The organism is Micromonospora sp. NPDC003944, from assembly GCF_053605225.1.
In genome coordinates this window covers 1-55,443 of the sequence record NZ_JBSGIV010000047.1, presented here as the reverse complement: position 1 = coordinate 55,443, position 55,443 = coordinate 1, and the positions used below count along the sequence as shown (strand labels likewise).

Below are 55,443 nucleotides of genomic sequence, written 5' to 3'. Positions count from 1 at the left end.
TCACCGAGTCCACGGTGAAGGTGGCCGGCACCCCGTCGGCGCGGCGCACGGTGAGGGTGTCGCCGGGGGTGAGAGCGCCGAGGTCGAAGAAGACGGCCGGGCCGAGCACCGCCGAGTCCACGTGCCCGACGATGACCGCGTTACCCGTCTCGCCGGGGCTCGCACCGGGCTCGTACCAGCCGGCCTTGTCGGCCTGGTCCAGCGGAGGGACCTGGACGGTGCCGTCCGGGTTGGTGCCCAACGACATGATCGTCGCGTCGACGCCGATCCGGGGAATCTCGATGCTCGTCGGTGCGGACCGGGCCAGGCCAGCCGGAGTGGCACCCTGACCGGCCGACTGCCCGTCGTCGGCGGTGCTCGCCGGCCCGGTCGCCTCCGGTCCGGCCTGGGCCAGCGGCTGCGGCGGTCGGGGAGCGGGTGCGGTCTTCAGCGAGGCGCCGATCATGCCGGCACCGATCATGGCCATGGTGACGACGACGGCCGTGCCGGCGGCACGCCACGGTTTCCCGCGACGGCCGCCGGCCGGTGTCGTCGTCACGTCAGACGAGCGAACCATCGGTCCGCCGACGACGCATCAGCACGATCCCGCCCAGCGCGGCAGCGCCGAGCAGGCCCGCCCCGCCGGTGGCCAGACCCCGGTCGGTGCCGGTGCTGACGCCGCCGTCACCACCGTCGACACCGCCGTGCGGTAGCACGACGAGTTCGCCTTCGCCGCAGGAGCCCTTGAGCTCGTAGCGACCCGGCTTGGCGTCCTTGTCGACCTTGGCCTCGCCGTAGTAGACGAACTCGCGGTCCTTGTTCCAGTCACGCTCGTCCGAGCCGCGCTCGTCCTTGCCGTAACCGCCGCGCTCGTCGGAGCCGTAGCCGCCGCGCTCGTCCGAGCCGTACTCGTCGGAGCCGTGGCCCTTGTTCTCCCAGCCCTTGTCCGAGCTGCGCTCGTCGGAGCCGTAGCCGCCGTGCTCGTTCGAGCCGCGCTCGTCGGAGCCGTAGCCGCCGCGCTCGTCCGAGCCGTACTCGTCGGAGCCGTGGCCCTTGTTCTCCCAGCCCTTGTCCGAGCTGCGCTCGTCGGAGCCGTAGCCGCCCTGCTCGTCCGAGCCGTGCTCGTCCTTGGACTCCCAGTCCTTCTTGTCCTCGTCCTTGGAGTCCCAGTCCTTCTTGTCACGGCTGTCGTCGGCGTCCTGGCCGTGCTCCTCGCCCTTCCAGTCCTTGCTGTCCTCGTCGCCGTAGGCGTCGGCGGCAGCGCCACCGCCCTGGCCACCCTTGCCGTTCTCGTCCTTGCCGTTCTCGTCCTTGCCTTCGTGGTCCTTGCCCTTGTCGTCCTTGCCGTGCTCGTCCTTGCCCTTGTCGTGGTCAGAGGAGTTCTCCTCCTCACGCCACTCGCGGTCCTCGCCCCGGTCCTCCTGGGCCGGCTTGAGCTTGACCTTGCCGGTGACCTTGGACCACACGTACGCGTGCTCCTGCCGATCCGGGCAGATCTCGAGGAGCTTGACCTCGTCGCCAGCCTTGACGACGTGCGGCTTGGCGTAGACCTTGCCGTCGTCGTGGCCGTCGGCGAACGCGATCCCCGGTGCGAACACCAGGAGCGACGCGCCACCGAGCGCGGCGCCCGCAACGACCTTCCCGAGCATCTTCTTAGCCATGACCTGCGTCACTCCATCCCTGTTGTCCTGAGCCCGGCGACAACCGAGCTAAGACCGACGTTAGACGCTTTCATGACTTATGAAGTGAAAGATTCGCGTTTTAACCTTTGTTCCGAGTAAGAGGTGAAGGGGTGCTACGCGGCTTTCGCTGCGCTGAGTGCCGTGTCAGGCGGCGCGCGGCCTTCCAGGTCCGGCACGGTGTTCTGCGCTGGCCGTACCGGGTCCGCGTCGGACGTCCGGTAGCTCCGGCTCCAGGTCGGACGCGTGCCGCTCGGGCTGATCCGGGGGTATCGTCCGAAACGGTTCCGGCGACGCATCGAGCCATTGCCATGGAAGCGCTCCCATGCAAGAATCGTCGAACGCGGTTCGATGAGCCACACCGCGCAGGCAGGGCAGTCGAGGGCACCCGGTTTCACCGGGCGACACCCGCCGCCGATCGACCGGTCGACACGTCGGCCGCGCACCACCACCACCATCGCCCGTCCGGGTCGGGCGTCCCCAAAGAATCCCGTTGGTGCCGAGGGCCGTCCGTGTAGGACGCCCATCGGGCCGTCCCGCCGGGCCGTACCTGGGCCCGGTCTCGCCCAAGGAGATCAGTGGCATGAATGTGTGGAGAAGGCTAACCGGCCCACGCCGGGCCCTTGCGCTCGCCGGCGCGGGTGCCCTGGTCGCCGGCGGGCTGGTGACGATTCCGGTTACCGCGGCGCAGGCCGCGACGCAGTGCGACATCGCGTACACGAGCAACGACTGGCAGGGCGGCTTCACCGCCAACATCACCATCAAGAACCTCGGCGACCCGGTCAACGGCTGGACGCTTGGCTGGACCTTCCCCAACTCCAGCCAGCGGGTGCAGCAGGGCTGGTCCGCCACGTTCACCCAGTCCGGCAGCCAGGTCACCGCCCAGAGCCTGTCCTACAACGGCACCCTGGCCACCGGCGCGTCGACGAGCATCGGCTTCAACGGCGCGTGGAGCGGCAGCAACCCGAAGCCGACCTCGTTCACCCTGAACGGCGTGGTCTGCAACGGCGGCACCACCCCACCCACGACCCCGCCCCCCACTACGCCTCCGCCCACGACCCCGCCGCCCACCACGCCTCCGCCCACCACCCCGCCGCCCGGCACCAAGGTCGACAACCCGTACGTCGGGGTGCGCGGTTACGTGAACCCGGAGTGGAAGGCCAAGGCGGACGCCGAGTCCGGCGGTAGCCGGATCTCCAGCAACCCCACCGCCGTCTGGCTGGACCGGATCGCCGCGATCAACGGCACGCCGAACAGCAGCTCCAACGGCGCCTTCGGGGTGCGGGACCACCTGGACGAGGCGCTGCGCCAGGGCGCTGGCTACATCCAGTTCGTGATCTACAACCTGCCCGGCCGGGACTGCGCGGCGCTCGCCTCCAACGGTGAGCTGGGCCCGGACGAGCTGCCCAAGTACAAGTCCGACTACATCGACCCGATCGCCGCGATCCAGAGCGACGCGAAGTACCGGAACCTGCGGATCATCAACGTCATCGAGATCGACTCGCTCCCGAACCTGGTGACCAACACCTCCGGGCAGGCCGGCGGCACGGCCATGTGCGACACGGTCAAGGCCAACGGCGCGTACGTCAACGGCGTGGGCTACGCCCTCGCCAAGCTGGGCGCGATCGGCAACGTCTACAACTACGTCGACGCAGGGCACCACGGCTGGCTCGGTTGGGACAGCAACTTCGGCCCGACCGCCGACATCCTGAAGACCGCCGCGACCGCCTCCGGCAGCACTGTCAACAACGTGCACGGGTTCATCGTCAACACCGCCAACTACTCGGCGCTGCGCGAGCCGTACTTCAAGGTCACCGACACCGTCAACGGCCAGTCGGTGCGGCAGTCCAAGTGGGTCGACTGGAACTTCTACGTCGACGAGCTGTCCTTCGCCCAGGCGTTCCGCACCAAGCTCGTCTCGATCGGATTCAACTCCGGCATCGGCATGCTGATCGACACGTCCCGCAACGGTTGGGGTGGCTCCGCGCGGCCCACCGGCCCGGGCGCGACGACAAGCGTGGACACGTACGTCAACGGGGGTCGCGTCGACCGCCGGATCCACCTCGGCAACTGGTGCAACCAGTCCGGCGCTGGCCTCGGCGAGCGGCCTCGTGCCAACCCGGAGACCGGCATCGACGCCTATGTCTGGGTGAAGCCTCCGGGCGAGTCGGACGGCTCCAGCAAGGAGATCCCGAACAACGAGGGCAAGGGCTTCGACCGGATGTGCGACCCGACGTACGGCGGTAACGCCCGCAACGGCAACAACCCGTCCGGAGCGCTCGCCAACGCGCCGATCTCCGGTGCGTGGTTCTCCGCCCAGTTCCAGGAGCTCATGCGCAACGCGTACCCGGCTCTCTGACCGGAACGCTTCCACACCAACCCGCCGCCGGCAGTAGGTGAGGCACTGCCGGCGGCTGGTTCCCCCCGGGTCCCCGGCCCGACCGCTCTGGTCGGGTCGGGGACCCCCCTCGTGCCCAGGTCAGGGCACGGTGCGCTCGATCGCCGCCTGGCCCTGCTCGGCCAGGTCGCGGCGCGCCCTGTCCAGGTTCTCCGGGGTGAGGTCCTGTCCACGGGCCAGCACCAGGTCCTCCGGCTCCCACTGCTGCTCCGCCCCGGTGCGGATGTTGTCCCCGCCGGCGCCGGTGCCCGTCCCGGTCGCCCCGGTGCCGGCTGCGTACGGGTCGCCGATCAGGTCGTCGGTGTCCGGCGCGAGGTCGTCCGGCCGGCTGTGGGGTTCGGCGAACGTCGGGTTGTCCTGGTCCGGGCCGCCTCCGGTCCGCAGCTGCGTGACGGTGATGTCGTCGTCCACCGCCGAAGCCACCTCCGGGCTGTCCTCCAGCGGCGGTTGGCGATCGCGATCGGTCATGGTGCTGCCTCCTGGGTCCGACACGGTGCCTGGTTCCCCTCGCGTACCCCCTCGTGCCGCGCTCATGCCGCACGGCCCGGCGGTCAGCTGCCGGGCTGCTGCTCGTTGGGGGCCGGCGGTTCCGCCGGGCGCAGCCACTGCCAGAGCAGCATGAGCAGGCCGAACACCAGCATCGCGAGCCCGGCCCAGAGGTTGATCCGTACGCCTTCGGCCTTGTCGATCTCGGCCCGGCTGTCGAAGACGCCGATAAGCGTCACGATGATCCCGTACGCGACGAAGAGGCCACCGATCACCCGGCGGATGTCGAACAGCCGGGCTGCGGCGGAGCGCCGCTGCTCCGCCTGTGTCTCGTCGATCAGCGGGTCCTGTGCCGGCTGGCCGTCGTTGCTCATCTGCCGACCCCTTTCCTCAGAAGACCGGGATGTAGAAGAGGGCGGCCAGCGCGACCGCGATCAGACCGAGCAGTACCGGGGAGCGGTACCAGACGGCGTCCCCGGCGAGCACGTCGCCCTTCAGGTCGACGCCGCCGATGCCGTACACCAGCCCGCGCAGCTCCTCGTCGCGCTTGGGGGCGGTGAGCGGCGTGATGATCGCCGCGACCACCACCGCCGTGACGAACGCGAGTCCGGCGCCCCAGAAGCTCTCCTCCAGGTCGGAGTTGAAGTGGATCACGCCACCCTTGTAGAGCAGGTAGAGGCTGAGCGACACCAGGGTGCCCAGCAGCAGTGACCAGAAGCCGGCCAGCGCGGTCATCCGCTTCCAGAACATACCGATGATGAACGTGGCGAACAGCGGGGCGTTGAAGACGGAGAAGAGCGCCTGGATGTAGTTCATGATGTTGCTGAACCCGGCCGCGATGAAGGCGGTGCCGATGCCGATCACCACGGCGGCGACAGTCGCCCACCGGCCCACCCGCAGGTAGTACTCGTCCGAGCGGTCCCTTCGGATGTACGCCTGCCAGATGTCGTAGGTGAAGACGGTGTTGAAGCCGCTCACGTTGGCCGCCATCCCGGCCATGAACGAGGCGAGCAGGCCGGTGACCGCCACCCCGAGCACACCGTTGGGGAGCAGGTCGCGCATCAGCAGCGGGATGGCGTTGTTGTACTGCAGGTCGCCGCTCTCGGCGCCCAGACCCTTCACCGTCACCAGGGCCACCAGGCCGGGGATCACCGTGACCAGGGGGATGAACAGCTTCGGGTACGCCGCGATGATCGGCGTACGCCTGGCGGCGCTCATGTTCTTCGCCGACAGGGCCCGTTGTACCTCGGCGAAGTTCGTCGTCCAGTAGCCGAACGACAGCACGAAGCCGAGGCCGAAGACGATGCCGATCCAGTGCGCGCCCAGCGGGTTGGCCGTGCTGCCGGTGTCCTGCCACGCGTGCAGGCCCGCCTCGCCGAGCTTGGAGTCGCTCACCGCGTCCATCAGGCCGTTCCACCCGCCGACCTTGACCAGGCCGATCACGGTGACCGGAATGAGCCCGGCCAGGATGACGAAGAACTGGAGCACCTCGTTGTAGATCGCCCCGGACAGACCGCCGATGGTGATGTACGCCAGCACGATCGCCGCGCCGACCACGATCGCGGTCCAGAGCGGCCAGCCGAGCAGCGCCTGCATGACCAGGGCCAGCGCGTAGAGGTTCACCCCGGCGATCAGCACCTGGGCGACGGCGAAGCTGAGCGCGTTCAGCAGGTGGGTGGGGCGGTTGAACCGCAGCCGCAGGTACTCGGGAACGCTGCGCACCTTGGAGCCGTAGTAGAAGGGCATCATCACGATGCCCAGGAAGACCATCGCCGGGACCGCGCCGATCCAGTAGTAGTGGACCGTCATCACGCCGTACTGGGCCCCGTTCGCGGCCATTCCGATGATCTCCAGGGCGCCCAGGTTCGCCGAGACGAAGGCGAGACCTGTCACCCAGGCCGGCAGCGACCGGCCGGAGAGGAAGAAGTCGACGCTGGTCCGGATCGCCCGCCGCGCGGCGAAGCCAACCCCGAGGACGGTGACGAAGTACAGCGCCAGGATCAGGTAGTCCAACCCGTTCATGTTGAGCCGAAGACCGCCGTCGTCCATCCCGTCACCCCTCGTCCGGACGTCCGCGCTGATTGGTGCGCGCGCGGCCTATTACCCCGGGCGCGCGGTTTCACTCCCCGACACCGGGTCCGTCGCGTTCAAGCCCCGTTGGGGGGACTGTGCGGCCTGGCGGAGGTCCGGGCACAGAAGGGCGCCCCGGCCGTCGTCGGCCGGGGCGCCAGGTGCTTCTCGCCTGTCTCAGCGACCGAGTACGCGGTCCAGGAAGTCGCGGTAGTTGCGGACCGCCATCCGCAGTTGCTCGGTGTCGGCCGAACCGGCGTCCTGCCACCCGCCGAGCGTGTTCTTCTGGGCGGCCAGCGCCGAGGAGAGGGCCTGGATGGCCTCCTCCACCAGCGACTGCGCCTCGCCGGCGGCCGCCTGCGGGTCGTCGACGAAACGCAGTTGCACGTCCCGCCAGCGGTCCCGGAAGCCCTGCGCGGTGTCCGCTTCGAGCAGCGTCGCCGGCTCGGCGGCGACTGTCGAACCGGCCGGGCGGTGCGTTCCGGCGGACTCCAGCGTGTGGCTGGTGTCGTCGTCGCCGGGGACCGGCTCGCCGTCCGCGTCCGGGTCGACCATCTCCGGCGTCGCGCTGCCGTAGCCGGCCGCGCCCGCCGTGGCGGCGTCCCGGTCGCCGGTCAGGTCGCTGCGGCGCTCGGGGTCGCCGTCCGTGGTGCCCGGCGGGACGACGGTCCGCGCGGACGTGTCCGCGTCGGTGCGGGCGTCCAGGTCGGTGCGGTCGTCGACGTCGACGTCAGCGCTGTCGTCGACGTCCGTGTGGCGGCGGTGCAGTTCGGCGGTGGGGTCGGCGCGTAGACCTTCCCGCTCGCCGTCCTCGGCGCCGTCGCCGGGCTGGGCGGTCCGCTCGGCCCGAGGGTCCGGCTTGTCCTCAGGGTGCGGGCTGGCCAGCGCGGACGCGGCCACCGCGTCGGCCACCGTGGTGGCGCCGAACGTCGTCGGCAACGGCCCCGGCTCGTGGAAACCGCCGTCGTCGGTCGAACGGTCGTCGCGCCGGTGGCGGGAGCCGGAGTCGTCGGTCGACTCGTCGTCGGCCGGGTCGTACGCGGCATCCCGGTCGGTGCCGGCGGTGGTCTGGTCGTCGAAGGTGCCCCTGTCGTCGAGGGCGTCCTCGGGGACGTCGGAGCGGCCGGCCCGGTCGTTGGCCGGAGGTACCGGCACGGGCGCGGACCGGACGGCCTCCGGGTGGTCGTTGCTCACCTGCTGCTCTTCCTGGCGCATCGGTGGCCTCCTCAGCGGCTCGTGGCGTCGTGGTCCGGGTGGTGGCGCTGTTCGGGCGTGCGGTGGCCGACCGGCTCCTCGCCCAACAGGTCGGCGAAGAGCGCGCGGTAGTGCACGACGGCCTGCCGCAGCTCCTCGGTGTCGGCCTCACCTCGGGAGTTGCGCAGGTGGATCTCGTGCGCGTCCCGGTAGTTGGTGAGCGTGCGGGCGTGCTCGACGGAGAGGTGGGCGATCTGGTCGGAGAAGTCACCGGTCGGGTAACCCTGCTCCTCGATGAGCCGGGTGACCAGTTCGTCGGCGTCGCCCACGGTCTCGCCGGGGGAGTCGATGAAGCGGACCTGGAGTTCCTCCCAGGCCGCGGCGTACCGGGCCCGCGACTCAGGGGTGAGTGGGGTGAGCGTGAGCTCGGCGTGTCGGCGTTCCCGGTCGCGCAGTTCGCGCTCGGCGGCGGACCGGCTGTCCTGTTCCGCCACCACCCGGTCGTACTCCGGCCCGAACCGGCTTCGCAGCGCGCGACGGCTGTTGAGCGAACGGACGGCCACGGCCAGTGCCGCGACGATCACCAGCACGACGAGCACGATGACGATTATCTGCGTGGGCGACATGGGCTCCTCCTTCGTCATCTGGTATTCCCTCCGCGCGGTGATCGCCAATCCCGATCCGAGGCACTTTCCTGACGCAGCGCACGGCCCGGACAAACTTGACTCATTCCAGAGAAGGCGCTTGGGTGGGGTGATGCACCCAAAGGCCAGCAAGCCGATCCTCACCGCCCGGCAGGGTCACCCCGTGCACAACAACCAGCAGCAGCGGACGATTCGGCGAGTTCGAGGCGTACGGGACCACCGGTGACGAGCCGGCCGCGACGTACACCCGGGCCAAGCTGTTCCAGGTCAGGGGCAGGAAGACTCCGGTGAGCGTGCGCCTCTCCACGGTCATCGGCGGCCGCGACTCCTCCGAGGCCACCCGCGACCCGCGCGGTTTCGCCGTGAAGTTCCGCACCGAGGACCCACCGCGCCGGTAACCCGCACACCAACTTCGAACCGTCCTCGGTGGCCGGTTTCGACCAGGCCGACGAGTCGCACCGGGAGTACCGGCCGTTCGTCTCGGGTCGGGTCGTGCGGGCGCCGATCGAGCGGCAGAACAACTACGCCCAGGCCGGTGAGCGCCGAGGGCCTCGGCATCGCCGACCACGCCTGACGTCGCCCGTTCGCCGTTCCCACCCCGCGCACATCCCGGAGCGTCGATGTCGGCGCGACGGGCGGTAGTGCAACCGCCCTCGATTACGTATCCTGCCCAGGGCGCCCGCGCCGGTGCCCGGCGACGCGGCCGGGTGGGCAGCCAGTCGGCGCGTCGCCCGGCGGCGCCGGCACCCCTCCTGCCACCCCTGCACGGGCGAGGTCTGATGAAAACCCGCGACTGGCCGATCCGCTCGAAGCTGACCGCGCTGGTCGTCGCGCCGGTGACCGCCCTCCTGGCGCTGTGGATCTTCGCGACCACACTGACCTTCGGGCCCGCGCTGAACCTGCTCTCCGCCCGTACCCTGCTGTACGACCTGGGTCGCCCCGGCGAGACGGTGGTCACCGAGCTGCAACGGGAACGCCGGCTCTCGGTGGTGCAGCTCGCCGGAAGGACCGAGCTGCCCGCCCTCGCCGAACAGCGCGGGCGCACCGACCGGGCGGTCACCGAGCTGCGCCGCCGGGTCGACGGGGAGCCCCTGCGCGACGCCGCGGACGACCTGCTGGAGGCCCGGGTCGACAGGTTGGTCAGCGCCCTCGCGGCGCTGCCCAGCGGCCGGACATTCATCGACGACCGCAAGGTCGACCGGGCCGGCGCGATCGGCCTGTACAGCGGCATGGTCGCCGCGGCCTTCCAGGCGTTCGCCGGCATGGCCACTCTGGACGACCCGGACCTCAACCGGCAGGCGCTGGCGCTCACCGCGCTGGGTCGCTCCCGGGAACTGCTCGGCCAGACCGATGCGCTGCTGGCCGGCGCGTTGACCGCCGGACGGTTCGCCGAGGGGGAACACACCCAGCTCGTGCAGGCCATCGGCAACCAACGGTGGCTCACCGAGAACGCGGTGGCCGACCTGCCCGAGAGCAGCCGGGGCGCGTACCAACGGCTGACCGAGGGCGAGGCGTTCATCCGACTGCGCACGATGCAGGACGCGCTCGTCGTACCCAACCGCTCCGGCCGGCCGACGGTCGACGCGGCTGCCTGGCAGGCCAGCCAGGACGCGGTGCAGCAGCAGTTGCGGGACTTCGAACTCTCCGAGGCCGACGCCCTCACCGACCGTTCGGTGCCGATGGCGGTCGGCATCCTGGTGCGGCTGGCCGCCGCCGGCGTGCTCGGGCTCGTCGCCGTCGTCGTCTCGGTGCTGGTGGCGCTGCGGGTCGGCCGCACCCTGGTCCGGCGGCTCAGCGGCGTCCGCACCGCCGCCTTGGAGCTGGCCGAGCACCGGCTACCCGACGTGGTGACCCGGCTGCGTCGTGGCGAGCAGGTCGACGTGGCCCGGGAGGCGCCGCCGTTGGAGTACGGCCACGACGAGATCGGCGAGGTCGGCCGCGCCTTCACCGAGGTGCAGCGCACCGCCGTCCAGGCCGCGGTGGACGAGGTCACCCTGCGCCGCGGGCTCAACGAGGTCTTCCTCAACATCGCCCGGCGAAGCCAGAGCCTGGTGCATCGTCAGCTGCACCTGCTCGACCGGATGGAGCGCCGCAGCGAGGACCCGGACGAGCTGGCCGAGCTGTTCCAGGTCGACCACCTGGCCACCCGGCTCCGCCGGCACGCCGAGGACCTCGTCATCCTCGCCGGCTCCGCACCCGGCCGGGGTTGGCGCAACCCGGTCGCGATGGTCGACCTGATCCGTGGCGCCATCTCCGAGGTCGAGGCGTACGAACGTGTCGACGTCACCGCGGTGCAGCCGGCCGGGGTGCTGGGGCGGGCGGTCGGCGACGTCATCCACCTGCTCGCCGAGCTGATCGAGAACGCCACCGCCTTCTCGCCGCCGGACACCCGGGTCACCGTCACGGGGGCGCAGGTGGCCAACGGGTACGCCCTGGAGATCACCGACCAGGGGCTGGGCATGTCCGGCGTGGCGCTGGAGACCGCGAACACCCGGCTGGCCAGCTCGCCCGAGTTCGACCCGGCGCAGAGCGCCCGACTCGGCCTGTTCGTGGTGGCCCGGCTGGCGGCCCGGCACGGCGTACGGGTGCGGTTGCGCTCGTCCGAGGAGGGCGGCGTAATGGCAGTGGTGCTGGTCCCCGGTGACCTGGTCACCGCCGAACCACCGGCCGGCCCCGACCCGGCCACGCTTGGCGTCGCGTCGGCCGACCCGAGCCGGCGACTGGCTCGGACGGCGCGTCGGGGCACCGTGACCCGCCCCCGTACCCGCCCGCCGACGGCCCCGTCCGTCAGCACGGGCCCGCCCGCCCCGGCCGGAGCGCCGGCCTCGGCCACCCTGCCGGCCGGTGGGCGTGGTGCGGGATCGGAGACCGCCGACGAGCCGGACGACGAGCTGGACGGCCTGCCCCGCCGGGTGCGACGTCGTACCCCCGCCGCCCAACCCCGGTCGACAGTCACCGACACGCCGTCGCCCCGCTCGCCGGAGGAGGTCCGCCAGGTGATGGCGGCGTTGCAGGCCGGCACCGCGCGCGGACGTGCCACCGCCACCCCGGCGGCGTCGACAAATCCGGCGGTCCCGCTCGCCCCCACCGACCCGCCGACGACCCCCGAACCCCCGACCGCGACTGAGAGGGACGCCTAGTGCGGCATTCGACGAAGCAGAGCGCCGGCCTCGACTGGTTGCTCGACGAGCTGGTGCAACGGGTACCGGCCGCCCGGGAGGCGGTGGTGCTCTCCGCCGACGGCCTGCTGCTCGGCTCCTCGGCCGAGTTGGAGCGCTCCGACGCCGAGCACCTCTGTGCGCTCGCGGCCGGCTTCTCCAGCCTCGCCCGGGGCGCCAGCCGGCACGTGGACGGCGGGCCGGTTCGGCAGACCGTCGTGGAGATGGAGGAGGCGTACCTCTTCGTCACCGCCGCCGGGCAGGGTGCCTGCCTGGCCGTGGTGAGCGACGCCGACGCGGACATCGGGCTTGTCGCGTACGAGATGGCCATGCTGGTGATCCGGGTGGGGGAGAGCCTCGCCGCGCCGGCCCGTTCGGCAGCGGGTGCCGGAGATGCGGACTGAGCCGCCCGGGCCGCAGCACGAGTGGCTGGATGGCGACGCCGGCCCGGTGATGCGCCCGTACACGCTCACCGGAGGCCGGGTACGCTCCGCCGTCGACCACTTCAATCTGGTCGCGTTCGTGTTGGCCGGTCCGGACGTCGACGCGGCGAGCCATCCGCGCCTGCTGCCGGAGCACCGACGGCTTGTCGCGTTGGCCCACCGGCCGGTGTCGGTCGCCGACCTGGCAGCCGAGCTGGACCTCGCGGTCGGCGTGGTCCGGGTACTGCTCGGTGATCTCCTCGCCGAGGGCCTGGTCGCGGTGCACGAGCCGCCGGCCGCCGGCATCCTTCCCGACGACGACATCCTCAAGGCGGTGGTCAGTGGACTCCGTGCGCTTTGACCAGGTGGGCACCAGCACCACCATCCCGCTGGCCCTGAAGATCCTCATCGCGGGGGGCTTCGGAGCCGGCAAGACGACCTTGGTGAGCGCTCTGAGCGAGGTCCGTCCGTTGCAGACCGAGGAGGTGCTGACCGGCGCCGGGATCGGCACGGACGACCTCTCCGGCGTGGAGGGCAAGTCGACCACCACGGTGGCGATGGACTTCGGCCGGATCACCATCAACGACGACCTGCAGGTCTACCTGTTCGGCACGCCAGGTCAGGACCGGTTCTGGTTCCTCTGGGACGAGTTGGCCTTCGGCGCGCTCGGCGCGGTGGTGCTCGCCGACACCCGGCGGTTGGCCGACTGCTTCCCCTCCATCGACTACTTCGAGCAGCGCGGCATCCCGTTCGTGGTGGGCGTGAACTGTTTCGACGAGTCCCGCCGGTTCAACCTGGAGACCGTACGCCGGGCGCTCGACCTTGACCCGGACGTGCCGATGGTGCTCTGCGACGCCCGGGACCGGCAGTCCGGGAAGATGGTGTTGATCTCTCTGGTGGAGCACGTCGCCCGGCAGCGCGGCGAGCCGGTGCCGGCGGCCTGAGATCCGGGCCGGAAAGCCGGTTAACGGGCGGGCAACGCGGGCAGGCTCTGGTTGGATCGACGGAGGATGCCGGCGGAGGGGTGGGACGTGAGCGGTCAGGGTGAGGTCGTCCACATCGGGGGCTACACCGCGCAGAGCGGTGGGCGCGGCAGCGGCATCGTGGCGGCCCGTCGTGACCCGACGACCGGGGCGCTGACCCCGCTCGGCACGGCTGCGGTCACCGCGTCCCCCTCCTTTCTGGCGCGGCACCCCACCCAGCCGGTGCTCTACGCGGTCAACGAGCTGACGGCCGGTGAGGTCAGCGCCTGGCAGGTAGGGGCGGACGGTGCGTTGGACCCGCTCGGCAGCCGATCCACCGGCGGCGCCGAGCCCTGCCACCTGGCGGTGCTGCCCGACGGCGGTCACCTGCTGGCGGCCAACTACGGCAGCGGCAGCATCGCGGTCTTCCCGCTCGACCCGCAGGGCGTGCCCGGTGACCGCACCGATCTGGTGGTGCACGAGGGGCACGGCCCCGATCCGGAGCGCCAGGACCACGCCCACGCCCACATGGTCTCGCCGGGCACGGGGCGGGGGCCGATCTTCGCCGTGGATCTGGGCACCGACTCGGTCTACCGGTACGACCTCGACGACGCGACCGGACGACTGGTGCCGCGCGCGCCGCGGATGCGTACGACGCCCGGCACGGGTCCCCGGCACCTGGCCCGGCACCCTGACGGACTGCGCTGCTACCTCGTCGGTGAGCTGGACGCCTCGGTCACCGCGTACGAGTTGACCGCCGATGGCGCGCTGCACCAGCGCGGGCGGGTCGAGGCGAGCGAGCGGGCCGGTCACGTCCAGCCCTCGGAGGTCGCGGTCGCCCCGGATGGTCGCTTCCTCTACGTGGCCAACCGCGGGGTGGGGACCGTGGCGGTGTTCGCCCTGACCGGGGAGCTGCCCGAGCTGGTGGCCGAAGTGGACACCGGCGGCGAGTGGCCCCGGCACTTCGCCCTGATCGGGGAGCACCTCTATGTGGCCGACGAGCGGGCGGACATGGTCCGGGTGTTCCGGCGTGACGCCGAGACCGGCGTACCGGAGGCGGTCGGCGAACCGGTGCCGGTGCCGAGCCCGACGTGCGTATTGTCCTGAACGATGGTTTAGAGACGTGAGCGTTGCCCTGATTCGGCAACGCCACGAGGCTGTCACGTCACTCTCTGTTGCAAAAAAGTGGGCAACTGTTTCTCCTCCGTAACTTTAGTCCGAACGGATGTGGCAGAGACGGCACCTAGTACGCAAGATGGTCACCGTGTCAGCAGGCCGCCATCGCATGCGTTCGAAACTCCACCTCGCCGCCGCCGCCGCAACTGTGGGCGTCCTCGTCGTCACGACGGGCGCGTGGTTCGGCTATCGGGAGTTGATCCAGCCCAGTTGCTCAGGGGAGATCCGGCTCGCCGTGGCGGTCGCCTCCGAGCTGGCGCCAGCTGTGGATGCCGCCGCGTCCCAATGGGTCAAGGATGGCGCCGCGGTGGGCCCGACCTGCATCCGCGTCGACGTCTCCGCGTCCGACCCGGTCGACGTGGCGGCCGTCGTGGCGGCCAAGCACGGCGCTGTGCTGGCCGGTGTGGGGCAGGCCAGTGGCACCGCCGTCAGCCCGGACGTCTGGGTGCCCGACTCCTCGACCTGGCTGCTGCGGTTGAAGAAGGACGCGACCGCGTTCGCTCCGACCAACGGCGCGTCCATCGCGCGCAGCCCGATCGTCGTGGCGATGCCCGAGCCGATCGCCACCCGGCTGGGCTGGCCGGACAAGAAGTTCAACTGGACCGACCTGCTCAAGCAGGTCAACAACACGAGTTCGCCGCTGCGGACCGGGATCGTCGAGCCGACCCGCGACGCGGCGGGCCTCTCCGGTCTGCTCTCGTTGACCGCGGCCGCAAACGGTGCCGGCGGCGACGCCCAGCGCAACACCGTCGGGGCGCTCCGCGCACTCGCCACCGGGCGTTCCTCGCTCCGCAACGACCTGCTGGCCCGTTTCCCGACGGCGAACGACTCGACGTCCATCGCCAGTGGTCTCGGCGCGGCGGCCCTGTCCGAAGAAGACGTGATCGCCTACAACAGCAAGAAGCCGCCGGTGCCGCTGGCCGCGCTCTACATGGAGCCGGCGCCGATGCCGCTGGACTACCCGTACGCGGTGCTGCCCGGCATCGAGCCGAGCAAGGCGTCGGCGGCCCGGGTGCTGTTCGAGCTGCTCACCAGCCCCACCTTCCGGGACCGGCTCGCCGCGCAGTCGCTGCGCGCGCCGGACGGCAACTGGGGCGACGGCTTCAAGGCCCCGCAGGGTGCTCCGAGCCCGTCCGGTGGCGCGCCCACCGCGCCGGCCAACGGCGGCACCGCGGCGGGTGGCCTGGACCCGGCCGCCATCCAGCGGGTCGTCTCCAGTTGGTCGATCGCCACCCAGTCCGGTCGGATGCTCGCCGTCATCGACGTCTCCGGCTCGATGAAGGACGAGGTGCCGAGCGCCAACAACCGCAGTCGGGAGGAGGTCACCGTCGACGCGGCCCGGCGCGGTCTCGGCCTCTTCGACGACTCCTGGTCGATCGGCCTGTGGACGTTCTCCACCAAGCTGGTCGGCAACCGGGACTACCGGGAGTTGGTGCCCATCGGCCCGCTCTCCAGTCAGCGGGCCCAGTTGGAGGGCGCGCTCGCCACCGTCAAGCCCTCCAGTGGTGACACCGGCCTCTACGACACCATGGCGGCTGCGTACCAGGCGGTGCAGGAGAACTGGCAGCCCGGTCGGGTCAACTCGATCGTGCTGTTCACCGACGGCAAGAACGAGGACGACAACGGCCTCAACCAGCAGCAGCTCCTCGCAAAGCTCAAGCAGCTCGCCGACCCGGAGCGACCGGTCCAGGTCATCATGATCGGTATCGGCGAGGGCGTCAGCAAGGCGGAGCTGGAGTCGATCACCAAGGTGACCGGTGGCGACGTGTTCGTCACCAAGGACCCGAGCGAGATCGGAAGCATCTTCCTCAGCGCCATCGCGCGGCGTCCGCCAGCCCCGCGCTGATTCGACGCTCAGACGCCGAAGGGGCCTGCCGTACCGTCGATTCGGTGTGGCAGGCCCCTTTTCGGCCACCAGGTTGTTGAAGAAAAGTGACGGCAATACGTCCGAAGCAATCGGCAGTCATAGTTGTCAAGGCAGGATGTCGACTGTTCCGGCATAGTCGGTCCGCCTACGGCCCGACCCGTCGGCCGGGGCCATCCTGTACAGAGTGGGAGGGCCGGTGAGCGTGGCGACACTGTTGACCCCCGCCACGTCGGCGGAGCCGGACGGTCGACGCGCCGGGCTGGTGGCACGCGCCGACGAACGGTCCTACGTCCGGGTCCTGGTGGTACTGGACACCACAGTCCTCATCATCGCGCTGTTGATCGGGTACGTCACCCGTTTCGGTGACGGGGAGCCCACCGGCTCGGAGATCCCGTACGTGCTCGTCGCCCCCGCGTTGGTGCTCGCCTGGCTGGTCTCGCTCAAGGCGCTCGGCTGCTACGACGACCGGGTGATCGGCTACGGCGCGGACGAGTACCGGCGGGTCAGCTCCGCCAGCCTGCGCCTGGCCGGGGCGATCGCCATCATCGGCTACATCGCCGACGTCGGCGTCTCCCGGGGCTTCCTGGGCATCTCGTTCGCTGTCGGCACCGTCGGGCTGGAGGTGGCGCGGTTCGCCGCCCGCAAGCGCCTGCACCGGGCCCGCTCGCTCGGCGCGGGCTGGTCCCGCAAGGTGCTCGTGGTCGGCGACACCGCCCACGTGTTGGAGCTGGTCCACACCCTGCGGCGCGAGCCGTACGCCGGCTACCAGGTGGTGGGCGCCTGCATCCCGGACGCGCTGCTCGCGCCGGTGGCGCAGCGGCTGGGCGACGTGCCGGTGGTGGGGTCGTTCCGGGGCATCCCGGAGGCCGCCACCGCGATCGGCGCGGACACGGTCGCGGTGACCGCCTCCGGTGAGCTGACGGCGGCCCGGCTGCGCCGCCTCGGCTGGCAGTTGGAGGGGACCGGCGTCGACCTGGTCGTGGCACCCGCGCTCACCGACGTCGCCGGCCCACGGATCCACACCCGCCCGGTCGCCGGCCTGCCGCTGATCCACGTCGAGGCACCCGAGTTCCGCGGGGCCCGCAAGCTGGTCAAGGGTCTCGTCGACAGGTCCGTCTCGTCGCTGGCGCTGGCGCTGCTGCTGCCACTGATCGCGTGCATCGCCCTGGCCATCAAACTGGACAGCCGGGGCCCGGTGCTGTTCCGCCAGGTCCGGGTCGGCCGGGGCGGGCAGGAGTTCGGCGTGTTCAAGTTCCGCACGATGGTGGTGAACGCGGACGCGCTGCTCGCCGAGCTGACCGCGCGTAACGAGACCGACGGTCTGATGTTCAAGATGCGCCAGGACCCCCGGGTGACCCGCGTCGGTCGGCTGCTGCGCAAGTGGTCACTCGACGAGCTGCCGCAGCTGGTGAACGTCCTGCTGGGGCAGATGAGCCTGGTCGGGCCGCGTCCGCCGCTGCCGTCGGAGGTGGCCCGCTACGACGGCGACGTGGCCCGGCGGCTGCTGGTCAAGCCCGGGATGACCGGCCTGTGGCAGGTCAGTGGCCGCTCCGACCTGAGTTGGGAGGACGGCATCCGGCTCGACCTCTACTACGTGGAGAACTGGTCCCTCGCCGCCGACCTCACCATCCTCTGGAAGACCTTCGGCGCGGTGCTGAACGGCCGCGGAGCGTACTGACCACGGGTCAGGCTTGCGGGCCGGTCCAGTCCAGGCAGACGACCACCGCGTCGTCGATCAGGTCACCGGCCACGAACGCGCGCAGGTCACCGATGAGCGACCGGACGGCGTCCAGGGGTGCCATCGGCCCGGTCCGCCGCAGGAACCGGTCCAGTGCCGTCTCGCCGTAGCGCGTGTGCTGGCCGGCGGCCTCCACCACCCCGTCGCTGACCACGAAGACCCGGTCGCCGAGCGCCAACGGGAACTTCTGCTCGTGGTAGTCGGTCGCCTCGAACATGCCCAGCGGGAACTGCGCCTCCAACGGCTGCTGGGTGACCTCCCCGTCGCGGAGCAGGACCAGTCGGGGCGACCCGGCGTCCACCACCGTCATCATCCCGGAGCGCAGGTCCAGCTCCATCAGCAACGCGGAGAGGTGCTGCTCGCCCCGGTGCAGGTCATAGATGGCCTGGTCGGCGAGGGCGGCCTGGTCGCCGAGGCTCAACCCGGCCCGACGCGCGTTGCGCAGCGCGTGGGTGCCCAGCGACGTGAGCAGGGAGGCGGCCACGCCCTCACCGGTGCCGTTGATCGTGGACAGCCAGAGTCGTTCCCCGTCGTCGGACCAGTCGAAGCTGTCGCCGCGCACCGCGTACGCGGGCTCCAACTGCCCGGCGAGGCTGAACGAGGGACGGATCCGGCTCCGACCGGGTAGCAGGTCCCACTGCATCTCGGCGGCCAGGGTGAGGCGCTGGCTGCGCCGGGCCGCCCGATAGACGTCGGTGCCGGCGGAGACCGCCGCCACCTCGTGGGCGAGCGCGGTGGCGATCTCGGCAAGCGCGGCGACGACCTCCCGGTCGTCCGGCACGGGTGACAGGCACAGCACCCCTCGGCGCTCGCCACGCATGGTGACCGGGAACCAGGCGGTGCCGTCGACGAGTATCGGCGACTGGTGGTCGAAGGCGCGCCAGGCCGGGTGCCCGGGGCTCGTGATCGAGGCGCCCTCGGCGAGGGGAAGCAGCTCCGCGAGCCGGTAGTCGACCTGATAGAGCTCGATGTCGGTGATGCCGTACGACCGGGCGAGCACCTCCCCGATTCCACCGACGAGCCGGTCGGCCGGTGTCTCGTTCAGGGCACGTCGTGCCTGACTGACCGGTTCGCTCATCGTCGCTCCTCGTTGAAAGTTCGACTACCAGTGGGCTCGGAGTAGTCTCGGGCCACCATGGCCGAACTGAACGGTCCGACGGACCCTGAGACGAGTATGGCTGCCGCGCTGGACGCGGCGGCCGCAGCCCTGCTGGGCATCTGGGAGTCTGCCCGGGAGGGGACCGCCAGCCGCGTCTCCGGTGCCCAGTTACGGGCGGTGATGGTGGTGGAGCAGTCCGACGGGATCAACCTGCGTCGGCTCGCCTCCCGACTCGACATGCTGCTCAGCTCCGCCAGCCGTCTCTGCGACCGGCTGGTCGCCGCCGGCATGCTGGAGCGCGAGCCGGGCCGCTTCGACCGGCGGGAGATCTCGCTGCACCTCACCACCGAGGCCCGCCGGCTCCTCGCCGAGCTGCGGGCCGACCGCCAGGCCCAGCTCGCCGCCGTGCTGGCCGGAATGGGCCGGGAGGGCCGCGACGCGCTGCTGCGCGGCATGCGGGAGTTCGACGAGACAGCCCGCCGCCAGCAGGTGCAGGAAGAGCCGCCGCCCCGTGAGTCGACGGGGCAGGGGGACTGGCCGAACGACCCGGACCGGCCCGGTGGCCGGCCGAGGGACTGGTCGGCCGATCCGGCTCGGCCGCCCCGAGCGGCGTGGACGGGCCCGTCGGGTGGTCCGGAACGATCTGTCGGCACCCCTCGAGAGTGGCCGGCCGGCGACCCGCCGGTGGCACGTACCGCCTGATCGAGCCGGCCGTGTCGGTCATGCTGGCGCCGAGGCGCTGACCGCGAGCATCGCGATGTCGTCGTGGGCCTGCCCGTCGAGCCAGTCGTCCACCGCCCGGAGCACCCGGTCGATGAGTGCCGCCGGCGGTTGCCCGGCCGCCGCGACGAGCGCGGCGCGCAGCCGGGCCTCGCCGAACTTCGCCGGGTCGCGCGGCCCGCGCGCCTCGGTCACCCCATCGGTGTACGCGAGCAGCAGGTCGCCCGGATCGAGGTGCACCCGGGTCTCGGTGAACCGTGCGGCCGGCAGCGCCCCCACCGGCATGCCACCCACCGGCACCGCGGTGACCGTGCCGTCGGCGGTGACCAGCAGCGGCGCCGGATGTCCCCCGCCGGCTATCCGGACGGTCAGCCCGGCCGACTCCCGGTCCAGAGAACCGAGCAGCAGGGTGGTGAGCTGGCTGCGCCGCGCCGCGTCCGGCGCGTCGAACAGCGCCTGGTTGAGCAGGCGGATCAGCTCCAGTGGTCGTTGCTCGACGAGCCGTAGCGTCTGCAACGACTGGCGGACCCGGCCGGTCAGCACCGCAGCGCCCACCCCTTTGCCGCACACGTCGCCGACCGCGAACAGGGCACCGCGCGGGTGCGGGAAGACCTCGTAGAAGTCGCCGCCGATGCGCAGGGTGTCGCCCGCCGCCCGGTAACCGCCGGCCATGGTCACGCCGGGTACGACGGGCAGCTCGGGCGGGAGCAGACTGGTCTGGAGCACCCGGGCCAGGTGGGCCTGCTCACCGTGCAGGTCGGCGGTGGCGAGCGCGGCTCCCGCGCGGGCGGCGAACTCCCGGGCCAGCTCCGCGTCGCGCCTGTCGAACCCGCCCCGCCCGGGTCGGCGGACGAGCAGCAGCGCACCGGCCGACCCGCTGGCGCTGAGCAGCGGGTTGACCAGCACCGTGCCGACGGGGCCGAACCCCGGCGGCAGCAGCTCGGCCAGGTCGGCGTGCGGGGTGCCGGGCATAGGGCCCGACTCGGCGCCGTCGCCGGTCAGCGCCTCGGCCAGCCCGGGAACGGCGCCGGTCAGCGCGGGGCTGGCCAGCCCGGTGACCGGGGCCCGCTCGCCGTCGGCGTACCGGATCCACCTGGCGTGCGGCTCGGCAGGTGGGGTCGGTCGGGGCAGTGCCACGGCGACGTCGGCCAGGTACGGAACGGCGAGCGTGGTGGCGGCCCGGAGGACCTCGTCCCGGTGCAGGGTCAGCGCCAGCCGGCTGCCGGCCTGGGCGAGGAACGCGGTGCGGGAGCGCTCGGCGAGCAGGGCGTCGGCGCGGGCGTGCTCCTCGGTGACGTCGCGGACGTACCACGCCCACCGGGAGCCGCTGAGTTGCCGCCGGACGCCGCGCAGTCGCCGGCCGTGGTGGTCGGCGTCGAAGCGGTCCGACCCGTCGGCGACCGCCCGGGCCAGCGCGGCAACCGGGCAGCGGGCCAGCTCGGTGCCGGCGGCGATCTCCGGGATCAGCTCGGCCGCCATGGCGTTGACCAGGGTGACCCGGTCGGCCCCGTCTGTCGTCAGCACGGCCTCGGCGAGCCCGTCGAGCAGCTCGCGGGCCAACCGCTCATCGGCCGGCAGCGGGGTGCCGCCGGGTTGCCGGGTCGTGGTCACCGCCGGACGCCGGCCCGCGTCTGACGACGTGTGCGCATGCTGCTACTCGACTCCTCACCGGGGATCGTTGCCTGACAGCAAGGGTACCGATCCTCCCCGACAGCGGCCCACGGCGTGGGTGGCGATCAGCCGGCGCGAGCCAGCCAGCCGGCGGGCTGGGCGATGATCCGGCGGGCCACCGATCCGGCGGCGCCCACCGCGGCGGCCTCGGCGCCGAGCGTCGACGGCCGGACCGTGACCGGTGACCAGGCGGCGGTGAGCACCCGGGCGTCGATCTCGGTGAGCACCGGAGGGCACAGCCAGGTCGCCAGCGCCGCGTAACCGCCACCGAGCACCACGGTGTCCAGGTCGAGCAGGTTGACGACACCGGCGACCGCGACACCGAGCGCGGTGCCGGCCTCGTGCAGCGCCCGTAGGGCGGCGGCGTCGCCGGCCTCGGCCAACTCGGCCAGCCGGGCCGTCGCGGTGTCGGCCGGAAGCTCCGCCCGGGCCAGCCCGGCGGCGGTCACGATCGCCTCCTGACCGGCGTACTGCTCCAGGCAGCCCTGCCCGCCGCAGCGGCAGGGTCGCCCCTCGGGGTGGACGGGGAGGTGCCCGATCTCGCCGCTCCACCCGCGTACGCCCCGGAACAGGGCCCCGTCGAGCACGATGCCGGCACCGATGCCCACCTCTCCGGAGATGTGCAGGAAACTGGCCGGGCCGGGTGGCCGCGCGTGCAGCTCGCCGAGCGCGGCCAGGTTCGCCTCGTTGTCGACAACCAACGCCGGGACGCCGGGCACCTCCTCGACGAGCGGTGGGTGCTCGGCGAGCAGCGCGGGCACCGGCACGTCGGCCCAGCCGAGGTTCGGGGCCAGCCGGACCAGCCCGTCGTCGTCCACCAGGCCGGGCACCGCGAGAGCGGCCCCGACCAGGGTGAGGCCCTGGTTGGCGGCGTCCTCCCGGGCCGCCCCGGCCAGCTCGACCAGCCGGGCCAGGGCGTCGGCGGGGGCCACCGGGCGCAGGTCCGCCCGGTGCACGGTGCGGTGCCGGACCTGCCCGGCGAGGTCCACCACGCAGACCGCCAGGTAGTCGACGTTGACCTCCAGGCCGAGCCCGGCCGGCCCCTGATCGGCCAGGACCAGTCCGCGTGCCGGGCGGCCGGCGCCGGAGCGGGGCGCGGGGTCGGACTCGCTCACCAACTGGCCGGCGAGCAGGTCCTCGACCACGGCGGACACGGTGGCTCTGGTCAGGCCGGTGGCGGTGGCCAGGTCGGCTCGGGAGGGGGGTCGGTCGGCCGTGGCGATCCGGCCGAGCACCAGGGCGAGGTTGAGCTCGCGGAGGCTGCCCTGACGGACCGCGCCGGCCGGGGCGTGGGTGAGGCTCACCCCTTGACACTGCCATAGGGTGGGCAAATAATTCAATCGCTGAACAAATACCTGACAACACCACCCCGGAGGTCGCTCATGGCACCCCGTCCCACCCCCGCCGACAAGTTCTCCTTCGGCCTCTGGACCGTGGGCTGGCAGGCCCGCGACCCGTTCGGTGACGCCACCCGCCCCGAGCTGGACGCGGTCGAGGCGGTGCACCGGCTCGCCGAGCTGGGCGCGTACGGCATCACCTTCCACGACGACGACCTGATCCCGTTCGGTGCCGACGCGGCCACCCGCGACCAGCACATCGCCCGGTTCCGCAAGGCCCTCGACGAGACCGGCCTGGTGGTGCCCATGGTCACCACCAACCTCTTCACCCACCCCATCTTCAAGGACGGCGGCTTCACCAGCAACGACCGCGACGTCCGCCGCTTCGCGCTGCGCAAGGTGCTGCGTCAGGTCGACCTGGCCGCCGAGCTGGGCGCGAGCACCTTCGTCATGTGGGGTGGCCGCGAGGGCTCGGAGTACGACCTCGCCAAGGACGTCCAGGCCGCCCTGGACCGCTACCGCGAGGCCGTCAACCTGCTCACCCAGTACTCCATCGATAAGGGCTACAACCTGCGGTTCGCGCTCGAGCCCAAGCCCAACGAGCCGCGCGGCGACATCCTGCTGCCCACCATCGGGCACGCGCTCGGCTTCATCTCGCAGCTCGAGCACCCGGAGCTGGTCGGCCTCAACCCGGAGGTCGGGCACGAGCAGATGGCCGGGCTCAACTACGCCCACGGCATCGCCCAGGCGCTCTGGCAGGGCAAGCTGTTCCACCTCGACCTCAACGGCCAGCGCGGCATCAAGTACGACCAGGACCTGGTCTTCGGCCACGGCGACCTGATGAACGCGTTCGCCCTGGTGGATCTCCTGGAGAACGGCGGCCCCGACGGCGGGCCGACCTACGACGGGCCGCGGCACTTCGACTACAAGCCGTCGCGCACCGAGGACATGGACGGGGTGTGGGCCTCCGCGGCGGCCAACATGAGCACGTACCTGCTGCTCAAGGAGCGCGCGGCGGCCTTCCGCGCCGACCCCGAGGTGGTCGAGGCGCTGGCCGCGAGCAAGGTCGGCGAGCTGAGCACGCCGACGCTCGGCGAGGGCGAGGGGTACGAGGAGTTCCTTGCCGACCGCTCCGCGTTCGAGGACGTCGACGTGGACGCGGTGGCCGCCCGGGGCTTCGCCTTCGTCCGGCTCAACCAGCTCGCCGTCGAGCACCTGCTCGGCGCCCGCTGAGGCCGCCGCCATGCCGTTCGTCGCAGGCGTCGACTCGTCCACCCAGTCCTGCAAGGTGGTGATCCGGGACGCGGAGACCGGCGCCCTGCTCCAGCAGGGTCGGGCCCCGCACCCCGACGGCACGGAGGTCGACCCGGAAGCCTGGTGGCAGGCGCTGCGCAGCGCCGTCGACCAGGCCGGTGGGTTGGCCGACGTGGCGGCGATCTCCGTCGCCGGCCAGCAGCACGGCATGGTGTGCCTCGACGAGGACGGCCGGGTGGTCCGCCCGGCGCTGCTGTGGAACGACACCCGATCCGCCGACGCCGCCGCCGACCTCGTCGAGGAGGCCGGCGGCGGTGCGGCCGGGAGTCGGTTCTGGGCCGAGGCCACCGGCAGCGTTCCGGTGGCCAGCTTCACCATCACGAAGCTGCGGTGGCTGGCCCGGCACGAACCGGAGTTGGCCGCCCGGGTGGCCGCCGTCTGCCTGCCCCACGACTGGCTGACCTGGCGGTTGGCCGGTGCGCCCGGGTTGGGTGCGTTGCGTACCGACCGGGGCGACGCCAGCGGCACCGGCTACTGGTCCCCGGCCACCGGCGACTACCGACTGGACCTGCTGGAGCGGGGCTTCGGTCGGCGGTTGGTGGTGCCCGAGGTGCTCGGTCCGGACGAGTCGGCGGGGAAGCTCGCCGACGAGCTGGGCGGGCCGGGTGGAGCGCTGCTCGGCGCGGGCACCGGAGACAACGCCGCCGCCGCGCTGGGCGTCGGTGCCGGCCCCGGTGACGTGGTCGTCTCGATCGGCACCTCCGGCACCGTGTTCAGCGTCGCCGACGTGCCGGCCGCCGACGAGAGCGGCGCTGTCGCCGGCTTCGCCGACGCGTCCGGCCGTTTCCTGCCCCTGGTCTGCACGCTCAACGCCGCCCGGGTGCTTGACGCCGCCGCCGCCATGCTCGGCGTCGACCTGGACGAGCTGGCCGAGTTGGCGCTCTCCGCGCCGGCCGGGGCGGACGGGCTGGTCATGGTGCCCTACCTGGAGGGCGAGCGGACGCCGAACCGACCGCTCGCCACCGGCGCGGTGCACGGCCTGACCCTGCGCACGTCGACCCCCGCGCACCTGGCCCGGGCCGCCGTGGAGGGCATGCTCTGTGCGCTCGCCGACGGGTTGGACGCGTTGACCGCACAGGGCGCCACCGTCCGCCGGGTCATCCTGGTCGGCGGCGGGGCCCGGTCGGCGGCGGTGCGCCAGATCGCCCCGCAGGTCTTCGGCTGCCCGGTCGTGGTCCCGCCGGCCGGCGAGTACGTCGCCGACGGCGCCGCCCGCCAGGCCGCCTGGGTCGCCCTGGGCGGTGCCGCGCCGCCGGTCTGGGCGGTCGAGGGCACCGAGGAGTACGCGGCACCTGCCGTCCCCGCCGTCCGCGACCAGTACGCCGCGGCGCGCGGGCTGGTGCTCGACCGGCGCTGAGCGTCGGAATCGACACGTGTGGGTGCCGGTCGGCGGTGACCGGCACCCACCCGCGTGACGACCGCCTGCACGCAGTCTGGTTGGCTGCCGGTCATGACGGTGACCAGTGGCGGGCCCCACCTGCGCCCGCACGGTCGGGGCGGTGGCCCGGCGCACCGGTTGTACAGCGTGGTGGTGTTCGTGCTGCTCGCCTCGCTGGACAACGTGGCGATCGGGTTGGTCCCCCCGCTGTACGGCCCGATCTCCGACGCGTTCGACGTGTCCGGGCGGCTGCTCGGCGTGGTCACCGCCGTCAGCTTCCTGGTCAGCGCGGTCGCGGCGGTCGGCTGGGCGTACGTCGGGGACCGGACCAACCGCAAGCCACTGCTGATGGTGGGCACGCTCCTCTGGGCGGCCGGCACCGGCGGTAGCGCGCTTGCCGGCGGCTACCTGACGTTCCTGGCCGCGCAGTTGGTCGCGGCGATCGGCCTCGGCGCGGTCGGCTCGGTGGGCTTCTCCGTCGTCACCGACCTGATCTCGCCGACCCGGCGCGGGCTGGTGATGAGCTTCTGGGGGCTCTCCCAGGGGGTCGGGACCCTTGCTGGCACGCTCGTCGGCGGGCTGCTCGGGGCTGCCGACTGGCGCCGCCCGTTCCTGTTGCTGACCGGCGTCGGCCTCGCCGCGACAGTGGCCTACCTGTTCACCTACGACATCCGGCGCGGCGAGAGCGAGCCGGAGTTGGCCGGCAGGCTCGACGCCGGTGCCGAGTACGACTACCGGATCAGCCGCGCCGACCTGCCGCGCATCCTGGCCCGGCGGACCAACAGGTGGCTGATCCTGCAGGGCCTGACCGCGCAGGCCGCGTTCGGCTCGCTGGTCTGGTTGCCGGTGCTCTTCGCCGAACGGGCCGAAGCCCAGGGCTACTCGACGTCGACGGCCGTGGTGGTGGGCAGTGTCTTCGCCACCCTGTTCCAGCTCGGTGGGGTGCTGTCCATCGTGGGTGGGCTGATCGGCGACGCGGTGCAACGGCGTACGCCGCGAGGGCGGGCACTCGTCGCCTCGGTCGGCATCCTCGCCGCGCTGCCGTTCTACCTCGTGTTGTTCTTCGTGCCGGTGACCATCGACGTGCCGGACGGCGCGAGCGGCGGCGCGGTGGTCGGCGCGGTGCTGGCGAGTGTCTTCACCGAACCCTCGGTCGGGTTGAGCCTGCTCACCGCGATCGTGGCGCTCGCGTTGACCTCGGCCAACTCGCCGAACTGGTTCGCGTTGATCGCCGACGTCAACCCGCCCGAGCACCGCGGCACCGTCTACAGCCTGGGCAATCTGGTCAACGGGGTCGGTCGCGCCGCCGGCAACGGGCTGGTCGGGGTGGCCTTCCAGGCCCTGCGAACGACGTTCCCCCCACCGCTGAACTTCGCCGTCGGGCTGGCCGCGTTCCAGCTCTTCTTCATCCCGACGGGTGTCATGTACTGGCTGGCGTCGCGAACCTCACCGGCGGACATCGAGAACGTGCACGACCTGCTACACACCCGAGCCGACCGCCTCTGACCACAAGATCCACGCCCCGCGCCGCCCGGGTCGATCATGGACTTGTGGTGGGCGACAAATCACCTGTTTGGGCATCAATCCGGCACCACAACTCCATGATCGATGAACCCGAGCCGCCCGTCTCCGCGATCTTGCACTTTCTGTCCCGACATAAGTCGGTGAATCGTCTACGACATCAGCTCTACAGCGGGCCGCTCCACGTCGACCGACCCGCCCTGGGAGCGTCGCTTGCCGGGGCGGGTCGGTCGGTTGTGGGTCAGGCGGTGCGCAGCCAGACGGTCACGTCGGTCGGGACCGCGCCGTCGTCGTCGAGCGGGGCGCTGCTGGCGAGCACTTCGGCGTCGGCCGGCACCGGCACGGGGGCGGCGCCGAAGTTGGTCAGCACGCTCAGCTCACCATTGCGGAAGCTCAGCACCTCGTCGCCGGAGGACAACCACTCCAGGGTGCCGCGACCCAGCCCGTGGGCGCGGCGCAGCCGCAGCGCCGTGCGGTACAGCTCGTACGTCGAGCCGGGCACGTCGCGCTGGCGGTCCAGCGCGTACTCCGCCCAGAGCGCGGGCTGCGGCAGCCAGCTCGCGTCGGTCGGCCCGAAGCCGTACGACGGGGCGTCGGCCTCCCACGGGATCGGCACCCGGCAGCCGTCCCGGCCCCGCTGGGTGTGCCCGCTGCGCGCCCAGGTCGGGTCCTGCCGGGCCTCGTCGGGCAGCGTGGTGTGCTCGGGCAGCCCCAGCTCCTCGCCCTGGTAGAGGTACGCCGAGCCGGGCAGCGCGAGCATCAGCAGGGTGGCCGCCCGGGCCCGCCGCAGACCGAGTGCGGCGTCCGGCTGCGGGTCGCCGATGCCGATGCCGTTGGGGCGTACGGTGCCGATCGGCAGGCCGAGCCGGGAGGCGTGCCGCACCACGTCGTGGTTGGACAGCACCCAGGTGGTCGGCGCGCCGACCGAGTCGGTCGCCTCCAACGAGCGGGTGATCACCGCGTACTGGGCCGGTGCGGTCCACGCGGCGAGCAGGTACTCGAAGTTGAACGCCTGGTGCATCTCGTCCGGGCGGACGTAGCGGGCCAGCCGCTCGGCCGGCTCCACCCATGCCTCGGCCACGAGCACCCGCTCACCCGGGTAGCTCTCCAGCACCTGCCGCCACTGCCGGTAGATCTCGTGCACACCGTCCTGGTCCCACATCGGCGGGCGGGGCTTGTCGCCCTCGTTGCCGGAGAGGATCTCCTGGGGCTCCTGCCAGTCGGCCAGGTCGGCCTGCTTGATGAGGCCGTGCGCCACGTCGACGCGGAAGCCGTCCACCCCGCGGTCGAGCCAGAACCGCAGCACGTCCAGGAACTCCGCGTGCACCTCCGGGTTGTCCCAGTTGAGGTCCGGCTGCCCAGTGTCGAACAGGTGCAGGTACCACTGGCCGGGCTGCCCGTCGGCGTCGACAATCCGGGTCCAGGCTGGACCGCCGAAGACGCTCTGCCAGTCGTTCGGCGGCTGGTCGCCGACCGGGCCACGGCCGTCCCGGAAGATGTACCGGGACCTCTCCGCACTGCCGGGCGCGGCCGGCAGCGCGGCCTGGAACCAGCGGTGCGCCGACGAGGTGTGGTTCGGCACCAGGTCGACGATCACCCGCAGGTTGCGGGACCGGGCCTCGGCGATCAGCTTGTCCGCGTCGGCGAGGGTGCCGAACAGCGGGTCGATGTCCCGGTAGTCGGCCACGTCGTAGCCGGCGTCGGCCTGCGGTGAGGGGTAGAAGGGAGAGAGCCACACCGCGTCCACGCCCAGCTCGGCCAGGTGGTCGAGGCGGGCGGTGATGCCGGGCAGGTCACCGATGCCGTCCCCGTCCGAGTCGGCGAACGAACGGGGGTAGATCTGGTAGATGGCGGCCTCGGTCCACCAGCCGGTAGCCGGGTGACCGGAGGGGGTCTGCTGCGTCGGGTCGGTGTTCAGGGTCGTCTCCCGTGGTGCGGTGTGTGGATTTCAGTGTGCCCGGGGCGGCGCGGTCGAGTCCCGGACCACCAACCGGGTGGGCAGGACCACCGGAGTGTCGCAACCGGCGCCCCGTTGACTGACGATGGGGCCCGGCGGTCGGGCCCCGAGCGGGTCGAGCAGCATCTGGGCGGCCAGCCGGCCCTGCTCGGCGGCGGGCTGGGCGACGGTGCTGAGCCCGAGCACCCCGGCGAGGTCGTGGTCGTCGATGCCGACCACGCTGACGTCCTGCGGCACCCGCAGCCCGACGTCGCGCAGCGCGGTCATCGCGCCCATCGCCATCTCGTCGCAGGCGGCGACGATCGCGGTCGGTGGTTCGCCGCGGGCCAGTAGTTCGGCGGTGGCCCGGTTGCCGCCGTCGATGGTGAAGGTGGACTCGATGTCCAGGGTCGGGTCGGGTCGCAGGCCCGCGGAGCGCAACGCCGCCTGGTAACCCCGGCGTCGGTCGAGGTGGGTGGTGAAGGCCAACTCGTCGTCCGGGTCGCCGGAGATGTGGGCGATCCGGTGGTGGCCGAGGTCGATCAGGTGTCGGGTGGCGGCTCGCGCGGCTGCGACGTCGTCGATCCGTACGCACGGCCAGTTGGGCACCCTGCTGCCCGAGCTGATGGTGACTCCGGGCAACTCGAGCGTGGCCAGCGCGGTCAGGTCGGCCGGACGCAGTGGCGTGGCGACGAGCATCATCGCGTCCACCCGCTTGTGCAGGTTGGCCGTCCGCAGGACCCGCTGGCGGACCTGCTCCCGGCCGCCCAGGTTGTAGAGCAGCAGGTCGTAGCCGCACTGGTAGAGGTACTCCTCGACCGCCTCGACGACGGTGCTGAAGAACCAGCGGGTGATCCGGGGGACCACCACCGCGACCGTGCCGGTCCGGCCGCCGGCGAGCCGGGACGCGCTCGGTGAGACCTCGTAGTCGAGTTGCTCGGCGGCGGCGAGCACCCGACGCCGGGTGGCGGCCGAGACCGTCGGCAGTCCGCGCAGCGCCCGCGAGACGGTGGCCGTGGACACTCCGGCCAGCCGGGCCACATCATCGATCCTCGTCACGGTTTCCCCCGCTCGGTGCCCGGAGCGCCCGCCGCCGCCCGAGGGGCCAGGCGGCGGCGGGCGCGCGGGTCAGCCCTTGACGCTGCCGGCGAGCAGACCTCGCACGAAGAAGCGCTGCAGGGACAGGAACACGATGAGCGGTACGACGATGCTGACGAACGCACCGGCGGTGAGGCGCTGCCACTCGTTGCCCCGGGTGCCGGCCATCTCGGCGAGCCGGACGGTGAGCGGGGCGGTCTCGTTGCCGCCACCCGCGAAGATCAGCGCCACCAGCAGGTCGTTCCAGACCCAGAGGAACTGGAAGATGCCGAACGCCGCAAGCGCCGGGGTGATCAGCGGCAGCACGATGGTGCGGAAGATCTTCGGGTGGGTGGCCCCGTCGACCCGGGCCGCCTCCATCAGGTCACCCGGCAGTTGCGAGATGAAGTTGTGCAGCAGGAAGACGGCGAACGGAAGCGCGAAGCAGGTGTGCGCGAACCACACCTGGGCGAACTTCTGCTCGTCGACCAGATCCCAGGCCGGCATCAGGGTGACGCCGCCGAGGGTGACGCCGGTGGAGAAGAACTTCAGTAGCGGCACCAGGGCCATCTGCAACGGCACGATCTGCAACGCGAAGATCGCGATGTAGACCCAGTCCCGGCCACGGAAGTTGATCCACGCGAGCGCGTACGCGGCGAGGCACGCGAAGGCGAGCGGGAAGAGCACCGACGGAATGGTGATCGCCAGCGAGTTGATGAAGGAACCGGCGAGTTGCCCGGAGGACGCCGACCGCCCGAACAGGACCTGCTCGTAGTTCTCGAACGTGAACTGGGGGTTGGTGAAGGCAGTCCACCAACCGGTGGTCTTGATCTCGTCCTCCGGTCGGAGGGAGGAGACGAGCAGGCCGAAGGTCGGGATCGTCCAGACCACCGCGATGACGATCGAGACGAGCGTCGCGGTACGGCTGTTCAACCGCTTGCGGACCCGGCCGGCCGTGGTGGTCGGGGTGCCGTCGGTCTTCTGGGAACCGGCGGCGACGGTGGGCGTTGCGGTCGTCATCTCAGCCCTCCCGCTGCTGACGGAGGTTGCGGATCTGGTAGATCACGACCGGGATGACCAGGATGAAGAGGAAGACCGCGAGCGCGGAACCCTGCCCGTTCTGGCCGTACCGGAACGCCTGGTTGTACATCTCGCTGGCGATCACGCTGGTGTCGTAGTTGCCGTTGGTCGAGGTCCGGACGATGTCGAAGACCTTGAGCGTGGCGATGGTGAGCGTCACCACCACGACGATCAGCGCCGGACGGATGCTCGGCATGGTGATCTGCCAGAACATCTGCCACGGGCTGACGCCGTCGAGCCGGGCGGCCTCGACGATGTCGCCGGGGATCGCCTTGATCGCGGCGGAGAGCACCACCATGGCGAAACCGGCCTGGATCCAGACCATGATGACGATCAGCAGCAGCGTGTTCAGTGGTGACTCGAGCAGCCACTGCTTCGGTTCACCGCCGAGGCTGACCACGATCTGGTTGAGCAGGCCGATCTGGTCGCCGTCACCCCGGTAGGCGTAGACGAACTTCCAGATGATGCTGGCGCCGACGAAGGAGATGGCCATCGGCAGGAAGATCAGTGACTTGGCCACCGCCTCGAACCGGGCCTTGTCCACGAGTACGGCGTAGATCAGGCCGAAGCCGGTCGCCACCAGCGGGACCAGGAGCACCCAGACCAGAGTGTTGATCAGGACCCGGACGATCGAGTCGTCGGAGAACATCCAGCCGTAGTTGCGCAGGCCCACCCAGTTGGTGCTGCTCCCGTCCATCAGGGAGAGCAGTGTGGTGCGGATGGCCGGCACGACCAGGCCGATGACGAGCAGCAGCAGCGTCGGCAGCAGGAAGAAGAACGCGAAGAGCCCTTCCCGCTGCTTGCGTCGGCGGGGCAGCGGGCCCCCGCCCACGGAGGCGGCGACGAGCTGGGCCTCCCGCCGACGGGCGAACCAGGCCGGCACCACGTCGAGCAACAGGAGCAGACCGCCCACGACCAGCACGAAGGCGACCAGCCCGTACATCAGCATGAGGAACTTCGGCTGCTGATCGGCGAAGTCGAACTTCATCAACCCTCCCTTCCGGGTCCACCTCGGCCGGTGGCCCGGCCCGCGAACGCGGACCGGGCCACCGCCGGGATCACTTAGGCCAGCTGCTCTCGATGCCCTGGAGCACCGGGGCGGTCGGCTTGCCGTTCAGCCAGTCGACCATGCCCTTCCAGAACGTTCCCGCGCCGACGGCTGCCGGCATCAGGTCGGATCCGTCGAAGCGGAAGGTGCCCGTCTTGTCCTGGAGGATCTGGACGGAGAGCTTGTCGATCGGGCTGGCCACGTTGGCGATGTCCAGCTTGTTGTTCGCCGTGACCCAGTTGCCGAGCTTCGCGCGGCTGTTCACGTACTCCGCCGAGACGAGGTAGGTCTGCACGGCCTGGACCTCGGGACGGTCGGCGTAACCGACGACGAACTCACCGGCGCCCAGCACCGGCTTGCCCTTGGCCGGGTCGATGGTCGGGAAGTAGAAGGCGAACGCGTCGCCGTCCTCGGCCACCTTGGTGCCCTCGGGGAACTGGTTGGCGTAGAACGACGCCTGTCGGTGCATCGCGCACTTGCCGGTGGTCACCGGCAGGCCCGCCTCCTGGAAGGCGGTGGTGGTGATGCTCTTGACGCCGCCGAAGCCGCCGTTGACGTACTTCTCGTTCTTGAGGATGCTGCCGGCGCGGTCGACCGCGTCGACGATCTTCGGGTCGTTGAACGGGATGGCGTGGGTGGTCCACTGGTCGTAGACCTCGGGACCCTGGGTCCGCAGGACCACGTCCTCGATCCAGTCGGTGGCCGGCCAGCCGGTCGCGTCACCGGACTCGACGCCCGCGCACCACGGCTTCACGCCACTGGCGGCGATCTTGTCGCTCAGGGCGATGAGCTGGTCCCAGGTGGTCGGAACCTCCCAGCCCTTCTCCTTGAACGTCTTCGGCGAGTACCAGACGAAGGACTTCACGTTGGCGCCGAGCGGCACCCCGTAGAGCGTCCCGTTCACGGTGCCGTACTTCAGCCAGTCGGCCGGCACGTTCTGCTCGGCGAGGGCCTTGGTCTCGGCACTCAGGTTCTTCAGCTTGCCGGCGTCCGCGAAGCGCTTCACCAGGCCCGGCTGCGGCACGAAGGCGATGTCGGGGGCGTTGCCACCGTCGACCCGGACGGGGAGCTGCGCCTCGAACTCGCCGCTGCCCTCGTAGTCGATCTCGATGCCGGTGCACTCGGTGAACTGCGACCAGGAGCGCTCCAGCAGGTCCGCCTCGGCGTCACGGATGGACGCGTAGATGGAGACCTTCTTGCCGTCGTGGCCCTCGTACTTCTCGTATGCGGCGCACTCCGCGGAGCCCGCTTTGCTGCTCTTCTTGTCGTCGCCGGTACCGCAGGCGGTGGCGCTGAACGCCAACCCGAGTACGCCGGCGATCACGAAGGCCTGGCGTGGTCTGGTAAAGACCGCCATGCCGTCCTCCTTCCTAGCCGGCGCGGTCGTGCTGGTGACCCGTCGCCGGTCCGATTGGGCGTGCACACATGTAAGCGCTTGCATCCGGCCCGGTCCACCCCCTGTCAGACACGAGCGAGTAACAATCCGGAAACCTGCGAGCTGCCTGGTGGGCGCGCTCCCGGGACATGCTGGGGACTCTTTCGAAGATTGACGATATCTGTCAGGCTGAGCACACCGGATCGAAGGTTTTCGACATAGGAGGAGCTGTATGCGAAAGCGGTGGATCAGCCTGCTGGTGACGGGTCTCTTCGTCGGGGGAGCGCTGGCGCCGGCGAGCCCCGCGCTGGCCGCACCGACCTTCAAGGTGCCGTTCCCGTGCGGCCAGTCCTGGTCCGGGCAGACCCGGTCGGACCACAGCCCGGCGTACGCCGTCGACTTCAACCGCACCGACGACCTCGGCGACCCGGTGGTGGCCAGCGCGCCCGGCACCGTCGACCGGGTGACCGACCTGGGCGGCACCAGCTACGGCAAATATGTCCGAATCAACCACGGGGGCGGTTACAGCACTTATTACGCGCACCTCAACGGCTTCAACGTCTCGGTCGGGCAGACGGTCGGGTACGGCAAGGTGCTCGGCTGGGTCGGCAGCACCGGCGGCTCGACCGGCCCGCACCTGCACTACGAGCAGCGCCTCAACGGTGCCGACATCCAGGTCCGCTTCAACGGCACTCTCGGCCTGTACTGGGGCACCAAGAGCTACACAAGTGACAACGGGTGCTCCTCGGGCAGCGGCAACGGCACCGTCGACACCAGCGGAACCCCGCTGACCGTGCGCTCCGGCCCCGGCACCGGGTACGCCTCGGTGGGCACCGTCGCCGACGGCACCCGGGTGACGATCGCCTGTCAGACCAGTGGCACCACGGTCACCGGCACGTACGGCACCAGCTCGATCTGGGACCGGATCGGCTCCGGCCGCTACATTGCCGACGCGTACGTGTACACCGGCTCCGACGGGTACATCCCCGGCGTGCCCCGCTGCTGACCCGGCAACTGCCACGGTCCCCGGCGGGCACCGCCGCCGGGGACCTGTCGGTCAGGAGTTCAGCCGCCAGATCGACAGGTGCCACGGGGCCCAGTCCCGAGATATCTCCATGGTCGAGATATTTCCGCACACTCACCGCCCAAACCCAGGCACACAAAGCGCCGGGATCGCCGCGGCCGGTGCTCCTGTCGGGAGGACGAAGCTCCGGTCGCGGCGACCCCGGCGGGTCCCGGTGTTTTCGGCTGCGAACGCTAATTGAAGATGCTGACACCACCCGGGCCGACCAACAGCCCGACGACGATGAGGACGATGCCCCACAGGATCTGCCGGCGGAACAGCGCGAGGATGCCGGCGACCACGAGTACGACTGCGAGAATCCAGAGAATCAGCTCCATGACCTCTGACTACCCGACTGGCCGATCGGGGAAACCTGGTCCGTGTCGAGTTGATCGCCGACGTGGAAGACGCTGTACGCCTGCTTGATCACCGGGTGCGCGACGTTGCGTACGCGTACCCCTCCGGGGGTCGTGCCGCGCTCGGTGCCGGCGTGCGCGTGCCCGTGCACGGCCAGCGCCGTCGGCGCCGAGTCGATCGCCTGGCCCAGTTGGTACGACCCCAGGAACGGGTAGATCTCCAGCGGCTCTCCGGCAAGCGTGTCCGGGACCGGTGAGTAGTGGGTGAGCGCGACGAGCATGTCGCAGTCGAGTGAGCGCAGGGCCGCGCCGAGACTGTCCGCGCTCTCGGTGGTGGTGCGCACGAAGGCCTTCATCTCCGGCTCGCCGAAGTCACTCGCGCACCGCCCGGCGAACCCGCCGCCGAAGCCCTTGACGCCGGCGATGCCGAGACGGCCGCCCGCGCAGTCGAGCACGACACCGTTGCCCTCGAGCACGGTGATGCCCGCGTCTTCGAGCACCTTGACCACCTGCGGCACCTGGTCACACTGGTGGTCGTGGTTGCCCAGCACGGTCACCACCGGCACGGCCAACCCACCGAACTCCTCCGCCACGCAGCGCGCCTCGGCCTCGGTGCCGTGCCGGGTCAGGTCGCCGGCCAGCAGCAGCACGTCGGCGCACTCCGGCAGCTCCTCCAACGCCGGTCGGAACCGGCCGACCACGTCCTCGTCCAGATGCACGTCGCCCACTGCGGCGATGCGGATCACCATGGAACCTCCCTCAGGGCAGTTGCTCGATCTGCGTGGGCGCCTGGGCGCGAATCACCCCGATGTCGCTGGTGACCGGAACGTCCGGGAAACGCTCGGACACCAGACGCAGGATCTCCTCCCGCCGGTGCGCGCTCTCCACCTCGCCGTAGAGCACGAGGGCGCGTTCCCGCCGAACCACGGTGATCCCCTGTTCGGCGACGGCGGGGTCCTCGACGAGCAACCGTTGGATCTCCGCCTCGACGTACTCGTCCGGTGGCCCGGTGTCGATGTCGCGATGGTGGGTCACGATGTCCCCTCTCCTGGCTGGGTGCCGGCGGCCGGCACCACCTCCAGCCGATCCAGCAGCACCAGGAACGCCTCGGCGTACGGCGAGTGCTGCGTCTCCTTGCGTACCCGTTCCCAGTCGATCTGCTCCCGCAGCGAGCGGGCCAGCGGCAGGCCACGGGCGAAGTCGCAGTAGTGCTGCGAGAAGCTGAGCAGTTTGTGCACCATCAGCTGGGTGGCGGACAGCACCGGCATGTGGATGGCGTCCACCGGCCGGACGACCGTGTCGGCGAACGTCTCCTCGGTCACCGGCGTCTCGATCGGCCGGTGGATCAGGTCCACCATCCGGCCGTCGTCGAAGACCTTCACCAGCCAGTCCTCGGGCGGGCGCTCGGCGACGAAGCCGGCGGCCACCAGAGCCTCCAGCGCCTCGTCCACGTCGGTCTCCCGGATCAGGAAGTCGACGTCGTGGTCGCTGGAGTGGCCCCCGTGGGCGTAGACGGCGAAGCTGCCGCCCAGGGCGAACGGAATCTCGGACTGCTTGAGCACGGCGGCGACCTTCTTGAGGGTGTGCACCAGACTCTCGTCCCCGCGCTCAGCCATCTGGTTCTCCCGTCGTCGTGTTGGTGGACCGGCGGTTGGATTTCCAACTCCGGTACCCGGCATTCCGGTCGTCCACACCTGCGGGTGTCGCGCTCGGGCGTCAACAGGGATGAAACACCACGAACCTCGCGGAGGAAGTGCGGCGGTCGGATAACCTGTGGAGAGTGGCCAGACCATCGGGGATGCGACGACGCAAGGCCCGATTGCGCACCGTCGCCCTGATCGGCATCGACGGTTCGGGCAAGACCACTCAGGCACACCGGCTGGCCGACGCGCTTACCGCCGCCGGGCGCCCCGCCATGTACCGCCGCAACGCCAGCGGCCGTCGCTGGCTCGGCCGGCTCGCCAACCGGCTCGGCCGGCCGGACGCGCAACGGCTCGTCGGGCGCGACGGCGTACTCGCGGTGGAGTCGGTGCTGCGCTGGCTGGCCATCGCGGTCGCCCTGGTCAGCTGCCTGCTCACCGGCCGGACAGCGGTGATGGACCGCTACTCGGCCTGCCAGTACGCGAGCATCAGGGCGAACGGCGGGCAGCGGTGGGAGCGGCTCGCCCGGGCCGGCTACCGGCTGTTCCCGACGCCGCAGGTGACCTTCCTGCTCGCCGTCGACCCGGCGGAGGCGTACCGGCGCATCGAGGAACGCGGCACCGACCACGAGACGATGGGGTGGCTGACCGCCGCCGACACCGCCTACCGGACCCTGCCCGAGTACCCCAGCTTCGTGCTCGTGGACGCGGGCCGCCCGGCCGAGGAGGTGACCGAGCAGATCCAGGCGCACCTGGAGACCTGGCTGCCGCCGTCCCCGCCACCCGGTGACGACCTCGGCCCGGTGGTGGCTCAGGCCCGCCCGTAGACCGGCACGGTGGCTCCACTTGTCGGGGCGGACTCGGGCGACGCGAGGAACCGGATCACCGGCGCGATCTCCTCCGGGGTCACCCACCGGGAGTGGTCGGCGTCGGGCTGGGCGGCCCGGTTCGCCGGGGTGTCGATGACGCTTGGCAGCACCGTGTTGCAGCGCACGTGCTGCGGTCGGTACTCCACCGCGACCGCGTTGGCGAAGGCCAGCACCGCCGCCTTGGCCGTCGAGTAGCCGGCCGCGCCGCGGAACGGGGCGACCGCCGCGCGGGCCGAGACGCAGACCACCGCGCCGCCGCCGGACGCCACCAGGTGCGGCAACGCGGCCCGGGTGACCAGGTAGGTCGGTCGCAGGTTGACGGTGAGCATCCGCTCGAACTCCTCGACCGGGGTCTCGTGCACCAGCCCGCCGCTGGCGTACCCCCCGGCGAGGTTGACCACCGCGCGCAGTGGCGCCGCCGGTTCCCCGACGGCGGCCTCGACCGCCTGCGCCGCGCCCGCCGGTTCGGCCAGGTCCGCGACGACCCGGACCACGCCGGCCGCCGCCGGCTCCGACCCGGGCCGGGCCTTCCGTTCGGGTACGACCACCCGCCAGCCCGCCTCGACGAACGCGGTGACGACCGCCCCGCCAAGCCCGCCGGAACCCCCGGTCACCAACACGCTCCGCTCCACCATGCGCCTCACGCTAATACCCCTACCGTCCACCGCGCCGACCAGCGCTCGTGGTCGGTGGTCGGCGGGAGCCCGCGCTCGGGGTCCATCGCCGCGAGAACTCCCCTTTGCTCTGCACCCGCCGAAGCGACAGTCACGCTCGGTGCACGGGGGGCGGTAGGTGGTGCGCATACGGGTGCAGAGCAAAGGGATGTTCGGGAGAGTGTGGGGCAGCACGGGGACGCGGGAGCGGCGGGGTTTCTTGATCGCGGTCTGCCGTGGGCAGATTGGTTGGGTTCTTGGGGCGTCGGGGGCGCAGGATCGGCGGATGAAGATCCTCATTCTCGGTGGCACTCGGTTTCTCGGTCGGGCCACGGCGCACCTCGCCGTCGAGCAGGGGCACGACGTGACCTGCGCGGCCCGGGGCGTGTCCGGCGCGGTGCCGGCCGGGGCGCGCTTCGTGGCAGCCGACCGCGACGATCCGCAGGCGCTCGTCCCGCTCGCCGCCGAGGGCTTCGACGCGGTGGTCGACGTGACCCGCCAGATCAGCCACGCCCGGCACGCGCTCGCCGCCCTCGCCGACCATGTCGGCCACTGGTCGTTCGTCTCGACGGTCTCGGTGTACGCGGACCACACCACCCCGGGCCAGACCGCCGCGGACGCGCCGTTGCTGGAGCCGGCCCCGGCGGACGTGGACGGTCCGGTCGGCCCGGACCACCGCTGGTACGGCGAGTGCAAGGTGAGCATCGAGGAGTTGGTCCGGGAGCGGGTCGGCGTGGACCGTTCGTTCATCTGCCGAGCGGGGCTGATCGTCGGCGCCGAGGACCCGAGCGACCGTTTCCCGTACTGGGTGCGGCGGCTCTCGGCCGGTGGCGAGGTGCTGGCCCCCGGACACTCGACCGACCGGGTGCAGTTCGTGGACGTCGCCGACCTGGCGCGGTGGCTGTTGCACGCCGCCGGCGCCCGGCTGGGCGGCACGTACGACGGCAGCGGTCCGGCGATGTCCCGGGCCGACCTGCTGGCCGGGGTGGCCGCCGGGCTGGGCGTCGCCGATCCGGTCCTCACCTGGGTCGATCAGGAGTTCCTGTTGTCCCAGGACGTGCACGAGTGGTCGGGGGAGCGGGCGCTGCCGCTCTGGGTGCGACTGCCGGAGACCGGTGGCCTGATGGACAGGGACGTCAGGCCGGCCCTGGACGCCGGGCTGACGATCCGGCCGCTTGCCGACACCGTTCGGGCGACCGCGTCCTGGATGGCCGCGCACCCGGCGGCCGTCCGGCATGGTGGACTCGACCCGGCGGATGAGGCGGTGATCCTGGGGAGGTGGCAGGCTGTGCGGGACCGGTGATCCCGGCGATCGAAGTTTCCCCCACCTCGGACAGTCATAGTTGACGCTCACGCTTGGTGAAAGTAAGTTTCATCCGTGGCGAAGAGTCCGAAGATTTCTGCGAGTCACGAGCCCGGTGGACTGATCGTCCACATCAGCGGGCTGTTGCCGTCGCTGTCGCCCGCCGAGCAGCGGGTCGCCCGGCTGGTCGTCTCCGACCCGGCGGCTGCCGCTCGGCGGACAATCACCGACCTCGCCACCGCAGCCGAGACATCCGAGGCGACAGTCATCCGGTTCTGCCGCTCGGTGGGCATGGACGGCTACCCCCAGCTGCGCATCCGCCTCGCCGCCGAGGCCGCCCGACGGATCGAGCCACCGGACGCCCGGGTGGTCGGTGGCGACATTCCGCCCGGTGCCGACCTCGCCCAGATCATCGCCACCATCGCGTTCAACGACGCCCGTGCCGTCGAGGAGACCGCCGAGCAACTCGACCCTGCCGTCTGCGAGCAGGTGGTCGAGGCGATCAGCGGTGCCGGTCGGATCGACATCTACGGCGCCGGTGCCAGCGGGTTCGTCGCCTCGGACTTCCAGCAGAAGCTGCACCGCATCGGCCGGATCGCCTTCTACTTCCCGGACGTGCACACCGCGCTGACCTCGGCCGCCCTCCTCGGGCGGGGTGACGTGGCCATCGGCATCTCGCACACCGGCACCACCTCCGACGTGATCGAGGTGCTGGAGCAGGCCCGGAGCCGCGGTGCCGCGACCGTGGCGCTGACCAACTTCCCGCGCTCGCCGATCACCGACGTGGCGGACTTCGTGTTGACCACGGCGGCCCGGGAGACCACCTACCGTTCCGGCGCCACGGCCAGCCGACTGGCCCAGCTCACAGTCGTCGACTGCCTCTTCGTCGGCGTGGCCGCCCGCAACCGGGCCCGCGCCCGCAAGGCCCTGGAGGCGACCGCCGAGGCGGTCCAGTCGCACCGGGTGGGTGCCAACCGGAGGCGGGCATGACGGCGGGTGCGGAGATGCCCGCACCGCCCGCTCGCCCGACGGTCCGGGTGGGCGCCCCCACCGAACGGCGTAACCCGCTCAGCGTCGACCTGGACCTGATGTCGACCCGGGACGTGCTCACCGTGATCAACGAGGCTGACCGGCGGGTGCCGGCGGCGGTCGCCGCGGTGCTCGACGAGATCGCCACCACCGTCGACCTGGCGGTCGCGGCGCTGCGCGGCGGTCACCGGGTGCACTACTTCGGGGCCGGCACCTCCGGCCGGCTGGGCGTGCTCGACGCGGCCGAACTGGCCCCCACCTTCAACTCGCCCCGACACTGGTTCTGCGCACACCTCGCGGGCGGCCCGGACGCCATGTGGCGGGCCGTAGAGGACGCCGAGGACGACGACCGGGGCGGCGCGGTCGAAGCGGCGAGTTGTGTACGTACGGGTGACCTGGTGGTCGGTCTGGCGGCCAGCGGACGCACGCCGTACGTCCTCGGGGCGCTTGGCGCAGCCCGCGGCAAGGGCGCATCGACGGTGCTGCTCTGCGCCAATCCAGAAGCGGAGGCCGCCCGGTCGGTCGACGTGTTCATCGGGGTGGACACCGGACCCGAGGTGGTCACCGGGTCGACCCGGATGAAGGCGGGCACCGCACAGAAGTTGGTGCTCAACACGTTCTCGACCGCCGTCATGGTGCGCCTGGGTCGGGTCTACTCGAACCTCATGATCGACATGGTGGCCACCAACGCGAAGCTTCGGGGACGAATGATCTCGATCCTGGTCGAGGCGACCGGATGCTCGGAGGAACTCTCCCGGCAGGCCCTCACCGAGGCCGACGGCGACCTGAAGACGGCCCTCGTCTCGCTCGTCTCGGGTGCCGAGATCGACGCCGCCCGGGCCGCGCTGGCCCGCTCGGCCGACCAGGTGCGCGGCGCCCTCGCCCTGCTGGCCTCCTGACGCCCGTTACTCACCCCGGGAAGCGAACGGGGTCTCGGATTGTTCAACTGGCCCGGGGGTAATAACACCCCCGTGGATGAACCGACCGGTCCAGCGGCGCGTATCTGGCAGTGACCAGAATCGCATCGTGGTGGTGACCCGGGTCGCTGTGCCCCCACGGCGGGCGGTGTTGCCATGGTGTGCGGTGACCCGTACGTGGTGCCCAGTGGCGAGCCACCCGATGGGGTGCTGACAGCAAACATGGACCGTGCTCTCAGCTACTACTCAGGCATTCGTGACACTTTCGACTCACGACGAGGAATCCCCGACACGTCTCATCTGTTGTGTAGGTGTCAGCACCGATGGGCACAGCAGAAGTTACCAGGGGCTGACAGGTGTGGGGAATGGCAAGGAACCGGGCAACCGGCGCGAGCGAGGGGACCGTGGGCAACGTGGACAAGAACATCGGCATGCGAACCGACGAGGTTGCCGAGGAGCGCGACCTGGTCGGCGTCTACCTGCACGAGATCTCTCGGACGCCACTGCTGGACGCCGCCAAGGAGGTCGATCTCTCCAAGGCGATCGAGGTCGGCCTCTACGCCGAGCACCTGCTCGGTGAGGAAGCCGTTCCCGCCGGTGTCGACCGGGCCGACCTGGAGTGGCTGGTCGTCGAGGGGGAGCGGGCGAAGGACCTCTTCATCCGCGCGAACCTCCGACTGGTCGTGTCGATCGCCCGACGCTACGTGCGCTCGGGGATGCCCATGCTGGACCTGATCCAGGAGGGCAACACCGGCCTCGTCCGGGCGGTCGAGAAGTTCGACTACGAGCGCGGCTACAAGTTCTCCACCTACGCGACCTGGTGGATCCGGCAGGCGATCAGCCGGGCCATCGCCCAGCAGGAGCGCACCGTCCGCCTGCCGGTGCACCTGGTGGAGGACGTCAACCGGATGCGCAACGTGGCGCGTCAACTGACCCGTGAGCTGGGCAGCGACCCGGAGCCGGAGCAGATCGCCACCGCCCTCGGGGTCACCGTCGAACGGGTGAACGAGCTGCGCCGCTGGTCGCAGGACACCGTTTCGCTCGACACCCCGGTCGGGGACGACGGCGACACGAACCTCGGTGACCTGGTCGCCGACAGTGACGCCCCGTCGCCGGAGGACATCGTCCTGAGCGGCTTGGAGCGGCAGCGCATCGAGGGGCTGCTCAACCACCTCGACGACAGGTCCGCCGGCATCATGCGGGCCCGCTACGGGCTGGAGGACGGCCGGGAGCACTCGCTCACCGAGGTCGCGTCCCGGTTCTCGCTGTCCCGTGAGCGGATTCGGCAGCTCGAGATCCAGGCCCTCGGCCGGCTCCGCGAGCTGGCCCGGGCGGAGGGGCTGCAGGCAGCCTGAGCTGGTAGTAATGACGGCGAACGGCCGGCGTCCGATAGGGGGACGCCGGCCGTTCGCCGTTTCCGCACCGGGTCAGCGGACCCGACCGTAACCCTGGATGGACATCATGTTCATGCCGCGCTTGAGCACGTTGCGACCGGCGCTTGGGGCGTCGATCACCTGACCGTCGCCCACGTAGAGGGCGACGTGCCCGAGCCCGCTGTAGAAGACCAGGTCGCCGGGGCGTAGGTCGCCCCGCCCGATGTGGGCGACCGCGCTCCACTGCATCCGGGTGTTGTGTGGCAGGGACCTCCCGGCCGCCCGCCAGGCCGCCGAGGTCAGCCCCGAACAGTCGTAGCCGTTCGGCCCGTCGGCTGCCCAGACGTACGGCTTGCCGATCGCGCCGAACGCGTAGCGAACCGCCGTGCCGGCAGCACCGGACACGGCGGGCACGTTCTTCGCCTCCGTCGACGCCGCCTTGGGCGCGGGTCGCTCGGTGGCGGCCCCGTACGCCTGCCGGCGCAGCTCGTACAGCTTGGCCAGGTCCTGCTCGATCTGCTTCTTGCCCGCCGCGAGCTGGCGAGCCTGCGCGGCCTGCCGGCGCAGGGTGGCGTCCAGGCGGGTCTTCTCGTCCAGCAGCCGCTGCTGGTTGGCCGTGAAGCCGGAGATGCGCTCCTGCCGCTGGCGGGTCAACTGCTCGATCGTGCCGAGACGGTCGAGCAGCGCTGCCGAGCCGCCGGGACGCAGCAGGGCGTCCGCGGTGCGCAGGCCGCCACTCTTGTACGCGGTGGAGGCAAGCTCTGCCACATCGGCCCGGCTCTGCTCGACCTGCTGTTCCAGCGGGCCGATACGGGCCTGTAATCGGGCCGCCGCGGCCTCGTTCGTCTTGATCTCCTCACGAAGTTTGTTGTACGACTCCACGACCCGTTCCAACTCGGCCGAGGACGTCTCGATCCGGCGGGTCAGGTCGGCGGGGGACGGCTCGGCCTGGGCCGCCGCCGTCGGGGCGATCAGCGCGGCCGACATTCCGACCAGCGCCACGGTACGCAGCAGATTTCTCAGGGATGACAAGAGCGGAAGGCCCCTCTCCCACGGGCCGTCGGGGCTGCTGACGCCCTCGACGACACCGGCCGGGGCCATCCGGGCGGACGGCACTGGGCCGGACCGGCTCGCCCAACCTAACCCGGGACGGATGTCGCTCGCAGTTGAAGCAGGGGCGAAAGTTGGGAGAGTTGCCCGCTGTGCACCTGAGCCGGGTGGCGTCATCGTGGCTGATGACACCTCCGAATGCGGGGGACATAGTCCCTTTCGCGAGCTGCTGACGGATATACGACTTTCGTTGTTCCGGGCATATGCCGCCGGATTACTGGCCGCCATAACCGATAAAAGCTGAAATGGATGCTGTTTCTCGGCGATGTCACCGGGTCGTGGCGAGCTGTCGGGAGCCCGTAAATGCCCAGGTCGACTGGCGGTGCCGCAACACAATGAAGTCCGGAGCCGGGAATCCCGTCGACAGGTAGCGAGAAGCGTCACCGACGGGCGCCTCGGCCAACCGTCCCCTGCGGGAGGAACCGTGAATCGTGAAGGCGCAAAGACGCGACCGCCGCGAACGGTGCCGGGTGCCCGGCCGACCCTGCTGTACGCGCGGCCCGGGATCATCGTGACCGTCGACAGGTTCACCGTCGGTCGGACCAGTTACCGAGTCGCTGACCTGACCCACCTACGTACCACCCGGGGCCCGCACGACCGGATCGCCGTGCGGGCCGTCGTCATCACCGCCAGCATGCTCGGCGGTGTCGGGGTGCTCCTCGGCTTCACCGGCGGCCTACAGCGCCTCACCGCCGAGGCGTACCTGATCCTCGGCGCGGTGTTCCTGCTCCCGGCCGCCCTCGCCCTGGTCGGCGACCGTTGGCGCCCACCGCCGCACGAGCTGTGGGGGTGGTACCGAGGGGCGGAGGTGCTGCTGTTCAGCGCCGACGACGAACGACAGTTCGGCCAGGTCACCCGGGCTCTGCTGCGGGCCCGGGAGGTCAACCGCTACGGCGGTTGGGTCGACCCGACCGCCTCGGCGGAGCCGTGGCGGCCCAACCGTTGATCCGGCGGTCGGTGGACCGGCGCCGGGTCGGCGTCGGCCCGCCGGCCGTTCAGCAAGCTCAGGGGGCGACCGGCTCCGGCGCCCGTTCGGCCTGCGGTGCGGCCACCCAGGCGCTGACCCGGCGCTCGGCGTAGAACGAGACGAACGGCACGGTGCCGGCAAGCATCACCAGCAGCATCCGCTTCAACGGCCAGTCGGCTCGCCGGCTCAGGTCGAAGGCGGCCACCAGGTAGATCATGTAGAGGAAGCCGTGCGCCGGCCCGATCGTCTCCACCACGACCGGGTTGTCGAACGCGTACTTCAGGGGCATGCCGATCACGACAAGCAGGATCAGCACCACGCCCACGATCCAGGCGATCACGCGGTACCGGGTAAGGGCAGCGCCCACCGTCGTCCGTCCTTCCGAGCCCGGCTCAGCCGGGATAGTCACCGGGCCGGGCGCCCGGATTGGCGTTCAACCATGACAGGTAGTGGTTGTAGGCGGCCAGGTCGGTGTCCTCGACGACATCGCCGCTGGCCGGCACCCGAGCCACCCGCACCGGTCGGCGTACCGCCGGTCGGGACCCGGTGGTGACCTCCGGCGCCGGCTCGACGACCGGATCCTCGGGCGGCGCGTCGGCCTCCACCGAACGGCGGCGGGCCAGCTTCACCTCACGCCACCAGACGTAGACCACGAAGCCGGCGAAGATCGGCCACTCGACCGCGTACCCCCAGCTCAGGCTGTTGCCGGCGGTGGCCCGGCTGATCTGCCACCAGCCCAGCCCGAGGAAACCCACGACCAGCACGACCATGGCCACGTGACGCGCGATCCACGCCGGGGTCCAGAGCCGCCTCATGGCATCGAGGGTACCGGGAGCGCCGCCGGTCTCCGACACCGTGTCGTAGTTGTCGCCCGTCGCCGTGGTTTGGCGACGCGGCGCCTGGGCAATCGTCTAGATGCCAGCCCAAACGAGATCAAGGGGGGCGATCATGACCGGATCGGTACGCGAGGACGGCTTCGCGTCCAGCGGTAGCGCGGAGACGAGCCCGGAGCAGCGGGTGCCCGAGTGGGGCGGCGACCAGGTCGCCGACCCGGCCGGCGCTCCCGGTCTCGACGGCGACCTGCTCGGCATCGACCCGACGGAGCTGACCGACGAGGACCTGATCCGCGAGATGCACAGCCTGCACCGCACCCGCCTGGACACCCTGCGGCACGCGGCGGACTCCGCACTCGCCAACCACCTGCGGCGCACGGCCGAGTTGGAGACCGAGTACCTGGCCCGCCACCCGGGTCGCGAGGTCGATCCCAGCCGCCTGCGGGACGCGTGATGCCGGCGCGCGCCGTGCGCGGCATGTCCGCGCCACCCGAGGTGGTCTTCAGCACGGCCACCGACCCCGACCGCGCCTCGGCCTGGCTGCCGGAGCCGCTGCGCGGCGACGGCAGCCCCGCCGCGGAGATCAGCGGTGAGGAGTTGCGCGCCCGCTGGGGCGACGGAGACGCCGACGACTGGTCTGCCGAGCTGCGGGTCGAGCCGGCGGACTCCGGCGGCGCCCGGATCCAGCTCGACCTGGCCGACGGATCGGGCGGACCCGGCCCGGACCAACTGGCCGACGAGGCGCTCACCAACCTGGCACGCGAGGTCGCCGACAACCTCCAGGCCGGCTGAGTCGACTTTGCGGGACGCCGCTCCCGCACCACCACGACACACGTGAGGAGATCGGGTGAGCAACACTGGCCTGCGGCAGAAGGCCGCCCGGCTGCGCCGGGCGTACGCGCCGCACGAACATCGGCCGCTGGGCGGCTACCTGGCGGCGATGGGCGCCTACGCCGGGGTGACCGGGGCTCTCGCCGGTCTGGTCAAGGCGACCGGCCGGCCGGTTCCGGAGCGTCCCGCCCCATCCGACGTGGTGTTGCTCTCCATCGCCACCCACAAGCTGAGCCGGCTGTTGTCGAAGGACGCGGTGACCAGCCCGCTGCGGGCGCCGTTCACCCGATACGACCGGCCGATCGGCAGCGGCGAGGTGATGGAGCAGGTCCGCGACTCGGGCAGCCCGACCCGGCACGCCATCGGCGAGCTGCTGAGCTGTCCGTTCTGCCTGGCGGTCTGGGTGGCCACCGGGCTGACCGGTGGTCTGGTGCTCGCGCCCCGACTCACCCGCCTGGTGGCCACCGCGCTGACGGCGGTGGCCGCGTCGGACTTCCTCCAGATGGCGTACGCGACGGCGCAGCAGGCCGCCGAGGGTGGCCACGACGACGACTGACAACGGGTGGACGCGACGCGCGGAAGGGGGCCGGCATCAAGCCGGCCCCCTTTCTTGTCGTACGCCTCAGCGCTGCATGCCGGACCAACCGTGTGGGGACTCCGGTTCCCGTTCGTCCTCGTCCGCCCCGGTGATGATGTCCCGGTCCACCGCCGTCTTGTCGTGCTCGTTGGCGAAGTCCGGCTCCGGCGTGGTGTCCCTGCCCTTCGGGGGCTGACCCAGCGCCGGCACCTTCTCGTCGTGGTCCTCGTGGTGCGACATTGTCGGTGTCCCTTCTGCGGTCGCTCAGCCGACCGAACCGCCCAGCAGGTCGCTGGCCTCGTCGACCGCGTACTCACCCTCGGGGAGCGCGTCGATGCGGGCGAGCAGCTCCGGCGGGAGTTCGGCGGCCACGGCCTGGCGGTAGATCTCCGCCTGCTCGACCCGCTCCTGCCCGCGGAAGATGCCGTCGAGCAGGTCGTCGAGTGCCCGGGTGTCCGGCTCGTCGGCCTGTGGTGAGTCGTCGGTCACGTCGATCAGCTACCCGGGGCGGAATCGGTCAAACGTCACCCCGACGGCAGGCCTGCCCTCATGGTCGATTGCCGCGAGAACTCCCCTTTGCTCTGCACCCGCCGAAGCGACGGTCAGGTTCGGTGAAGGGCGGCGGTAGGTGGTGCGCATACGGGTGCAGAGCAAAGGGAGGTTCGGGGGAGTGAGGGGGTAGCGGGGGTGGCAGCACGCCGAATCCAGCCAGCGCTGCCTGAGTACAGACAGCGCCGCCCCCGGCCTTGTGAGCCGGGGGCGGCGCTGGTGTCGGTGTGCAGGTCGCCTCTCGGCGAGTGGCGCTACGCGGCTCCTGCCGAACGGTATTCCGCGAAGGCTATTGAGCCTGCGTGTCGGCGGTCACAGCCTCAGGCGGCGGGGCCGTCACACCGTCGACGGCAGGGTGGCCCGGCGGGACCGCACGGCCGAGGCGAGGTGGTCGAGCACCTCGGCGGTCTCGTCCCAGCCGAGGCAGGCGTCGGTGACCGAGCGGCCGTACTCCAGCTCCCGGGTCGGGTCGAGCTCCTGTCGGCCGGGCAGCAGGAACGACTCCAGCATCACGCCGGTGATGCCACGCTGGCCGGCGGCCAGTTGGGCGGCCACGTCCGCGGCGACCAACGGCTGGTTGCGGTGGTCCTTGCCGCTGTTGGCGTGACTGGCGTCGATCACCAGCCGCTCCGGAAGGTCGGCCGCGCGGAGCAGGTCCAGCGCCCCGGCGACCGAGTCGGCGTCGTAGTTGGGCCGGCCGCCCCCGCCGCGCAGCACCAGGTGCCCGTCGGTGTTGCCCCGGGTGTGCATGATCGCCGGGGTGCCGGAGAAGTCGATACCGGGGAAGACGTGCGGCACCCCGGCGGCGCGGATCGCGTCCACGGCCGTGCCGATGCTGCCGTCCGGGCGGTTCTTCATGCCGATCGGCATGGACAGGCCGGAGGCGAGCTGGCGGTGCACCTGGCTCTCCACCGTGCGGGCACCGATCGCGCCCCACGCCACCGTGTCCGCGATGTACTGCGGGGTGATCGGGTCGAGGAACTCGCAACCCACCGGCAGACCGAGACGCAGTACGTCGAGCAGAAGCGACCGGGCCAGCCGCAGACCGGTGTTGACGTCCCCGCTGCCGTCCAGGCCCGGATCGTTGATCAGGCCCTTCCAGCCGACCGTGGAGCGGGGCTTCTCGAAGTAGACCCGCATGACGATCAGCAGGTCGTCGGCCAGCCGGTCGGCCGCCGTCCGAAGACGTTGCGCGTAGTCGAGGGCGGCGGCCGGATCATGCACCGAGCAGGGGCCGACCACGACCAGCAGGCGGTCGTCCTCGCGGTCCAGTACGCGACCGACCGCACGGCGGCCGGTCAACACGGCCGACGCGAGCGGGGCGTCCAGGGGTAACTCGTGGTGCAGCAGGGCGGGCGTGGTCAGCGGCACGACACGGTCGATCCGTTGATCGCTGACCCGATCGGTCTCCGGGGTCGTCACGGTGGGCATCCTTCCGCCGACCGTGCCCGGGGCCGGTGCCCGGGACGAGCCGGCTGCTCGTACGCAAAAGGGCAGGAACGACAGCTCCTGCCCAGCCGGCTCGGTCCGTGGTGACGTCAGTTCATGGTGAAGTCACCGGCGTGCGAGCCGGCTGCCTAAACCATCGATAGGAACGCGTCACCGGGCCAGCGTACCCGACTCGGCGGCGCCGCCCGGGCGGTCGTCCCAAGATGCGGTGCGAACGTCGCGTGGCGCAGGTGCGCTCTGGGTAACAGGGCTGCCATGACTGTTGAGCAGAGCGATCAGGACCGGGTGGAGTCGCGCGCCCACCTTCTGCCCGAGGAGGCGGCGGTGGGCAGCGACGACCCGCAGGCGCAGGCGGAGGCCATTCTCGCCGAGTCGGACATGCGGACCGACGACCAGAACGCCGCCCCGGACACGGTGCTGGAACGTCGTACCTCGGATCAGACCGTGGTCGCGGTCGAGCCGCCGGACTGAGCGCTCGCCCCGCGCGCCCGGCGCGACCCCCGGTAGGTCTGGTCACGCAGCCAGGCCAGCGGACCTGCCACCCGCAGTTCGGGTGGCAGGTTGCGTACCGGGTCGAAGGCGAGCACCAGGCGGGGGTGTCCGTCCGGATGCAGTAACCGGCCACGGCGCAGCCGGCCGAGGGCGACGCCGATGCGGTCGGGTCGGCTCGCCGACCGACCGCACGTCACCTTTCCGTCCCCGAGATCGGATAGCGTCGGGGCATGCCCGACAGCGGTTACCCCTGGCCCATTCAGACGTCCCGACTGGACAACGGCCTGCGTGTGGTGGTGAGTGAGGACCGCACCGCGCCCGCCGTGGCCGTCAACCTCTGGTACGACGTCGGCTCCCGGCACGAGCCGGCTGGCCAGACCGGCTTCGCCCACCTCTTCGAACACCTGATGTTCGAGGGCTCGGTCAACGTGGCGAAGACCGAACACATGAAGCTGATCCAGGGCTCCGGTGGCTCGCTCAACGCTACGACCAACCCGGACCGGACCAACTACTTCGAGACGGTCCCGGCCGAACACCTGGAGTTGGCGCTCTGGTTGGAGGCCGACCGGATGGGCGGCCTGGTCCCCGCTCTCACCCAGGAGACGCTTGACAACCAGCGGGACGTGGTGAAGAACGAACGCCGCCAGCGCTACGAGAACGTGCCCTACGGCGATGCCTGGCTGCGGTTGCTGCCGCTGCTCTACCCACCGGGGCACCCCTACCACCACGCCACGATCGGCTCGATGGCCGACCTGAACGCCGCCGACCTCGCCACCTTCCAGGCGTTCCACCAGACCTACTACGCGCCGAACAACGCGGTGCTCACCGTGGTCGGCGACGCCACCGCCTCCGACGTGTTCGCGCTCGCCGACAAGTACTTCGGCGCGCTGCCCGCCCGCGACGACATCCCGCAGGCACCGGACGGCCGCAGCGTCGCCGCCACCGGGCAGACCGCGGTCGAGTCGGTGAGCGCCGACGTGCCGGCGCCGCGGGTGTACATCGCCCACCGCAGCTACCCGTTCGGCGGCCCCGGCTACAACGTGATCACCGTGCTCGCCACCATCCTCGGCAGCGGCCGGGGAAGCCGGCTCTACCAGCGGCTCGCCGACGGCGAGAGGATCGCGCAGCCGGATCTGGTCGGGGCGTACGGGGTGGATCTCGCACACGCCCCGGCACCGCTTATCGCCACCGCCACCGCCCGCCCCGGAGTGAGCGCCGAGCGGCTGGCCGAAGGGCTGGCCGCGGTCGTCGACGAGTTGGCCACCGTGCCGGTCACCGCCGCCGAACTGGATCGGGCCAAGGCGTTGCTCAGCACCGGCTGGTGGCGTCAACTGTCCACCGTCGACGGTCGTGCGGACCTGCTCGGCCGGTACACCACGCAGTTCGGTGACCCGGCCCGGATCGCCGACCAGTTGCCGGCCCTGCTCGCGGTCACCGCTGAGCAGATCGCCGAGGCCGCCGCCGACGTGCTCGCCACCGACCGGGTGATCCTGACCTACCTGCCCGAGGAGACCTCATGACGCTGATCGCCGACCGTCCCGGCCCGGGTGCCGCCCGCCCGTACCGGTTCCCGCCGGTGGTCCGCCGCGCCGTGGCCGGTGGTCAGGTCGTCGCCGCGCACCTGCCGGGGCAGAACCTCGCGGTGGCCCTGCTGCTGCTCGACGTGGGCGCGGGCCAGGAGCCGGTCGGCAAGGAGGGCCTCTCCGGTGTGCTGGCCAAGGCGTTGGAGGAGGGGACCGCTCAGCGGGACGCCGCCGCGTACGCGCTCGCCGTCGAAGGGCTCGGCACCGCCCTGTCCACGGGTCTGGACTGGGACTCGTTCCAGGCCAGCGTGGTGATCCCGGTGGACCGGCTGAGTGCGGCCGTGGAGTTGCTCGCCGAGGCGGTCCGGACACCCCGGCTCGACCCCGCAGACGTACGCCGGGTCCGCGACGACGAGGCGACCGCGCTCCGCATGGACTGGGCCAACCCCGGGCCGCGCGCCGACGCCGCGCTGCGCGCCGACCTGTTCGGGGCGCAGAACCGCTGGGGGCGGCCGATGCACGGTGACCCGGAGTCGGTGGCCGGGTTGGACGTGGAGGACGTGACGGTCTTCCACTCCGAGTGGTTCCTGCGCCCCGGCACCCTGATCGTCGCCGGTGACCTGGACCGAATCGACCTGGACGCCCTGGCCGCCGCGGCGTTCGCCGGCACCGGTGGCGGCCCCGCCGAGCGGGGTGGCCCCCTTGACGTGCCGCTGCACGACGGTCGACGGATCATCCTGGTGGACCGGCCCGGCTCGGTGCAGTCCACGCTGCGGCTGGGCCACCCGTCAGCACACCGGGCGCACCCCGACTACGTGCCGATGACGCTTGCCGGCACGGTGCTCGGTGGGGCGTTCACGTCCCGGCTCAACCACCTGCTGCGCGAGGTGCACGGCTACACGTACGGCATCCGGGGTGAGTTCGCCGCTTCGCGGCGCTTCGGCCGGTTCGCGGTCAGCTCCGGCGTGCAGACCGCGGTCACCGCGCCGGCCCTGGTCGAGGCGGTGGGTGAGATCACCCGTACCCAGGCCAGCGGGGTGACCGAGGAGGAGCTGGAGGTGGCCCGTTCCTGGCGGGCCGGGCAGCTCTCGGTCGAGTTGCAGAGCCCTCGGGCGATCGCCTCCGCGCTGACCACCCTGGTGGTGCACGGCCTGCCGGACGACTACCACGCGCGGTTGCGGGAGTCGCTGCTCTCCGCCGACGTGGACCAGGTCTCCGCGGCGGCAGCTACCCACCTGCACCCGGAAGCCCTCACCCTGGTCATCGAGGGCGACGCCGCAGTGATCCGCGACGACCTGGAGTCCACAGCCCTAGGAACCCTGCTGTCCTGACCCACCCCCGGCACCGTTGCGCTCGATCATGAAGTTGTTGTCACTCGGCACGGCGTGTCGTGGCAACAACTTCATGATCAACGCCAAGGAGGGGGTGGGCGTTGGGTGTGAGGTGGGGCTCGGGGGGTGGGAAAGGGGTCCCGGTTTCGGCTGTGGGGTCGGTAGCCTCGCGGGCATGAGGATCGGCATTGTGGGGGCCACCGGCCAGGTCGGTGGCGTGATGCGGCAGGTGCTGGCGGAGCGGGAGTTCCCAGCGGAGCAGGTGCGGTTGTTCGCCTCGGCGCGGTCCGCCGGGCGCACGCTCCCGTGGCGCGACGGCGAGGTCACCGTCGAGGACGCCGCTACCGCGGACTACTCCGAGCTGGACATCGTGCTCTTCTCGGCTGGTAAGGGCACCGCCCGCGAGTTGGCGCCACGGGTCGCCGAGGCGGGCGCCGTGGTCATCGACAACTCGTCGGCGTTCCGGATGGACCCGCAGGTGCCGCTCGTGGTCGCCGAGGTCAACCCGCAGGCCGCCCTGGACCGGCCGAAGGGCATCATCGCCAACCCCAACTGCACCACGATGGCCGCGATGCCGGTGCTGCGCCCGCTGCACGCCGAGGCGGGCCTGGTCGGCCTGGTCGTCTCCACCTACCAGGCGGTCTCCGGTGCCGGGCTGGCCGGTGTCGCCGAGCTGGACGAGCAGGTCCGCAAGGTGGCCGAGCACGCCTCCGGGCTGGCCTTCGACGGGTCGGCCGTGGAGTTTCCCGCGCCGCGCTCGTTCGCCCAGCCGATCGCCTTCAACGTCCTCCCGCTGGCCGGTTCGATCGTCGACGACGGCTCGTTCGAGACCGACGAGGAGCAGAAGCTCCGCAACGAGAGCCGCAAGATCCTGGACATCCCCGACCTGTTGGTCTCCGGCACCTGCGTCCGGGTGCCGGTCTTCACCGGGCACTCGCTCCAGATCAACGCCCGGTTCGCCCGGCCACTCACCCCGCAGCGCGCCCACGAACTGCTGGCCGACGCGCCCGGGGTGGCACTCACCGACGTCCCGACGCCCTTGCAGGCCGCCGGCCAGGACCCGACCTACGTGGGCCGGATCCGTGTCGACGAGACCGTGGAGCACGGGCTGGCCCTGTTCTGCTCCAACGACAACCTGCGCAAGGGCGCCGCACTCAACGCGGTGCAACTCGCCGAGCTGGTCGCCGCCGAGCGCCGCTGACCGGCGCCCCTCACCTGAGCCACCGAGCCCTCGCCGTCCGCCGGCGGGGGCTCGGTGGCATTGCGGGTGGTCGCCCGCGACGGCCGGCAGGTCGTGCTTGGATGGGCTGGAGACGATCGTCCAACCTGGAGGACACCATGCCGGATGACCGCACCCAACAGGCGTTGACCGATCTGGTGGCCGGCCGCTCGATGGGGGTGCTCGCCACCATCAAGCGGGACGGGCGTCCGCAGCTGTCCACGGTGCTCTACTCCTTCGACCGGGACGCCGGGCTGATCCGGGTCTCGGTCACCGACGGCCGCGCCAAGACCGCCAACCTGCGCCGCGACCCGCGCGCCAGCTTCCACGTCAGCAGCGACGACGGCTGGGCGTACGCGGTGGTCGAGGGCCGCGCCGAGCTGACTCCGCCGTCCGGCCAGGTCGGCGACGACACGGTCGAGGAGTTGGTGGCGCTCTACCGGGCGCTGAGCGGCGAACACCCCGACTGGGACGAGTACCGCCAGGCCATGGTCGACGAGGGGCGGATCGTGCTCCGCCTGCACGTCGAGCGCATCTACGGCATGCCGCCCCGAGGCTGACCCACGCAGAGCCGGCCCCCGCTCCACCGCGTCCAGCCTCGGAAGGCGGGACCGACGCGGGTCCGGGTGTGTCGGTGGTCGGCGGGTATACGCCCTCCCGTGCCTGCTTCGCCGTCGCGGGCCAGCCGGGAGGGGATCCGGGATGGGCGCCGACCAGGGCAGCGACGACGCCGGCACGAGCAGCGACGGAGGTCGCCCCGGCGGCCCGAGCCTGCGACGGGAGACCTCCCGGCTGCTGTCGTTCAGCGACGGGGTCTTCGCCATCGTCATCACGCTGCTGGTGCTCGACCTGCAACCACCCCACGTCGGCCGGGGTCAGTTGCTGCACGCGCTTGTCGAGCAGTGGCCGGCGTACCTCGCCTACGTCACGTCGTACGTCAACGTGGCGGTGGGTTGGCTCAACCACCGAGCCACCTTCAACCGGGTGGAGAGCAGCGGAAAGGCCCTGCAGTGGTACAACCTCGCGGTCCTGTTCAGCACCGCGCTGCTGCCGTTCGCCACCTCGGTCGTCTCGCACGCGATGCAGCAGGGTGACCAGGCGGACCAGCGGGCCGGTGTGGCCCTCTACGGCCTGGTCGGTGTGCTGGTCTCCGGGAGTTGGCTGGGTCTGTACCACTACCTGTCCCGGCATCACGATCTGCTGGACCAGACCGTTCCGCGTCGGTTCTTCCCCACCGAACGGACGCGGGCCGCGGTCGGCATCCTGGGCTACGCGGCGGCGGTCCTGGTCGGATTCCTGCTCAGCCCGCTCATCGCGTTGGTGGTCTTCCTGGTGCTGCCGACCTTCTACAACCTGACCAGCAGCGGGTTCTACGAGCTGCGACGGCTGCGACACCCGCACGGATAGCCCGGCGGGCCAGTCGGCGTTACCCCGTCCCGGACGGCGGGTAGACGGGCCGTGCCGACACCGAGAGGGGAGCACCATGACAACGGTCGGAGAGTTCATGACGACCCGGTTGGTGACGATGGACGGCAACGACACGCTGATCGCCGCCGCGCAGGAGATGCGGGACAGCGCGATCGGCGATGTGGTGGTGACCGACGGCGACAGTGTGGTCGGCATCGTCACGGACCGGGACATCACGGTCCGAGGTGTCGCGGAGAACATGGACCCGGGCTCGACCCGGTTGAACCAGATCACCACTCGCGACGTGATCACGGTGAGTCAGTACGACGATGCCGTGGCCGCCGCGGACCTGATGCGGACGTACGCCGTACGCCGACTCCCGGTGATCGACGACGGGCGTCTGGTCGGTCTGGTCTCGATGGGTGACCTCGCGGTCGAACGCGAACCGCAGTCGGTCCTGGCCGACATCAGCGCCGACGACCCGAACAACTGACCCGTCCGCCGCGGCGCGCGCCGGCCCTCCCCCCCCGGGGGGGGGGCGGGGGGGGGCCCCCGCCCCCCCCCGGGTGAAGCTGTGGAGGCTACACCACAGAAAACAACTCACACCCCAAGATATATATGTT

Annotated in this window: 56 protein-coding genes and 1 pseudogene (1 of these 57 only partly in view); 30 read left to right on the top strand and 27 right to left on the bottom strand. The window is 71.3% G+C overall.

The genetic code is table 11. From position 1 onward, the window contains the following. Both ACWER9_RS22335 and ACWER9_RS22330 read right to left on the bottom strand, forming a co-directional pair. Nucleotides 1–538: the 5' portion of a class F sortase gene (locus tag ACWER9_RS22335; RefSeq protein WP_452303670.1), read on the bottom strand. The gene continues 152 nt to the left of window position 1, outside the view; only the first 538 of its 690 coding nucleotides appear in the window; it begins with the start codon at nt 536–538; its stop codon lies beyond the left edge, outside the window. Between the two features lies 1 nt (nt 539). Then, nucleotides 540–1,640, bottom strand: a complete 1,101-nt coding sequence (locus ACWER9_RS22330) for a hypothetical protein (protein WP_452303669.1) — start codon at nt 1,638–1,640, stop codon at nt 540–542. Between the two features lie 601 nt (nt 1,641–2,241). Here ACWER9_RS22330 and ACWER9_RS22325 point away from each other — a divergent pair. Then, complete coding sequence (locus ACWER9_RS22325) at nt 2,242–4,017, top strand: glycoside hydrolase family 6 protein (RefSeq protein WP_452303668.1); 1,776 nt, start codon at nt 2,242–2,244, stop codon at nt 4,015–4,017. 120 nt (nt 4,018–4,137) lie between these two features. On the opposite strand, the gene ACWER9_RS22320 is transcribed toward ACWER9_RS22325, so the two are convergent. The 5 genes from ACWER9_RS22320 to ACWER9_RS22300 all read right to left on the bottom strand — a co-directional run bounded on the left by ACWER9_RS22320 (nt 4,138) and on the right by ACWER9_RS22300 (nt 8,432). Continuing rightward, on the bottom strand, nt 4,138–4,524 hold the full coding sequence (locus tag ACWER9_RS22320) for a hypothetical protein (protein ID WP_452303667.1): 387 nt from the start codon (nt 4,522–4,524) through the stop codon (nt 4,138–4,140). Between the two features lie 83 nt (nt 4,525–4,607). After that, entirely contained in the window at nt 4,608–4,916 is a 309-nt protein-coding gene (locus ACWER9_RS22315) for a hypothetical protein (protein WP_452303666.1), read from the bottom strand. 16 nt (nt 4,917–4,932) lie between these two features. Next, on the bottom strand, nt 4,933–6,591 hold the full coding sequence (locus ACWER9_RS22310; RefSeq protein ID WP_452303665.1) for a sodium:solute symporter family protein: 1,659 nt from the start codon (nt 6,589–6,591) through the stop codon (nt 4,933–4,935). Between the two features lie 198 nt (nt 6,592–6,789). Further along, a complete protein-coding gene (locus ACWER9_RS22305; RefSeq protein ID WP_452303664.1) occupies nt 6,790–7,827 on the bottom strand; it encodes a hypothetical protein in 1,038 nt (345 codons plus the stop codon). 11 nt (nt 7,828–7,838) lie between these two features. After that, nucleotides 7,839–8,432: a hypothetical protein gene (locus tag ACWER9_RS22300; protein WP_452303663.1), complete on the bottom strand. Its 594-nt coding sequence runs from the start codon at nt 8,430–8,432 to the stop codon at nt 7,839–7,841. Nucleotides 8,433–8,641: 209 nt separating this feature from the next. Between ACWER9_RS22300 and ACWER9_RS22295 the strand changes: the two are divergent. The 8 genes and pseudogenes from ACWER9_RS22295 to ACWER9_RS22260 form a co-directional block, all read left to right on the top strand. Beyond that, a pseudogene (locus ACWER9_RS22295) lies at nt 8,642–8,848 on the top strand (catalase); the annotation flags it as partial. 381 nt (nt 8,849–9,229) lie between these two features. Beyond that, on the top strand, nt 9,230–11,590 hold the full coding sequence (locus tag ACWER9_RS22290; protein WP_452303662.1) for a nitrate- and nitrite sensing domain-containing protein: 2,361 nt from the start codon (nt 9,230–9,232) through the stop codon (nt 11,588–11,590). Further along, the gene (locus tag ACWER9_RS22285) at nt 11,590–12,012 is read left to right on the top strand and encodes a roadblock/LC7 domain-containing protein (RefSeq protein WP_452303661.1); all 423 of its coding nucleotides are present in this window, start codon (nt 11,590–11,592) and stop codon (nt 12,010–12,012) included. Before ACWER9_RS22290 ends, ACWER9_RS22285 begins: the two co-directional genes overlap by 1 nt. Further along, nucleotides 12,002–12,391: a DUF742 domain-containing protein gene (locus ACWER9_RS22280; RefSeq protein ID WP_452303660.1), complete on the top strand. Its 390-nt coding sequence runs from the start codon at nt 12,002–12,004 to the stop codon at nt 12,389–12,391. The genes ACWER9_RS22285 and ACWER9_RS22280 overlap by 11 nt, the downstream gene beginning before the upstream one ends. Further along, nucleotides 12,372–12,974 carry a GTP-binding protein gene (locus ACWER9_RS22275; protein ID WP_452303659.1) on the top strand — a complete coding sequence of 201 codons (603 nt, stop codon included), beginning with the start codon at nt 12,372–12,374 and terminating at the stop codon, nt 12,972–12,974. The genes ACWER9_RS22280 and ACWER9_RS22275 overlap by 20 nt, the downstream gene beginning before the upstream one ends. Nucleotides 12,975–13,061: 87 nt before the next feature. After that, on the top strand, nt 13,062–14,099 hold the full coding sequence (locus ACWER9_RS22270; RefSeq protein ID WP_452303658.1) for a lactonase family protein: 1,038 nt from the start codon (nt 13,062–13,064) through the stop codon (nt 14,097–14,099). 157 nt (nt 14,100–14,256) lie between these two features. Beyond that, nucleotides 14,257–16,014: a substrate-binding domain-containing protein gene (locus ACWER9_RS22265; RefSeq protein ID WP_452303657.1), complete on the top strand. Its 1,758-nt coding sequence runs from the start codon at nt 14,257–14,259 to the stop codon at nt 16,012–16,014. A 217-nt stretch (nt 16,015–16,231) separates the two neighbouring features. After that, nucleotides 16,232–17,713 (top strand): sugar transferase, encoded by a 1,482-nt coding sequence (locus ACWER9_RS22260; RefSeq protein WP_452303656.1) that lies wholly within the window; start codon nt 16,232–16,234, stop codon nt 17,711–17,713. 7 nt (nt 17,714–17,720) lie between these two features. On the opposite strand, the gene ACWER9_RS22255 is transcribed toward ACWER9_RS22260, so the two are convergent. Next, entirely contained in the window at nt 17,721–18,851 is a 1,131-nt protein-coding gene (locus tag ACWER9_RS22255; protein WP_452303655.1) for a PP2C family protein-serine/threonine phosphatase, read from the bottom strand. Between the two features lie 57 nt (nt 18,852–18,908). Here ACWER9_RS22255 and ACWER9_RS22250 point away from each other — a divergent pair, with 57 nt between their 5' ends. Beyond that, entirely contained in the window at nt 18,909–19,574 is a 666-nt protein-coding gene (locus ACWER9_RS22250) for a MarR family winged helix-turn-helix transcriptional regulator (RefSeq protein WP_452303654.1), read from the top strand. 18 nt (nt 19,575–19,592) lie between these two features. Here ACWER9_RS22250 and ACWER9_RS22245 read toward each other — a convergent pair whose 3' ends face one another. Both ACWER9_RS22245 and ACWER9_RS22240 read right to left on the bottom strand, forming a co-directional pair. Further along, nucleotides 19,593–21,203 carry a SpoIIE family protein phosphatase gene (locus ACWER9_RS22245; RefSeq protein WP_452303653.1) on the bottom strand — a complete coding sequence of 537 codons (1,611 nt, stop codon included), beginning with the start codon at nt 21,201–21,203 and terminating at the stop codon, nt 19,593–19,595. A gap of 125 nt (nt 21,204–21,328) precedes the next feature. After that, nucleotides 21,329–22,567, bottom strand: coding sequence for an ROK family transcriptional regulator (locus tag ACWER9_RS22240; RefSeq protein WP_452303652.1), 1,239 nt, complete (start codon nt 22,565–22,567; stop codon nt 21,329–21,331). Between the two features lie 78 nt (nt 22,568–22,645). On the opposite strand from ACWER9_RS22240, the gene xylA reads away from it, so the two are divergent. The 3 genes from xylA (at nt 22,646) to ACWER9_RS22225 (ending at nt 26,798) form a co-directional block, all read left to right on the top strand. Beyond that, nucleotides 22,646–23,833 (top strand): xylose isomerase, encoded by a 1,188-nt coding sequence (xylA, locus tag ACWER9_RS22235; protein ID WP_452303651.1) that lies wholly within the window; start codon nt 22,646–22,648, stop codon nt 23,831–23,833. 10 nt (nt 23,834–23,843) lie between these two features. Beyond that, entirely contained in the window at nt 23,844–25,271 is a 1,428-nt protein-coding gene (gene xylB / locus ACWER9_RS22230; RefSeq protein ID WP_452303650.1) for a xylulokinase, read from the top strand. A gap of 93 nt (nt 25,272–25,364) precedes the next feature. Further along, a complete protein-coding gene (locus ACWER9_RS22225; protein ID WP_452303649.1) occupies nt 25,365–26,798 on the top strand; it encodes an MFS transporter in 1,434 nt (477 codons plus the stop codon). A gap of 256 nt (nt 26,799–27,054) precedes the next feature. Here ACWER9_RS22225 and ACWER9_RS22220 read toward each other — a convergent pair whose 3' ends face one another. The 5 genes from ACWER9_RS22220 to ACWER9_RS22200 all read right to left on the bottom strand — a co-directional run bounded on the left by ACWER9_RS22220 (nt 27,055) and on the right by ACWER9_RS22200 (nt 33,311). Next, on the bottom strand, nt 27,055–28,731 hold the full coding sequence (locus ACWER9_RS22220) for a glycoside hydrolase family 13 protein (RefSeq protein ID WP_452303675.1): 1,677 nt from the start codon (nt 28,729–28,731) through the stop codon (nt 27,055–27,057). A 30-nt stretch (nt 28,732–28,761) separates the two neighbouring features. After that, a complete protein-coding gene (locus tag ACWER9_RS22215) occupies nt 28,762–29,808 on the bottom strand; it encodes a LacI family DNA-binding transcriptional regulator (RefSeq protein WP_452303648.1) in 1,047 nt (348 codons plus the stop codon). A gap of 69 nt (nt 29,809–29,877) precedes the next feature. Next, nucleotides 29,878–30,846, bottom strand: coding sequence for a carbohydrate ABC transporter permease (locus ACWER9_RS22210; protein WP_452303647.1), 969 nt, complete (start codon nt 30,844–30,846; stop codon nt 29,878–29,880). A gap of 1 nt (nt 30,847) precedes the next feature. Then, nucleotides 30,848–31,894 (bottom strand): carbohydrate ABC transporter permease, encoded by a 1,047-nt coding sequence (locus tag ACWER9_RS22205; protein ID WP_452303646.1) that lies wholly within the window; start codon nt 31,892–31,894, stop codon nt 30,848–30,850. Between the two features lie 70 nt (nt 31,895–31,964). After that, complete coding sequence (locus ACWER9_RS22200; protein ID WP_452303645.1) at nt 31,965–33,311, bottom strand: ABC transporter substrate-binding protein; 1,347 nt, start codon at nt 33,309–33,311, stop codon at nt 31,965–31,967. Nucleotides 33,312–33,561: 250 nt separating this feature from the next. Between ACWER9_RS22200 and ACWER9_RS22195 the strand changes: the two genes are divergently transcribed. After that, on the top strand, nt 33,562–34,335 hold the full coding sequence (locus ACWER9_RS22195) for a peptidoglycan DD-metalloendopeptidase family protein (RefSeq protein ID WP_452303644.1): 774 nt from the start codon (nt 33,562–33,564) through the stop codon (nt 34,333–34,335). 251 nt (nt 34,336–34,586) lie between these two features. On the opposite strand, the gene ACWER9_RS22190 is transcribed toward ACWER9_RS22195, so the two are convergent. Genes ACWER9_RS22190 through ACWER9_RS22175 form a run of 4 tightly spaced genes read right to left on the bottom strand, consistent with a single transcriptional unit; the run spans nt 34,587 to nt 36,364 of the window. After that, nucleotides 34,587–34,730, bottom strand: a complete 144-nt coding sequence (locus ACWER9_RS22190) for a GPGG-motif small membrane protein (RefSeq protein WP_007464364.1) — start codon at nt 34,728–34,730, stop codon at nt 34,587–34,589. After that, a complete protein-coding gene (locus tag ACWER9_RS22185) occupies nt 34,721–35,497 on the bottom strand; it encodes a metallophosphoesterase family protein (RefSeq protein WP_452303643.1) in 777 nt (258 codons plus the stop codon). Before ACWER9_RS22185 ends, ACWER9_RS22190 begins: the two co-directional genes overlap by 10 nt. A gap of 10 nt (nt 35,498–35,507) precedes the next feature. Next, nucleotides 35,508–35,783: a hypothetical protein gene (locus ACWER9_RS22180; RefSeq protein WP_357357659.1), complete on the bottom strand. Its 276-nt coding sequence runs from the start codon at nt 35,781–35,783 to the stop codon at nt 35,508–35,510. Further along, nucleotides 35,780–36,364: a nucleotidyltransferase gene (locus tag ACWER9_RS22175; RefSeq protein WP_452303642.1), complete on the bottom strand. Its 585-nt coding sequence runs from the start codon at nt 36,362–36,364 to the stop codon at nt 35,780–35,782. Before ACWER9_RS22175 ends, ACWER9_RS22180 begins: the two co-directional genes overlap by 4 nt. 182 nt (nt 36,365–36,546) lie before the next feature. Between ACWER9_RS22175 and ACWER9_RS22170 the strand changes: the two genes are divergently transcribed. Further along, nucleotides 36,547–37,215: a thymidylate kinase gene (locus ACWER9_RS22170; protein ID WP_452303674.1), complete on the top strand. Its 669-nt coding sequence runs from the start codon at nt 36,547–36,549 to the stop codon at nt 37,213–37,215. Here ACWER9_RS22170 and ACWER9_RS22165 read toward each other — a convergent pair. Next, nucleotides 37,200–37,892, bottom strand: a complete 693-nt coding sequence (locus ACWER9_RS22165; RefSeq protein ID WP_452303641.1) for an SDR family NAD(P)-dependent oxidoreductase — start codon at nt 37,890–37,892, stop codon at nt 37,200–37,202. The two genes, ACWER9_RS22170 and ACWER9_RS22165, sit on opposite strands and share 16 nt — an antisense overlap. Nucleotides 37,893–38,196: 304 nt before the next feature. Between ACWER9_RS22165 and ACWER9_RS22160 the strand changes: the two genes are divergently transcribed. From ACWER9_RS22160 to ACWER9_RS22145, 4 genes are all read left to right on the top strand, one after another. Next, nucleotides 38,197–39,213: an NAD-dependent epimerase/dehydratase family protein gene (locus ACWER9_RS22160; RefSeq protein ID WP_452303640.1), complete on the top strand. Its 1,017-nt coding sequence runs from the start codon at nt 38,197–38,199 to the stop codon at nt 39,211–39,213. Between the two features lie 75 nt (nt 39,214–39,288). Then, a complete protein-coding gene (locus tag ACWER9_RS22155) occupies nt 39,289–40,203 on the top strand; it encodes a MurR/RpiR family transcriptional regulator (RefSeq protein ID WP_452303639.1) in 915 nt (304 codons plus the stop codon). After that, entirely contained in the window at nt 40,200–41,141 is a 942-nt protein-coding gene (gene murQ / locus ACWER9_RS22150; protein WP_452303638.1) for an N-acetylmuramic acid 6-phosphate etherase, read from the top strand. Before ACWER9_RS22155 ends, murQ begins: the two co-directional genes overlap by 4 nt. Before the next feature lie 383 nt (nt 41,142–41,524). Continuing rightward, entirely contained in the window at nt 41,525–42,514 is a 990-nt protein-coding gene (locus ACWER9_RS22145) for a sigma-70 family RNA polymerase sigma factor (RefSeq protein ID WP_452303637.1), read from the top strand. Between the two features lie 72 nt (nt 42,515–42,586). Here ACWER9_RS22145 and ACWER9_RS22140 read toward each other — a convergent pair whose 3' ends face one another. Beyond that, the gene (locus tag ACWER9_RS22140) at nt 42,587–43,564 is read right to left on the bottom strand and encodes an NlpC/P60 family protein (RefSeq protein ID WP_452303636.1); all 978 of its coding nucleotides are present in this window, start codon (nt 43,562–43,564) and stop codon (nt 42,587–42,589) included. A 502-nt stretch (nt 43,565–44,066) separates the two neighbouring features. Here ACWER9_RS22140 and ACWER9_RS22135 point away from each other — a divergent pair. Continuing rightward, a complete protein-coding gene (locus ACWER9_RS22135; protein WP_452303635.1) occupies nt 44,067–44,588 on the top strand; it encodes a DUF6232 family protein in 522 nt (173 codons plus the stop codon). Nucleotides 44,589–44,646: 58 nt separating this feature from the next. Here ACWER9_RS22135 and ACWER9_RS22130 read toward each other — a convergent pair whose 3' ends face one another. Next, complete coding sequence (locus tag ACWER9_RS22130; RefSeq protein ID WP_452303634.1) at nt 44,647–44,976, bottom strand: DUF3817 domain-containing protein; 330 nt, start codon at nt 44,974–44,976, stop codon at nt 44,647–44,649. Nucleotides 44,977–45,001: 25 nt separating this feature from the next. Next, nucleotides 45,002–45,424 carry a hypothetical protein gene (locus ACWER9_RS22125; RefSeq protein ID WP_452303633.1) on the bottom strand — a complete coding sequence of 141 codons (423 nt, stop codon included), beginning with the start codon at nt 45,422–45,424 and terminating at the stop codon, nt 45,002–45,004. 130 nt (nt 45,425–45,554) lie between these two features. Between ACWER9_RS22125 and ACWER9_RS22120 the strand changes: the two genes are divergently transcribed. From ACWER9_RS22120 to ACWER9_RS22110, 3 genes are read left to right on the top strand one after another with little or no spacing between them, the layout of a single operon-like run. Continuing rightward, a complete protein-coding gene (locus tag ACWER9_RS22120) occupies nt 45,555–45,896 on the top strand; it encodes a DUF6158 family protein (protein WP_452303673.1) in 342 nt (113 codons plus the stop codon). Next, nucleotides 45,896–46,234 carry an SRPBCC family protein gene (locus tag ACWER9_RS22115; protein ID WP_452303632.1) on the top strand — a complete coding sequence of 113 codons (339 nt, stop codon included), beginning with the start codon at nt 45,896–45,898 and terminating at the stop codon, nt 46,232–46,234. The genes ACWER9_RS22120 and ACWER9_RS22115 overlap by 1 nt, the downstream gene beginning before the upstream one ends. A 55-nt stretch (nt 46,235–46,289) precedes the next feature. Next, complete coding sequence (locus tag ACWER9_RS22110; RefSeq protein WP_452303631.1) at nt 46,290–46,829, top strand: DUF1360 domain-containing protein; 540 nt, start codon at nt 46,290–46,292, stop codon at nt 46,827–46,829. 66 nt (nt 46,830–46,895) lie between these two features. Here ACWER9_RS22110 and ACWER9_RS22105 read toward each other — a convergent pair whose 3' ends face one another. The 3 genes from ACWER9_RS22105 to ACWER9_RS22095 form a co-directional block, all read right to left on the bottom strand. Then, nucleotides 46,896–47,090, bottom strand: coding sequence for a hypothetical protein (locus ACWER9_RS22105; RefSeq protein ID WP_452303630.1), 195 nt, complete (start codon nt 47,088–47,090; stop codon nt 46,896–46,898). A 24-nt stretch (nt 47,091–47,114) separates the two neighbouring features. Beyond that, on the bottom strand, nt 47,115–47,348 hold the full coding sequence (locus ACWER9_RS22100) for a hypothetical protein (protein WP_452303672.1): 234 nt from the start codon (nt 47,346–47,348) through the stop codon (nt 47,115–47,117). Between the two features lie 387 nt (nt 47,349–47,735). Then, entirely contained in the window at nt 47,736–48,830 is a 1,095-nt protein-coding gene (locus ACWER9_RS22095; RefSeq protein ID WP_452303629.1) for a 3-deoxy-7-phosphoheptulonate synthase, read from the bottom strand. A gap of 273 nt (nt 48,831–49,103) precedes the next feature. Here ACWER9_RS22095 and ACWER9_RS22090 point away from each other — a divergent pair, with 273 nt between their 5' ends. Beyond that, complete coding sequence (locus ACWER9_RS22090) at nt 49,104–49,319, top strand: hypothetical protein (protein ID WP_452303628.1); 216 nt, start codon at nt 49,104–49,106, stop codon at nt 49,317–49,319. Here the strand turns inward: ACWER9_RS22090 and ACWER9_RS22085 are convergent. Beyond that, nucleotides 49,286–49,537, bottom strand: a complete 252-nt coding sequence (locus ACWER9_RS22085) for a hypothetical protein (protein WP_452303627.1) — start codon at nt 49,535–49,537, stop codon at nt 49,286–49,288. The genes ACWER9_RS22090 and ACWER9_RS22085 overlap by 34 nt on opposite strands. A 33-nt stretch (nt 49,538–49,570) precedes the next feature. Here ACWER9_RS22085 and ACWER9_RS22080 point away from each other — a divergent pair, with 33 nt between their 5' ends. The 6 genes from ACWER9_RS22080 (at nt 49,571) to ACWER9_RS22055 (ending at nt 55,313) form a co-directional block, all read left to right on the top strand. Further along, nucleotides 49,571–50,860, top strand: coding sequence for a M16 family metallopeptidase (locus ACWER9_RS22080; protein WP_452303626.1), 1,290 nt, complete (start codon nt 49,571–49,573; stop codon nt 50,858–50,860). Then, nucleotides 50,857–52,194 carry a M16 family metallopeptidase gene (locus ACWER9_RS22075; protein ID WP_452303625.1) on the top strand — a complete coding sequence of 446 codons (1,338 nt, stop codon included), beginning with the start codon at nt 50,857–50,859 and terminating at the stop codon, nt 52,192–52,194. Before ACWER9_RS22080 ends, ACWER9_RS22075 begins: the two co-directional genes overlap by 4 nt. Before the next feature lie 175 nt (nt 52,195–52,369). Continuing rightward, on the top strand, nt 52,370–53,395 hold the full coding sequence (locus ACWER9_RS22070; protein ID WP_452303624.1) for an aspartate-semialdehyde dehydrogenase: 1,026 nt from the start codon (nt 52,370–52,372) through the stop codon (nt 53,393–53,395). Between the two features lie 137 nt (nt 53,396–53,532). Further along, nucleotides 53,533–53,973 carry a PPOX class F420-dependent oxidoreductase gene (locus tag ACWER9_RS22065; protein ID WP_452303671.1) on the top strand — a complete coding sequence of 147 codons (441 nt, stop codon included), beginning with the start codon at nt 53,533–53,535 and terminating at the stop codon, nt 53,971–53,973. A gap of 142 nt (nt 53,974–54,115) precedes the next feature. Continuing rightward, a complete protein-coding gene (locus ACWER9_RS22060; RefSeq protein WP_452303623.1) occupies nt 54,116–54,820 on the top strand; it encodes a TMEM175 family protein in 705 nt (234 codons plus the stop codon). Nucleotides 54,821–54,896: 76 nt separating this feature from the next. Next, complete coding sequence (locus ACWER9_RS22055; RefSeq protein ID WP_030333361.1) at nt 54,897–55,313, top strand: CBS domain-containing protein; 417 nt, start codon at nt 54,897–54,899, stop codon at nt 55,311–55,313. The last annotated feature ends 130 nt before the right edge of the window (nt 55,314–55,443 follow it).

What these genes read in the sequence shown, in the direction of transcription:
- ACWER9_RS22330 (WP_452303669.1), bottom strand. Translation starts at nt 1,640, where the DNA reads ATGGCTAAGAAGATGCTCGGGAAGGTCGTTGCGGGCGCCGCGCTCGGT.
- ACWER9_RS22325 (WP_452303668.1), top strand. Translation starts at nt 2,242, where the DNA reads ATGAATGTGTGGAGAAGGCTAACCGGCCCACGCCGGGCCCTTGCGCTC.
- ACWER9_RS22320 (WP_452303667.1), bottom strand. Translation starts at nt 4,524, where the DNA reads ATGACCGATCGCGATCGCCAACCGCCGCTGGAGGACAGCCCGGAGGTG.
- ACWER9_RS22315 (WP_452303666.1), bottom strand. Translation starts at nt 4,916, where the DNA reads ATGAGCAACGACGGCCAGCCGGCACAGGACCCGCTGATCGACGAGACA.
- ACWER9_RS22310 (WP_452303665.1), bottom strand. Translation starts at nt 6,591, where the DNA reads ATGGACGACGGCGGTCTTCGGCTCAACATGAACGGGTTGGACTACCTG.
- ACWER9_RS22305 (WP_452303664.1), bottom strand. Translation starts at nt 7,827, where the DNA reads ATGCGCCAGGAAGAGCAGCAGGTGAGCAACGACCACCCGGAGGCCGTC.
- ACWER9_RS22300 (WP_452303663.1), bottom strand. Translation starts at nt 8,432, where the DNA reads ATGTCGCCCACGCAGATAATCGTCATCGTGCTCGTCGTGCTGGTGATC.
- ACWER9_RS22290 (WP_452303662.1), top strand. Translation starts at nt 9,230, where the DNA reads ATGAAAACCCGCGACTGGCCGATCCGCTCGAAGCTGACCGCGCTGGTC.
- ACWER9_RS22280 (WP_452303660.1), top strand. Translation starts at nt 12,002, where the DNA reads ATGCGGACTGAGCCGCCCGGGCCGCAGCACGAGTGGCTGGATGGCGAC.
- ACWER9_RS22255 (WP_452303655.1), bottom strand. Translation starts at nt 18,851, where the DNA reads ATGAGCGAACCGGTCAGTCAGGCACGACGTGCCCTGAACGAGACACCG.
- ACWER9_RS22250 (WP_452303654.1), top strand. Translation starts at nt 18,909, where the DNA reads ATGGCCGAACTGAACGGTCCGACGGACCCTGAGACGAGTATGGCTGCC.
- xylA (WP_452303651.1), top strand. Translation starts at nt 22,646, where the DNA reads ATGGCACCCCGTCCCACCCCCGCCGACAAGTTCTCCTTCGGCCTCTGG.
- xylB (WP_452303650.1), top strand. Translation starts at nt 23,844, where the DNA reads ATGCCGTTCGTCGCAGGCGTCGACTCGTCCACCCAGTCCTGCAAGGTG.
- ACWER9_RS22225 (WP_452303649.1), top strand. Translation starts at nt 25,365, where the DNA reads ATGACGGTGACCAGTGGCGGGCCCCACCTGCGCCCGCACGGTCGGGGC.
- ACWER9_RS22210 (WP_452303647.1), bottom strand. Translation starts at nt 30,846, where the DNA reads ATGACGACCGCAACGCCCACCGTCGCCGCCGGTTCCCAGAAGACCGAC.
- ACWER9_RS22205 (WP_452303646.1), bottom strand. Translation starts at nt 31,894, where the DNA reads ATGAAGTTCGACTTCGCCGATCAGCAGCCGAAGTTCCTCATGCTGATG.
- ACWER9_RS22200 (WP_452303645.1), bottom strand. Translation starts at nt 33,311, where the DNA reads ATGGCGGTCTTTACCAGACCACGCCAGGCCTTCGTGATCGCCGGCGTA.
- ACWER9_RS22195 (WP_452303644.1), top strand. Translation starts at nt 33,562, where the DNA reads ATGCGAAAGCGGTGGATCAGCCTGCTGGTGACGGGTCTCTTCGTCGGG.
- ACWER9_RS22190 (WP_007464364.1), bottom strand. Translation starts at nt 34,730, where the DNA reads ATGGAGCTGATTCTCTGGATTCTCGCAGTCGTACTCGTGGTCGCCGGC.
- ACWER9_RS22185 (WP_452303643.1), bottom strand. Translation starts at nt 35,497, where the DNA reads ATGGTGATCCGCATCGCCGCAGTGGGCGACGTGCATCTGGACGAGGAC.
- ACWER9_RS22175 (WP_452303642.1), bottom strand. Translation starts at nt 36,364, where the DNA reads ATGGCTGAGCGCGGGGACGAGAGTCTGGTGCACACCCTCAAGAAGGTC.
- ACWER9_RS22170 (WP_452303674.1), top strand. Translation starts at nt 36,547, where the DNA reads ATGCGACGACGCAAGGCCCGATTGCGCACCGTCGCCCTGATCGGCATC.
- ACWER9_RS22165 (WP_452303641.1), bottom strand. Translation starts at nt 37,892, where the DNA reads ATGGTGGAGCGGAGCGTGTTGGTGACCGGGGGTTCCGGCGGGCTTGGC.
- ACWER9_RS22160 (WP_452303640.1), top strand. Translation starts at nt 38,197, where the DNA reads ATGAAGATCCTCATTCTCGGTGGCACTCGGTTTCTCGGTCGGGCCACG.
- murQ (WP_452303638.1), top strand. Translation starts at nt 40,200, where the DNA reads ATGACGGCGGGTGCGGAGATGCCCGCACCGCCCGCTCGCCCGACGGTC.
- ACWER9_RS22145 (WP_452303637.1), top strand. Translation starts at nt 41,525, where the DNA reads ATGGCAAGGAACCGGGCAACCGGCGCGAGCGAGGGGACCGTGGGCAAC.
- ACWER9_RS22125 (WP_452303633.1), bottom strand. Translation starts at nt 45,424, where the DNA reads ATGAGGCGGCTCTGGACCCCGGCGTGGATCGCGCGTCACGTGGCCATG.
- ACWER9_RS22115 (WP_452303632.1), top strand. Translation starts at nt 45,896, where the DNA reads ATGCCGGCGCGCGCCGTGCGCGGCATGTCCGCGCCACCCGAGGTGGTC.
- ACWER9_RS22105 (WP_452303630.1), bottom strand. Translation starts at nt 47,090, where the DNA reads ATGTCGCACCACGAGGACCACGACGAGAAGGTGCCGGCGCTGGGTCAG.
- ACWER9_RS22095 (WP_452303629.1), bottom strand. Translation starts at nt 48,830, where the DNA reads ATGCCCACCGTGACGACCCCGGAGACCGATCGGGTCAGCGATCAACGG.
- ACWER9_RS22090 (WP_452303628.1), top strand. Translation starts at nt 49,104, where the DNA reads ATGACTGTTGAGCAGAGCGATCAGGACCGGGTGGAGTCGCGCGCCCAC.
- ACWER9_RS22080 (WP_452303626.1), top strand. Translation starts at nt 49,571, where the DNA reads ATGCCCGACAGCGGTTACCCCTGGCCCATTCAGACGTCCCGACTGGAC.
- ACWER9_RS22075 (WP_452303625.1), top strand. Translation starts at nt 50,857, where the DNA reads ATGACGCTGATCGCCGACCGTCCCGGCCCGGGTGCCGCCCGCCCGTAC.
- ACWER9_RS22070 (WP_452303624.1), top strand. Translation starts at nt 52,370, where the DNA reads ATGAGGATCGGCATTGTGGGGGCCACCGGCCAGGTCGGTGGCGTGATG.
- ACWER9_RS22065 (WP_452303671.1), top strand. Translation starts at nt 53,533, where the DNA reads ATGCCGGATGACCGCACCCAACAGGCGTTGACCGATCTGGTGGCCGGC.
- ACWER9_RS22060 (WP_452303623.1), top strand. Translation starts at nt 54,116, where the DNA reads ATGGGCGCCGACCAGGGCAGCGACGACGCCGGCACGAGCAGCGACGGA.
- ACWER9_RS22055 (WP_030333361.1), top strand. Translation starts at nt 54,897, where the DNA reads ATGACAACGGTCGGAGAGTTCATGACGACCCGGTTGGTGACGATGGAC.